The organism is Xanthomarina sp. GH4-25, assembly GCF_045363175.1.
Classification (GTDB): Bacteria; Bacteroidota; Bacteroidia; order Flavobacteriales; family Flavobacteriaceae; genus Xanthomarina.
Window position 1 is genome coordinate 57,672 of the sequence record NZ_JBJFLO010000002.1, and the last position, 57,671, is coordinate 115,342.

The 57,671-nt window shown below is 30.8% G+C and carries 52 protein-coding genes (2 of these 52 cut by a window edge); 25 read left to right on the forward strand and 27 right to left on the reverse strand.

Annotation, left to right across the window (positions count from 1 at the left end; translation table 11 throughout):
* The 7 genes from ACI5KZ_RS02885 to ACI5KZ_RS02915 form a co-directional block, all read left to right on the forward strand.
* Positions 1–609 carry the 3' portion of a translocation/assembly module TamB domain-containing protein gene (locus tag ACI5KZ_RS02885; RefSeq protein ID WP_406846839.1) on the forward strand. It extends 3,801 nt beyond the left edge of the window, so the window shows 609 of its 4,410 coding nt (coding positions 3,802–4,410); its start codon lies off the left edge, out of view; it ends in the stop codon at positions 607–609.
* A gap of 72 nt (positions 610–681) precedes the next feature.
* A complete protein-coding gene (pfkA, locus tag ACI5KZ_RS02890; RefSeq protein ID WP_109309907.1) occupies positions 682–1,668 on the forward strand; it encodes a 6-phosphofructokinase in 987 nt (328 codons plus the stop codon).
* 42 nt (positions 1,669–1,710) lie between these two features.
* On the forward strand, positions 1,711–2,709 hold the full coding sequence (gene gap / locus ACI5KZ_RS02895; RefSeq protein WP_406846840.1) for a type I glyceraldehyde-3-phosphate dehydrogenase: 999 nt from the start codon (positions 1,711–1,713) through the stop codon (positions 2,707–2,709).
* Positions 2,710–2,719: 10 nt separating this feature from the next.
* Positions 2,720–3,592, forward strand: a complete 873-nt coding sequence (locus tag ACI5KZ_RS02900; RefSeq protein ID WP_109309909.1) for an N-acetylglucosamine kinase — start codon at positions 2,720–2,722, stop codon at positions 3,590–3,592.
* Positions 3,583–3,945 (forward strand): methylglyoxal synthase, encoded by a 363-nt coding sequence (locus ACI5KZ_RS02905; RefSeq protein WP_109309910.1) that lies wholly within the window; start codon positions 3,583–3,585, stop codon positions 3,943–3,945. The genes ACI5KZ_RS02900 and ACI5KZ_RS02905 overlap by 10 nt, the downstream gene beginning before the upstream one ends.
* A gap of 281 nt (positions 3,946–4,226) precedes the next feature.
* Positions 4,227–5,849, forward strand: a complete 1,623-nt coding sequence (locus ACI5KZ_RS02910) for an arylsulfatase (protein WP_406846841.1) — start codon at positions 4,227–4,229, stop codon at positions 5,847–5,849.
* 64 nt (positions 5,850–5,913) lie between these two features.
* Complete coding sequence (locus ACI5KZ_RS02915) at positions 5,914–6,978, forward strand: HAD family hydrolase (RefSeq protein WP_406846842.1); 1,065 nt, start codon at positions 5,914–5,916, stop codon at positions 6,976–6,978.
* Positions 6,979–7,035: 57 nt separating this feature from the next.
* Here the strand turns inward: ACI5KZ_RS02915 and ACI5KZ_RS02920 are convergent, their stop codons facing one another.
* Positions 7,036–8,076, reverse strand: coding sequence for a GMP reductase (locus ACI5KZ_RS02920; RefSeq protein ID WP_406846843.1), 1,041 nt, complete (start codon positions 8,074–8,076; stop codon positions 7,036–7,038).
* Between the two features lie 192 nt (positions 8,077–8,268).
* Here ACI5KZ_RS02920 and ACI5KZ_RS02925 point away from each other — a divergent pair, with 192 nt between their 5' ends.
* Positions 8,269–10,644, forward strand: coding sequence for a prolyl oligopeptidase family serine peptidase (locus ACI5KZ_RS02925; RefSeq protein WP_406846844.1), 2,376 nt, complete (start codon positions 8,269–8,271; stop codon positions 10,642–10,644).
* Between the two features lie 18 nt (positions 10,645–10,662).
* Here ACI5KZ_RS02925 and ACI5KZ_RS02930 read toward each other — a convergent pair whose 3' ends face one another.
* Both ACI5KZ_RS02930 and ACI5KZ_RS02935 read right to left on the reverse strand, forming a co-directional pair.
* Positions 10,663–11,043, reverse strand: coding sequence for a Rid family detoxifying hydrolase (locus ACI5KZ_RS02930; protein WP_109309915.1), 381 nt, complete (start codon positions 11,041–11,043; stop codon positions 10,663–10,665).
* Between the two features lie 2 nt (positions 11,044–11,045).
* A complete protein-coding gene (locus tag ACI5KZ_RS02935) occupies positions 11,046–13,793 on the reverse strand; it encodes a putative LPS assembly protein LptD (RefSeq protein WP_406846845.1) in 2,748 nt (915 codons plus the stop codon).
* Between the two features lie 109 nt (positions 13,794–13,902).
* On the opposite strand from ACI5KZ_RS02935, the gene ACI5KZ_RS02940 reads away from it, so the two are divergent.
* From ACI5KZ_RS02940 to ACI5KZ_RS02965, 6 genes are all read left to right on the forward strand, one after another.
* Complete coding sequence (locus ACI5KZ_RS02940; RefSeq protein ID WP_406846846.1) at positions 13,903–15,021, forward strand: N-acetylmuramoyl-L-alanine amidase; 1,119 nt, start codon at positions 13,903–13,905, stop codon at positions 15,019–15,021.
* 55 nt (positions 15,022–15,076) lie between these two features.
* Positions 15,077–16,024, forward strand: coding sequence for an MlaD family protein (locus tag ACI5KZ_RS02945; protein ID WP_109309918.1), 948 nt, complete (start codon positions 15,077–15,079; stop codon positions 16,022–16,024).
* A gap of 15 nt (positions 16,025–16,039) precedes the next feature.
* Entirely contained in the window at positions 16,040–17,353 is a 1,314-nt protein-coding gene (locus tag ACI5KZ_RS02950; protein ID WP_406846847.1) for a 4Fe-4S dicluster domain-containing protein, read from the forward strand.
* A gap of 64 nt (positions 17,354–17,417) precedes the next feature.
* The gene (locus ACI5KZ_RS02955; RefSeq protein ID WP_109309920.1) at positions 17,418–17,864 is read left to right on the forward strand and encodes a phosphoheptose isomerase; all 447 of its coding nucleotides are present in this window, start codon (positions 17,418–17,420) and stop codon (positions 17,862–17,864) included.
* Between the two features lie 89 nt (positions 17,865–17,953).
* Positions 17,954–18,745, forward strand: a complete 792-nt coding sequence (locus tag ACI5KZ_RS02960) for a (Fe-S)-binding protein (RefSeq protein ID WP_406847039.1) — start codon at positions 17,954–17,956, stop codon at positions 18,743–18,745.
* Complete coding sequence (locus ACI5KZ_RS02965) at positions 18,745–19,230, forward strand: ABC transporter ATPase (RefSeq protein ID WP_406846848.1); 486 nt, start codon at positions 18,745–18,747, stop codon at positions 19,228–19,230. The genes ACI5KZ_RS02960 and ACI5KZ_RS02965 overlap by 1 nt, the downstream gene beginning before the upstream one ends.
* Before the next feature lie 60 nt (positions 19,231–19,290).
* Here the strand turns inward: ACI5KZ_RS02965 and ACI5KZ_RS02970 are convergent, their stop codons facing one another.
* On the reverse strand, positions 19,291–19,689 hold the full coding sequence (locus ACI5KZ_RS02970; RefSeq protein WP_109309922.1) for a helix-turn-helix domain-containing protein: 399 nt from the start codon (positions 19,687–19,689) through the stop codon (positions 19,291–19,293).
* A gap of 301 nt (positions 19,690–19,990) precedes the next feature.
* On the opposite strand from ACI5KZ_RS02970, the gene ACI5KZ_RS02975 reads away from it, so the two are divergent.
* From ACI5KZ_RS02975 to ACI5KZ_RS02985, 3 genes are all read left to right on the forward strand, one after another.
* The gene (locus ACI5KZ_RS02975; protein ID WP_406846849.1) at positions 19,991–21,148 is read left to right on the forward strand and encodes a M14 family zinc carboxypeptidase; all 1,158 of its coding nucleotides are present in this window, start codon (positions 19,991–19,993) and stop codon (positions 21,146–21,148) included.
* Between the two features lie 70 nt (positions 21,149–21,218).
* Complete coding sequence (locus ACI5KZ_RS02980) at positions 21,219–21,698, forward strand: Lrp/AsnC family transcriptional regulator (protein ID WP_109309924.1); 480 nt, start codon at positions 21,219–21,221, stop codon at positions 21,696–21,698.
* A gap of 66 nt (positions 21,699–21,764) precedes the next feature.
* On the forward strand, positions 21,765–22,280 hold the full coding sequence (locus ACI5KZ_RS02985) for a DinB family protein (protein ID WP_406846850.1): 516 nt from the start codon (positions 21,765–21,767) through the stop codon (positions 22,278–22,280).
* 2 nt (positions 22,281–22,282) lie between these two features.
* On the opposite strand, the gene ACI5KZ_RS02990 is transcribed toward ACI5KZ_RS02985, so the two are convergent.
* On the reverse strand, positions 22,283–22,585 hold the full coding sequence (locus tag ACI5KZ_RS02990; protein ID WP_109309926.1) for a hypothetical protein: 303 nt from the start codon (positions 22,583–22,585) through the stop codon (positions 22,283–22,285).
* A gap of 84 nt (positions 22,586–22,669) precedes the next feature.
* Positions 22,670–23,737, reverse strand: a complete 1,068-nt coding sequence (aroB, locus tag ACI5KZ_RS02995; protein ID WP_406846851.1) for a 3-dehydroquinate synthase — start codon at positions 23,735–23,737, stop codon at positions 22,670–22,672.
* 93 nt (positions 23,738–23,830) lie between these two features.
* Between aroB and ACI5KZ_RS03000 the strand changes: the two genes are divergently transcribed.
* On the forward strand, positions 23,831–25,015 hold the full coding sequence (locus tag ACI5KZ_RS03000; RefSeq protein ID WP_109309928.1) for a proline dehydrogenase family protein: 1,185 nt from the start codon (positions 23,831–23,833) through the stop codon (positions 25,013–25,015).
* Here ACI5KZ_RS03000 and ACI5KZ_RS03005 read toward each other — a convergent pair whose 3' ends face one another.
* From ACI5KZ_RS03005 to ACI5KZ_RS03020, 4 genes are read right to left on the reverse strand one after another with little or no spacing between them, the layout of a single operon-like run.
* Complete coding sequence (locus ACI5KZ_RS03005) at positions 25,016–27,385, reverse strand: GumC family protein (RefSeq protein ID WP_406846852.1); 2,370 nt, start codon at positions 27,383–27,385, stop codon at positions 25,016–25,018.
* 9 nt (positions 27,386–27,394) lie between these two features.
* Positions 27,395–28,183, reverse strand: coding sequence for a polysaccharide biosynthesis/export family protein (locus ACI5KZ_RS03010; RefSeq protein ID WP_109309929.1), 789 nt, complete (start codon positions 28,181–28,183; stop codon positions 27,395–27,397).
* A gap of 15 nt (positions 28,184–28,198) precedes the next feature.
* Positions 28,199–30,103 carry a polysaccharide biosynthesis protein gene (locus ACI5KZ_RS03015; RefSeq protein ID WP_406846853.1) on the reverse strand — a complete coding sequence of 635 codons (1,905 nt, stop codon included), beginning with the start codon at positions 30,101–30,103 and terminating at the stop codon, positions 28,199–28,201.
* On the reverse strand, positions 30,096–31,238 hold the full coding sequence (locus ACI5KZ_RS03020; RefSeq protein ID WP_109309931.1) for a DegT/DnrJ/EryC1/StrS aminotransferase family protein: 1,143 nt from the start codon (positions 31,236–31,238) through the stop codon (positions 30,096–30,098). Before ACI5KZ_RS03020 ends, ACI5KZ_RS03015 begins: the two co-directional genes overlap by 8 nt.
* Before the next feature lie 401 nt (positions 31,239–31,639).
* Here ACI5KZ_RS03020 and ACI5KZ_RS03025 point away from each other — a divergent pair, with 401 nt between their 5' ends.
* Together ACI5KZ_RS03025 and ACI5KZ_RS03030 are read left to right on the forward strand one after the other, a co-directional pair.
* On the forward strand, positions 31,640–32,893 hold the full coding sequence (locus tag ACI5KZ_RS03025; RefSeq protein WP_109309932.1) for a GNAT family N-acetyltransferase: 1,254 nt from the start codon (positions 31,640–31,642) through the stop codon (positions 32,891–32,893).
* Positions 32,883–34,121 (forward strand): GNAT family N-acetyltransferase, encoded by a 1,239-nt coding sequence (locus ACI5KZ_RS03030; RefSeq protein ID WP_406846854.1) that lies wholly within the window; start codon positions 32,883–32,885, stop codon positions 34,119–34,121. Before ACI5KZ_RS03025 ends, ACI5KZ_RS03030 begins: the two co-directional genes overlap by 11 nt.
* Here ACI5KZ_RS03030 and ACI5KZ_RS03035 read toward each other — a convergent pair.
* From ACI5KZ_RS03035 to ACI5KZ_RS03050, 4 genes are read right to left on the reverse strand one after another with little or no spacing between them, the layout of a single operon-like run.
* Positions 34,114–35,097, reverse strand: coding sequence for a polysaccharide deacetylase (locus ACI5KZ_RS03035; RefSeq protein ID WP_406846855.1), 984 nt, complete (start codon positions 35,095–35,097; stop codon positions 34,114–34,116). The genes ACI5KZ_RS03030 and ACI5KZ_RS03035 overlap by 8 nt on opposite strands.
* Positions 35,094–35,684 carry a sugar transferase gene (locus tag ACI5KZ_RS03040; RefSeq protein WP_109309935.1) on the reverse strand — a complete coding sequence of 197 codons (591 nt, stop codon included), beginning with the start codon at positions 35,682–35,684 and terminating at the stop codon, positions 35,094–35,096. The genes ACI5KZ_RS03035 and ACI5KZ_RS03040 overlap by 4 nt, the downstream gene beginning before the upstream one ends.
* Entirely contained in the window at positions 35,681–36,886 is a 1,206-nt protein-coding gene (locus tag ACI5KZ_RS03045; protein ID WP_406846856.1) for a DegT/DnrJ/EryC1/StrS family aminotransferase, read from the reverse strand. The genes ACI5KZ_RS03040 and ACI5KZ_RS03045 overlap by 4 nt, the downstream gene beginning before the upstream one ends.
* Before the next feature lie 3 nt (positions 36,887–36,889).
* Positions 36,890–37,981 (reverse strand): glycosyltransferase, encoded by a 1,092-nt coding sequence (locus tag ACI5KZ_RS03050; RefSeq protein ID WP_406846857.1) that lies wholly within the window; start codon positions 37,979–37,981, stop codon positions 36,890–36,892.
* 148 nt (positions 37,982–38,129) lie between these two features.
* Here ACI5KZ_RS03050 and ACI5KZ_RS03055 point away from each other — a divergent pair, with 148 nt between their 5' ends.
* Positions 38,130–39,041, forward strand: a complete 912-nt coding sequence (locus ACI5KZ_RS03055; RefSeq protein ID WP_406846858.1) for an ATP-grasp fold amidoligase family protein — start codon at positions 38,130–38,132, stop codon at positions 39,039–39,041.
* Positions 39,042–39,043: 2 nt separating this feature from the next.
* Here the strand turns inward: ACI5KZ_RS03055 and ACI5KZ_RS03060 are convergent, their stop codons facing one another.
* The 7 genes from ACI5KZ_RS03060 to ACI5KZ_RS03090 all read right to left on the reverse strand — a co-directional run bounded on the left by ACI5KZ_RS03060 (position 39,044) and on the right by ACI5KZ_RS03090 (position 47,763).
* The gene (locus ACI5KZ_RS03060; protein WP_406846859.1) at positions 39,044–40,201 is read right to left on the reverse strand and encodes a glycosyltransferase; all 1,158 of its coding nucleotides are present in this window, start codon (positions 40,199–40,201) and stop codon (positions 39,044–39,046) included.
* On the reverse strand, positions 40,202–41,290 hold the full coding sequence (locus tag ACI5KZ_RS03065) for a glycosyltransferase (protein WP_406846860.1): 1,089 nt from the start codon (positions 41,288–41,290) through the stop codon (positions 40,202–40,204).
* A complete protein-coding gene (asnB, locus tag ACI5KZ_RS03070) occupies positions 41,287–43,134 on the reverse strand; it encodes an asparagine synthase (glutamine-hydrolyzing) (RefSeq protein ID WP_406846861.1) in 1,848 nt (615 codons plus the stop codon). Before asnB ends, ACI5KZ_RS03065 begins: the two co-directional genes overlap by 4 nt.
* A 5-nt stretch (positions 43,135–43,139) precedes the next feature.
* Positions 43,140–44,252 carry an O-antigen ligase family protein gene (locus ACI5KZ_RS03075; RefSeq protein ID WP_406846862.1) on the reverse strand — a complete coding sequence of 371 codons (1,113 nt, stop codon included), beginning with the start codon at positions 44,250–44,252 and terminating at the stop codon, positions 43,140–43,142.
* Positions 44,253–44,282: 30 nt separating this feature from the next.
* On the reverse strand, positions 44,283–45,248 hold the full coding sequence (locus ACI5KZ_RS03080) for a glycosyltransferase family 2 protein (protein ID WP_406846863.1): 966 nt from the start codon (positions 45,246–45,248) through the stop codon (positions 44,283–44,285).
* Positions 45,249–45,326: 78 nt separating this feature from the next.
* Positions 45,327–46,658 carry a murein biosynthesis integral membrane protein MurJ gene (murJ, locus tag ACI5KZ_RS03085; RefSeq protein ID WP_406846864.1) on the reverse strand — a complete coding sequence of 444 codons (1,332 nt, stop codon included), beginning with the start codon at positions 46,656–46,658 and terminating at the stop codon, positions 45,327–45,329.
* 13 nt (positions 46,659–46,671) lie between these two features.
* Complete coding sequence (locus ACI5KZ_RS03090) at positions 46,672–47,763, reverse strand: glycosyltransferase family 4 protein (RefSeq protein ID WP_406846865.1); 1,092 nt, start codon at positions 47,761–47,763, stop codon at positions 46,672–46,674.
* A gap of 452 nt (positions 47,764–48,215) precedes the next feature.
* Here ACI5KZ_RS03090 and ACI5KZ_RS03095 point away from each other — a divergent pair, with 452 nt between their 5' ends.
* On the forward strand, positions 48,216–49,721 hold the full coding sequence (locus ACI5KZ_RS03095; protein ID WP_109309945.1) for a T9SS type A sorting domain-containing protein: 1,506 nt from the start codon (positions 48,216–48,218) through the stop codon (positions 49,719–49,721).
* 51 nt (positions 49,722–49,772) lie between these two features.
* Here the strand turns inward: ACI5KZ_RS03095 and ACI5KZ_RS03100 are convergent, their stop codons facing one another.
* From ACI5KZ_RS03100 to ACI5KZ_RS03125, 6 genes are all read right to left on the reverse strand, one after another.
* Positions 49,773–50,144, reverse strand: coding sequence for a DUF4258 domain-containing protein (locus ACI5KZ_RS03100; protein ID WP_109309946.1), 372 nt, complete (start codon positions 50,142–50,144; stop codon positions 49,773–49,775).
* A 52-nt stretch (positions 50,145–50,196) separates the two neighbouring features.
* Positions 50,197–51,396, reverse strand: coding sequence for an alanine dehydrogenase (locus tag ACI5KZ_RS03105; RefSeq protein WP_109309947.1), 1,200 nt, complete (start codon positions 51,394–51,396; stop codon positions 50,197–50,199).
* Between the two features lie 61 nt (positions 51,397–51,457).
* Positions 51,458–51,979, reverse strand: a complete 522-nt coding sequence (locus ACI5KZ_RS03110; protein WP_406846866.1) for a hypothetical protein — start codon at positions 51,977–51,979, stop codon at positions 51,458–51,460.
* On the reverse strand, positions 51,942–52,082 hold the full coding sequence (locus tag ACI5KZ_RS03115) for a hypothetical protein (RefSeq protein ID WP_165815848.1): 141 nt from the start codon (positions 52,080–52,082) through the stop codon (positions 51,942–51,944). The genes ACI5KZ_RS03110 and ACI5KZ_RS03115 overlap by 38 nt, the downstream gene beginning before the upstream one ends.
* A 186-nt stretch (positions 52,083–52,268) precedes the next feature.
* Positions 52,269–52,691 (reverse strand): tRNA (adenosine(37)-N6)-threonylcarbamoyltransferase complex ATPase subunit type 1 TsaE, encoded by a 423-nt coding sequence (tsaE, locus tag ACI5KZ_RS03120; protein WP_406846867.1) that lies wholly within the window; start codon positions 52,689–52,691, stop codon positions 52,269–52,271.
* Positions 52,692–52,765: 74 nt separating this feature from the next.
* Positions 52,766–54,319, reverse strand: coding sequence for a PglZ domain-containing protein (locus ACI5KZ_RS03125; RefSeq protein WP_109309949.1), 1,554 nt, complete (start codon positions 54,317–54,319; stop codon positions 52,766–52,768).
* A 37-nt stretch (positions 54,320–54,356) separates the two neighbouring features.
* On the opposite strand from ACI5KZ_RS03125, the gene ACI5KZ_RS03130 reads away from it, so the two are divergent.
* The 3 genes in view from ACI5KZ_RS03130 to ACI5KZ_RS03140 are tightly spaced (at most 24 nt apart) and all read left to right on the forward strand, a layout consistent with a single transcriptional unit that may run on beyond the window.
* The gene (locus tag ACI5KZ_RS03130; RefSeq protein ID WP_406846868.1) at positions 54,357–55,586 is read left to right on the forward strand and encodes an HD domain-containing protein; all 1,230 of its coding nucleotides are present in this window, start codon (positions 54,357–54,359) and stop codon (positions 55,584–55,586) included.
* A gap of 24 nt (positions 55,587–55,610) precedes the next feature.
* A complete protein-coding gene (lpxD, locus tag ACI5KZ_RS03135) occupies positions 55,611–56,639 on the forward strand; it encodes a UDP-3-O-(3-hydroxymyristoyl)glucosamine N-acyltransferase (protein ID WP_109309951.1) in 1,029 nt (342 codons plus the stop codon).
* Positions 56,626–57,671, forward strand: partial view of a bifunctional UDP-3-O-[3-hydroxymyristoyl] N-acetylglucosamine deacetylase/3-hydroxyacyl-ACP dehydratase gene (locus ACI5KZ_RS03140; protein WP_109309952.1) — the 5' portion only. It continues 361 nt past the right edge of the window; the window shows 1,046 of its 1,407 coding nt (coding positions 1–1,046); its start codon is at positions 56,626–56,628; the stop codon falls past the right edge of the window. The genes lpxD and ACI5KZ_RS03140 overlap by 14 nt, the downstream gene beginning before the upstream one ends.

Sequence of the window (57,671 nt, forward strand, 5' to 3'; positions counted from 1 at the left end):
GAAATTCAATATCGATTAAGTTCTAAAGAGGATAGAGATAATCAGGCATTGTATTTACTAGCAACAGGATCTTTTTCTAATAGATTGAACGATGTTAATTTCACAGGTACCTTAACAGAACGACTTAATGGCATCATTAATGGGATGTTTACAAGCGACAATAAAGTAAATATAGGCTTGAATTATGAAGCAGGAGAGAACAATCCAGATTATCAGACTGAAAATAGATTAGGCGTTACGTTGCAAACTAATATTTCTGAACGAGTAATTATAAATGGAAAAGTTGGTGTGCCAGTAGGTGGTGCTAATGAGACGGTTGTTGCAGGTGATGTTCAAATAGATTTTTTGCTAAATGAAGAGGGAACTTTAACGGCAAAGGTGTTTAATAGAGAAAATAGTATTAGAAATTTTGGTGAAGAAATAGGGTATACCCAAGGAGTAGGAATTGCCTATAGTGTCGATTTTGACACTTTTAAAGAACTTATAAATAAAATTTTTAAAGGAAGTGTAAAAACACCTGAAAAAACGGAAAAAGTGAAAGAAACAGAAACTGAAGAAAGCATGTTGCCTTCTTATGTAGGTTTTAAGAATGACAAAAAGGAAGAATAAAATAGTCATGACATAAATCATGATTTTCTCAAGCTTTCTTTAGTAAATTTACGTTATAAAATAGTATCATAAATGGATGAAAAGATAAAAAAAATTGGCGTGATGACTTCTGGAGGAGATGCTCCAGGTATGAATGCAGCCATTCGTTCTGTAGTAAGAACTTGTGCCTTTCACAATATTGAATGTGTTGGTATTTATAGAGGGTTTGAAGGGATGATGGATGGCGATTTCAAATCGTTTTCAGCTAGGAATGTCAATCACATCATTCATACAGGAGGAACTGTTTTAAAATCGGCACGTTCTCAAGAATTCAGAACAAAAGAAGGCAGACAAAAAGCACACGAAAACCTTCTAAAGGAAGGTATTGATGCTTTGGTGTTAATTGGTGGAGATGGCACATTTACTGGAGGCTTAGTTTTTAATGAAGAATTCAACTTTCCTATTATAGGAATCCCAGGAACCATAGATAACGATATTTTTGGCACCAATTTTACCATTGGTTATGATACTGCTATTAATACCGTTGTTGAAGCAATAGATAAAATTAGAGACACAGCAAGTTCTCATAAACGATTATTTTTTGTAGAAGTTATGGGGCGAGATGTTGGTCATATAGCTTTAAATGCAGGCGTTGGAGCAGGAGCCGAAGAAATTTTAATCCCTGAAGAAGATTTAGGCCTTGACAGATTAGTAGAGTCTTTAAAACGAAGTAAGGCTTCAGGTAAATCTTCCAGTATTGTAGTGGTTGCTGAAGGAGACAAAATTGGTAAAAACGTGTTTGAATTAAAAGATTATATAGACGAAAATATGCCAGAGTACGATGTTCGCGTGTCTGTTTTAGGTCATATGCAACGTGGTGGTTCCCCTTCATGTTTCGATCGTGTTTTAGCTAGTAGAATGGGAGTGAAGGCTGTTGAGTCTCTATTGGAAGGTAAATCGAATTATATGGTGGGCATTTTAGATAACAAAATGGAACTAACAGCTTTAGAAAAAGCAGTAAAAGGAAAATCAGAAATAAACTTAGAATTATTGCGTGTATCTGATATCATGACTACATAGTAATTCAAAATGAAAAAATATTAATAAATAATAAATTAAAAAATGTCAAATATAAAATTAGCAATTAATGGTTTCGGAAGAATTGGAAGACTTGTATTTCGAGCAGCAATAAAACAACAAGTTGAAGTGGTAGCTATAAACGACTTATTAGAGGTCGATCATTTAGCATATTTACTTAAATATGATTCTGTTCATGGAAAATTTGAAGGAACAATAGACGTTGAAAAAGGACAATTAATTGTCAATGGAAAGACTATTAGAGTCACTTCAGAAAAAGACCCTAGGAATCTTAAATGGAATGAGGTTCAAGCAGATGTAGTGGCAGATTGTACAGGCATTTTTAAAACCCTAGAAACGGCTCATTATCATATTGAAGCAGGAGCAAAGAAAGTAGTTGTTTCAGCACCAAGTAAAGACATTCCAATGTTTGTTATGGGCGTAAACCACAAAGAATTAAAAGTGTCAAACAACATTATTTCCAATGCATCCTGTACTACAAATTGTTTAGCTCCAATGGCTAAAGTTATGGACGATAATTTTGGAATTGAAGAAGCTTTAATGACAACCATTCACGCTACAACAGCATCACAATTCACAGTAGACAGTCCTTCTAGAAAAGATTTTCGTTCAGGTAGAAGTGCATTATTAAATATCATTCCAGCTTCAACTGGAGCTGCTAAAGCAGTTGGAAAAGTCATTCCAAAATTAGATGGAAAATTAACAGGAATGGCCTTTAGAGTACCAACAGCAGATGTGTCTGTTGTAGACCTTACAGTTAGAACAGAAAAAGAAACTTCACTCGATGAAATTAAAGCAGCATTTAAAAGAGCTTCAGAGTATGAAATGAAAGGAATAATGGGATACACAGAAGAGAAAGTGGTCTCTCAAGATTTTGTTGGTGAAACTAGAATTTGTGTTTTTGATGCTGATGCAGCCATAGAATTAAACTCCAGATTTTTTAAGCTTGTTGGTTGGTATGATAACGAATATGCATATTCAGTAAAATTAGTTGAACTTGCAGAACTTATGCATTCATTATAAAATTTAATGTATGATATTAATTGTCGATAGTGGTTCTACAAAAAGCGATTGGATATCTGTTGATGTTCAATCTAATCAACAAGTAGATAAAATACTTACCAAAGGACTGAATCCAACAATAATAAAAGAAACTGAAATTTTAAAGATTTTAAATGAGAGTTCAGAATTAATGACTTTAAAATCTCAAGTATCTCATGTGTTTTTTTACGGAGCAGGTTGTGGTACTGAAAAACCCAGACAATTATTGAACACGATCTTGCAAAACTTTTTTTCTAATGCTTATGTAGAAGTAAAAGAAGATACATTTGCAGCTGTAAGAGCAACAATTAATTTTGAAAATGAAGCTGCAGTAGTCTGTATTTTAGGTACTGGTTCTAACTGTAGTTTTTTCGATGGAACTCATTTAAAACAACGTGTTACCTCATTAGGCTATTCTATAATGGATGATGCAGCTGGAAATTATTATGGCAAGCAATTATTACGAGATTATTTTTTTAACCACATGCCCGAAAATTTGAAAGCATTATTTCAAATAAAATATAACGTTGATGCAGATAACATTAAATTCAACCTTTATAAACAACCACACCCGAACGCTTATTTAGCATCTTTTGCTGAATTTATGTTTTCAAATAGTGATTCAGAATACATTAAAAACCTCTTAAAAAAAGGACTACGCGAATTTTCAAAAAATATGATTTTACAATTTCCTGAAGAAATAAAAACCGTTCCTGTTCATTTTGCAGGTTCCATAGCGCATTTTTCTAAAGAAGAAATTTTTGAGGTTGCAAAAGAATTTAATTTTAAAGTAGGAAATATTGTAAGGCGTCCTATAGATGGGCTTGTAACATATCATATGAAACAATTAGGATCATGGAAATAGCAATTATAGCTCACGATGGAAAGAAAGCTGAAATGGTTCAGTTTTTAAATGAACATAAAGAAGTACTACTTCAAAAAAGCATCTCATTGGTTTCTACAGGAACTACTGGCAAAAAAGTTAAAAAAGCAGGTTTTGAAGTAATGAGATTGCTTTCTGGACCTTTGGGAGGTGATGCGCAAATTGCAGCTCGAGTAGCTGAAGGAAAATGCCATATGGTCTTGTTTTTTAGAGATCCACTTGAAAAACACCCACACGAACCAGATGTTTTAATGCTCATGCGTTTATGTGATGTTCACGATGTGCCATTGGCTACCAATCCTGCTACAGCTGAATTATTAATGAAAGGACTGTAAGCGCTACAACTTAAACAAAAGTGTTATGTGTTTTAAAGTAAAGTTCTGAGTTAAATTTTAATTTTGTAAGAAAATTGCCTCTTTTAAGCTCTGTATTTTTTTTTTTTTTAAATTTGTATATATTTAGGTAACTAATAAACAAACTTAGTTTAAATTACTGACCACTAATAGATTATTACTTCTCAAATCATAATCTATTAAAATTTAAATTGGAACTATGTTTTTATATTAAATCACCTATTTACTTTATCACTATCAATTTTAACTTAATAATTTTAACCATGAAAAACACAAAAACGTTATCATTAATCATGATAGGACTGTTTTGCCTATCATTTTCTGTGACATTTGCACAGAAAAACAGTAAAAGACCAACAAAACCCAACATCATTATGTTAGTTTCTGATGATACAGGTTGGGGAGATTTAGGAGTCTATGGAGGAGGTGTAGGTAGAGGGATGCCTACCCCAAATTTAGACAAAGTAGCAAAAGAGGGTATGCAATTTTGGTCATTTTATGGACAACCAAGTTGTACTCCAGGAAGAGCTGCTATGCAAACAGGTAGAATCCCAAACCGTTCTGGTATGACCACGGTTGCCTTTCAAGGACAAGGTGGAGGACTTCCAGCAGCAGAATGGACACTAGCTTCTGTACTAAAAAAAGCAGATTATAACACGTATTTTTCTGGAAAATGGCATTTAGGTGAAGATGATTATGCCATGCCAACTGCACAAGGATATGATATTATGCAAAATGTGGTTTTATATCACTTAAATGCATATACTTATGCATTCCCTTCTTGGAATCCAGAAATGTCTCCAGAAATGGCAGCTTTCTTCCAAAAAGTAACTAAAGGTATTTTAGAAGGAGAAGCTGGTAAGCCGGTTAGAGAAATTTCTAAAGTTACTACAGAGAACATAGCGGAATTAGACATGAATATGACTGAAAACGTTTTAAAACAAATGGATATTTATGCAAAAGATAATAAACCATTTTTTATGAGCATAAACTTTGCGAAAAACCATCAGCCAAATTTACCTTCAAAGCAATTTGCAGGAAAATCTCCAGCTAAAAGTAAATATGCAGATTGCGTTGTTGAGATGGATTATAACGTAGGGCGTATCATGGATAAAATAAGAGAATTAGGGATTGAAGAAAATACTTTGGTTGTTTACACTGTAGATAATGGAGCTTGGCAGGATGTATATCCAGATGCTGGTTACACACCTTTTAGAGGGTCTAAAGGTACAGATAGAGAAGGTGGTAGCCTTGTTCCAGCATTAGCATGGTGGCCAGGACAAATTAAAGCAGGTTCTGATAATCATGATATTGTTGGTGGTTTAGACTATATGGCAACCTTTGCATCTTTAGCAGGAATAGAATTACCAACTAAAGATAGAGATGGCGTACCTATGGTTTTTGATAGTTATGATATGTCTAACATTTTGTTTGATGAAGGGAAACCATTACGTAGAAAATGGTTCTACTTTACAGAGGCAGAATTAAGCCCAGGTGCTGTACGTGTAGATAGATGGAAAGCTGTTTTCAATACACGTGGAGATAATGGTGCACAAGCAGGAAGTGATATGCCTGGTCAACAATTAGGTTGGAGAGGAGACCAAACCTATGTAGCAACTGTACCTGCTATATATGATTTATGGGCAGACCCACAAGAACGTTACGATATTTTTATGACTAGTTTTACAGAAAAAACATGGACCTTACCTATTTTTAGTAAAGCTACACAAGACTTAATGAAAACCTATGTAGAATATCCACCACGTCCATTACAAAGTGAAACATTCACAGGTCCTCTAGAAATTAAACAATTTAGAGATATTCAAAAAGCTAAAATATTATTGAAAGAAAAAGGGATTGTAATTCCTAAATTAGAAGGAGAATAAACTTTATATACTGAATAACAAAAGGGTGCATTCTGCACCCTTTTATTTCTATAAAACGAATTCGATGAAAAAAATAAACAAATCAATTTATTACTTTTCTGTTCTTACTATCCTAATCGCTTTTACATCTTGTAAAGAACAAACAAATGCAGAAGAGTCTGTGGTTTCTAACACAGTGCAACCAGCAGAAATTAAAGATCCTCTACCTTCTTGGAATGAAGGGAAAACAAAACAAGCAATCGTTAGTTTTGTAAATGCTGTTACTGATAAAAATAGTGCAGATTATGTATTGCCAAAAGACAGAATAGCAACTTTTGATAATGACGGAACCTTATGGGCTGAACAACCTGTTTATGCACAATTGCTTTTTGCTTTTGATAGAATTAAAACATTAGCTCCTGAACATCCAGAATGGAAAAACAAACAACCTTTTAAAGCCGTTTTAGAAAATGATCAAAAAACATTGATGGAATCTGGTGAGAAAGGAATATTAGAAATTGTAGCAATTACACATGCTGGTATGTCTACAAATGATTTTGAAACTATAGTAAACAATTGGATTACTGTAGCTAAACAACCTGACCCTAGATTTAAAGATAGACTATTTACTGAAATGATTTATCAACCAATGCTTGAATTATTGGATTATTTAAGAGTTAATGATTTTGAAGTCTTTATAGTTTCAGGAGGAGGAATTGAATTTATGCGTCCTTGGACTGAGAAAGTTTATGGAGTTCCAACACAAAATGTAGTTGGAAGTAGTGTTCAAGTTGCTTATGATTATAATGATGGGGAGCCAGTTCTCAAGAGAATAGCAAAAGTTGATTTTATTGACGACAAAGTTGGAAAGCCTGTTGGAATCAATTCGCATATTGGTAAAAAACCAATTCTTGCTTTTGGAAACTCAACAGGAGACCAGCAAATGTTAGAATGGAGTCAAAGTAAAGGAACAAAAACCTTCCAAGGATTGGTGCACCATACAGATGCAGATAGAGAATGGGCTTACGGTCCAGACTCTCATATTGGAACCTTTTCTGATGAATTAATGAAAAAAGCAGATTCTAGTGGTTGGCACGTAGTTGATATGAAAACTGAATGGAAAGTTGTTTTTCCATCTGATTTAAAATAAATAATGCCAATTAATTGAAAACAAAAAGGTTTAACTTTTTAGTAAAGTTAAACCTTTTTATATCGTATAAATTTTGTTTTCTTGCTCTGCAACACGAATAAAAGTCGTGCGCTTGGTCAATTCTTTTAAGCGTTGAGCACCTACATAAGTGCAAGTACTTCTTAATCCTCCTAATATATCTTGTAACGTAACTTCAACATCACCTTTATAAGGAACTTCAACTGTTTTACCTTCGCTTGCTCTATATTCTGCAACACCACCAACATGCTTGTCCATTGCAGTTTCAGAGCTCATGCCATAAAACTGTTTATAGATTTGTCCTCCACGTTCAATGGTTTCTCCACCACTTTCATTATGTCCAGCAAACATGCCTCCAAGCATCACAAAATCGGCTCCAGCACCAAAAGCTTTAGCAACATCTCCAGGTGTCGTACAGCCACCATCACTAATTATTTGACCGCCTAATCCATGAGCTGCATCAGCACATTCAATAATGGCTGATAATTGTGGATAACCAACGCCTGTTTTAACACGTGTTGTACATACAGAACCTGGTCCAATACCAACTTTAACAATGTCTGCTCCAGATAATAGAAGCTCTTCAACCATTTCGCCAGTAACCACATTTCCTGCGATAATTGTTTTATCAAGGTATTGCTCTCTTGTACGCTGAACAAAACTCACAAAATGCTCTGAATAGCCATTAGCTACATCGATACATATAAATTTTAATAGTGGATGTAATTTAAAAATATCGGCTAATTTTTTTAAGTCTTGTTTGCCTGTTCCAGTACTTACGGCAATATAATCTATTATGTTTTTAGGAGCATTTTGTAAAAAATGTTCCCATTCTGATATAGAATAATGTTTGTGTATTGCTGTAAATAATTTGTTCTTCGATAAGGCTAAAGCCATATCGAAAGTTCCAACTGTATCCATATTTGCTGCCATAATTGGAATGCCATGCCATTGCAAATCACTATTTAGAAATTTAAAGTCTCGTTCTAAATTTACTTGAGATCTGCTTTTTAAAGTCGATCGTTTTGGTCTAATCATCACGTCTTTAAAGCCTAATTTAATGTCTTGTTCTATGCGCATCTTTGGAAGATATTTGTTTTCTATCAAAAATACACGTTCTTAGAAAATTCATCATGAGAAATTGGAAATTTAAAGTGTGTTTTATTAACAATTGTTTAAAGAATAAAAACTCTTAAAAATAGTTTAGGTTTGAATTTCATAAAGAGAAAGAGTAACTTCGTTTCCTTATTATTTGCAATAATTATATGTGTTATGAAGCTAAGAAAAGTCCTAATGTTTTTCAGTATATGTCTCTTGAACCAGTTCAGTATAGCTCAAATAAATAATGTTTCTGAATTAACTATTAAAGAGATTATGCAAGGTTCCAACTTTATTGGTCATTTACCATCAAATGTTAGTTGGTCCAATAACAATGAATGCATTTATTTTAATTGGAATCCAGATTCGGATTTAAACGACTCGCTTTATGCGTATAATTTAAAAAATGATAAAATTACTAAAGTAGATTTTGAAACAGAATATGGTTTGCCTGCTTCAAAAGTGATTTTTAATAAAGATGAAACTAAAAAGATATATACTAAACATGGTGATGTTTTTATTGAGGATGTAACTACAAATTCAGTAATACAAATTACCAATACCTTGGATTATGAAGGAAACGTTCATTTTACAGATTTTGACTCGCAAGTGGCTTATGTTAAAGATAAAAATATTTATAAATGGAATTTAAAAAATGGAACAACAACACAAATCACAAATTTTTTAAATAAAGAGAAAAAAGAAAAAGAAAGAACCGATAAGGATGAATGGCTTAACAACGATCAATTAGAATTATTCGATATTTTAAGAGAACGAAAAGAGAAAAATGATATACGTGATACATTATTGAAGCGCTTTGATGTAAAAAAACCATTAAAAATCTATTTAGATGGGACATCGATTTTAAATCAGCAAATGAGTCCAGATGGCAATTATGTGACATACTTAACGGCTAAACGACCTAAAAATAAAAAGACTATCATGCCACATTATGTTACAGAATCTGGCTATACAGAAGATGAGAACACACGATCTAAAGTAGGAGATGAGCAGACAGAATATAGCATGTATGTATACGATATTGCCAATAGAAAAACCTATCCTGTTGTTTTAGATAATTTGGAGGGCTTAGATTATATTCCGGAATACACCAAAGATTATCCCGACAGACCTTATGCAAACGAAAATCGTATTGGTTATATCTCAGGGCCTACTTGGAGTCCAGATGGGAAATTTCCTGTTTTAGATATTATAGCAAACGATTATAAGGACCGTTGGATTGTATTATTAAATGTAAAAGAGGGAACGATTGAAAACATTGATCATCAGCATGACGAAGCTTGGATTGCAGGACCAGGAATAGGTGGTTATGGTGGTGGAGAATTAGGTTGGATGCCAGATAACAAGTCTATTTGGTACATGTCTGAGAAAACAGGTTACTCGCATATATATACAATGAATGTGAGGACAAAGCAAGTTAAAGCCCTTACAGAAGGAGCATTTGAAATATACCATCCACAGATTTCTAAAAATCAAAAACATTGGTATTTTATTGCAAATAAAAATCATCTTGGTGACCGTCAGTTTTATAGTATGCCTATACATGGAGGAAAATTCACTGCTCTAACAAATAAAATAGGTAAAAATGATGTCACGCTTTCACCAGACGAAACGCAAATGGCTATTTTGTATTCTTATTCAAACAAACCTACAGAATTGTATGTGCAAGAAAATCCGATGTTTGCTTCAAAAGAAGCAACACCAAAACAAATAACACATTCTACTACAACAGCTTTTAACGACTATTCTTGGAAAGATCCCGAAATAATCACTTTTAAAGCTGACGATGGTGCCAAAGTTCATGCCAGATTATATCAGCCAAAAACAGATGTTAAAAACAAAGCAGCTGTCATTTTTGTTCATGGAGCAGGTTATTTGCAAAATGCCCACAAATGGTGGAGTAGTTATTATAGAGAATACATGTTCCATAATCTGTTAGTGGATAATGGTTATACCGTTTTGGATATAGATTATCGTGGAAGTGCAGGATACGGAAGAGATTGGAGAACAGGGATCTACAGGCACATGGGAGGAAAAGATTTATCAGACCAAGTGGATGGCACCGAGTATTTAATGAGTGAATATGGAATAGATAAAGATAAAATAGGTATTTATGGAGGTTCTTATGGAGGTTTTATAACCCTTATGGCTATGTTTAACGAACCTGAAACGTTTAAAGCTGGAGCTGCAATTCGTTCTGTTGGAGATTGGGCAGCTTATAATCATGGTTATACAGCAAGAATTTTAAATACACCAGTAACCGATAGTTTGGCGTACAGGAGGAGTTCTCCTATTTATTTTGCCGATGGTTTACAAGGCGATTTATTAATCTTACATGGTATGATTGACGATAATGTTCATTTTCAAGATATGGTTCGTTTGTCTCAACGATTAATTGAATTGGGGAAAGAAAACTGGGAAATGGCTGTTTACCCCATGGAACGTCATGGTTTTGTAGAACCTAGTAGTTGGACAGACGAGTACCTTAGAATCTATAAATTATTTGAAGAAAGCTTATTAGGTAAGTAGTTTTTTTATGGAAGAACCTTACTTTGAAGCCATCATACTAATTTCAACATTAACAAATTTTGGTAGATTGGCAACTTCAACGGTTTCTCTAGCTGGAGCAGTTGTTTCGTTAAAATAAGTAGCATATACCTCATTTATTTCAGCGAAGTTGTGCATATCGCTTATAAAAATAGATGTTTTAAATACATTTTCAAACGTCATGTCTGCTGCTTTTAATACGGCTTTCATGTTTTCCATTACTTGTTTGGTTTCCGTTTTAATATCATCTAAAACCAATTCCATAGTTATCGGGTTTAAAGCTATTTGTCCAGACGTGTATAAAACATTATTGATTAATATGGCCTGGTTATAAGGTCCAATTGGAGCAGGAGCATGTGGCGTGTTGATTATTTTTTTCATAATTAAAATTGCTTATCAGGTTGTCTTCGTTTATCGTATTTAAGATCTTTAAGCAAGTTAGATTTAATTCCAATAAAGAAATTCCATGAACTTCTGTCGCTAAAAGGAATCCAATTAAAACTCATTCTCCAACTTAATAAATCTCTTTCAAAACGTAACGATGTATAAGAAAAACCTTTGTTTTTAAAATCATATCCCGAAGAAGCCCCAACTTTCCATCGTGGTGATAATTCAACATCTCCAGAAAACATTAATGAGTGTGATGAAATTTCGTCTTCGCGTCTAGCGTTTGTATAGTTAACGGCATAGGCTAGGCGTAAACTCCAGGGAATTACAGTGGTATACAAATCGCTAGGAGTTTTCTCTTCCTCATCGTCTTCGTAAAAACTGGAGTTGGCAAAATCTTGAGATCTACCAAATAAATCGTCGGCACGACCACCACTTCTTAGAGTTTCTGCTTGACTTTCTTCAGTTTCTCTTCCTGTAAATGTGGAGTTAGAAATGGTATAATTCATGGTCACATTAGCACTTGTTAGTCTAAAGATACTTCCACCATTATCTACATTCCATGTATTAATTAAATTGTTGTTATTATCTAAAGCATATGGGTTTAAAGAAGCACCAAAATTTACCGACATTTTATCTTTAAGTAATTGTGTGCTTCCGGTAATTCTTAGGTCACTCCAGTTTAAGGAATCTGCAGCAATATTGTAACCTGCATTAAAATTAAGATTGTCTAATAGCTTAATTTTTCTGGGTTCTGTAGCAGCAGAATCTTTGTCTCGCACTTTCATTTCTATGTTATTTCCTAAAGAAAATCCAACGGTATTCGAGAAGTTTTGATTAGGAGAACCATAAAGAGAGCCTTCAAATTTAGAGTATTCAACTTCTTCGATTGTTGTTCCATCTGCACTTACAACTTCATAAGTGTTGTAATATTGATCGAAAGACGGGTTTATGGTATAGCTTATAGAAGGTCTCATAACATGCCTAAGTGCTTTTATTTTTTTGTCTTCACCTTCTTTTTCAAAGTTAAACATCCCGTAAAGTGTGGTTCCTATACTAGCATTAAAATTATATGTTCTATAAGCAGCAAATCCATTATTAACTTCTGTAATAACAGTTTTATCTTCTTCATTATAATACTTGTTAACAGTTTCGAAGGCCCAAGTTTCACTGTAATTTGTTCCTGCACTCAAGCTTAAATATTTTAAGACTTTAAAATTAGTAGTAAGAGGGATACTATGGTTTACACCCATTTTAGCATCGTCCCACATTTCCTTTTTAAAAAATAAAGAATCTGTTGTGTCAATTCTATTTTCACCTCTAATATTATACTGAAAGTTTATGTTTTCAATAATCCCTTTCTTAGAACCTATTTTTGGTTCAAAAGGATATATTCTACTAACACTTGCCTGTATCGTAGGCAATGTCATATTAATGCTTTCAGTATTGGTGTTTTGCGAATGTGTAGCAGCAACACTCATATTTACTTGGGGCTCTCCTTGAAATGTTTTTGAATAAGAAACAGAAGATGCCATGGTATTATTTAAAAAACTTGGTGAATTGACCTGATTAATTGAGGTTTGGTAATACTTACTACTTCCTAAGTTTACAGAAGCAGAGAATCTGGAATTAGGACTAGATTTTACATCTTGGCTATGCGACCAACGTATATTATATATGGTCGTTTTTGAATAATCTGGAAACCCACGTTCACTACTTATTAAATTTTCATATCTAAAACCAAAATCACCAGCAAACTTATAACGTACAGCATAATTACTTTCAAAACGCAACCCATAACTTCCATTGGTATAATAATCTCCTAAAACAGCTAGATCTAAGTAATCGCTAATAGCAAAGTAATAACCACCGTTTTGTAAAAAATACCCACGACTACTTTGTTCTCCAAAACTAGGAATAAGCACTCCTGATGTTTGTTTTTTTGTTAATGGAAAAAAGCCGAAAGGCAACCCAATAGGTGTAGGAACATCGGCAATAACCATATTTGTTAATCCTACAACAATTTTCTTATTTGGAACTAATTTGATTTTGTTTGCCTGAAAGTAATATTCTGGATTCTCAATATTTGTGGAGGTTGTAAACCTACCTTTAGAAAGAAAAACAACCGAATCGTTTTCTTTTTTTGTAATTGGCGCATAGATCTGCATGCCTTGTTGCTCCGTTTTAGAATTGAAAATGAGCGCTTTTTCAGTTTTAAAATTAAAACGAATGGAGTCAGGTTCTACCAAATTATCTCCTTGTTTAAAAGATGGGTTTTGACTATAATTACCAAGAGAATCCTTAATACGTCCAGCATAAACTTCGTTTTTTGAATAGTCTATTACAATAATCCCAGCCTTTAGTTCCATATCTTCATAGTAAACTTCGGCTTCGTTATATAAATATAGTTTCTGTTCTTTATTGTTGAAAGATTGGTAATCTTTAGCTTTATAAGTAACTGTGGCAGATAAGAGTTCAGGTTTTGGTATTACAGAATCTTGTAAGGTAGAATCTTGCCCGATTTCTGAAAGCTCTATTTTTTCAAGGTTGTTTACATTAACTGTAACGCTATCGTTGCTTTTATTAGTAGGAACTTTTCCTCCAGAATTTGGAATATCTTGAGCGAAGCCAGAAGTGTTGATAAACACTGTAAAACTTAAGGCAAAAAGTATGTAAAAGTTGTTTGTACGCAACGCTTTTAAATGTATTTTTGTAAAAGTATGGCTCGGTTTTTGAATTGCCAAAATTACATATATTTTTTGTGATTAATTTAATATTAACGAAAATTCGAAAATTAAACTTGAACATCACTAAAGTAGGTAATAATCCTGCCAAAAAGCTGTTATTCTAAATATGAAAACGAAATCTGTATTATATATATTATCAATCATGTTTGTTTTATCACTTACAAACATGGTTTCACTTTATGCGCAAGATGCTTCAAATAAATTCATTGTGGTTCTTGATGCAGGTCATGGAGGAAAAGATCCTGGAAAACCATCGAAAGAAGGCTATAAAGAAAAAGACATAGCGCTAAAAATTGTTTTAGAAGTTGGAAAAGAACTAGAAAAAAATCCAGACATAAAAGTTGTTTATACTAGAACAAAAGATGTCTTTGTTGACTTATTTGTAAGAGGAAAAATTGCGAATGAAGCCAAAGCAGATTTGTTTGTATCCGTACATTGTAATGCTCACCATACACAGGCTTATGGCTCTGAAACTTATGTCTTAGGAATCCATAGAAATGATACTAATTTTAATGTAGCTAAGGCAGAGAACGAAGTTATTTACTTAGAAGATGATTACGAAAAAAATTACGATGGATTTAATCCAGATTCTCCAGGTTCTTATATAGGTTTAACACTCATGCAAGAAGAGTATTTAGATCAAAGTATTTTATTAGCTAGTTTGGTTCAAAATAACTTTACAAATATATTAAAACGCAAGAATAGAGGAGTTAAACAGGCTGGATTTATAGTTTTACATCAAACTATTATGCCAAGTATTCTTATTGAAGCAGGTTTTATTACAAACAAAAATGAAGGGGCTTATTTAAATTCTAAAAAAGGACAACATGAAATCTCTACTGCCATTAAAAATGCTGTTTTAGATTATAAAAAAGCCATCTATCAGAATATTGATGATTTTGTTTATCAGGAATCAGAAACTCAAATGACAGAAGATGCAGAACCTGACGAAATTTATAATAATATTGTATTTAAAGTGCAAATAGCTGCTAGTTCTAAAGAAATTGAATTAAAACCTTATAATTTTAAAGGCTTGGAAGATATTTCAAGAGATAAAATAAATGGGTTGTACAAATATTATTATGGTTATACCTCTAATTATTCTAAAATTAAAAACTTTCAAACCTATGCAAAAACTAAGGGTTACATCTCTAGTTTTATTGTAGCCTATAAAGACGGAGAGATTATACCTTTAGACGAAGCCTTAAAATCAACAGCAAATTAGAGTCATTCTTTATAAATTTATTTCTAATTTTGTTTAGTAACTAAATAAAATCAATTTGAAACTATCAAGAGAAGTCAAAACAGCCATATTAGTCATTCTTGGAATTGTATTTTTAATTTTTGGAATCAATTACTTAAATGGTAAAAATTTACTGAATTCTACAAAAACGTTTTATACAGAATTTGATTATAACGCCTTAACAACAGCATCTCCTGTAACCATAAAAGGCAATAATGTGGGAAAAATTAATGACATTATTTATGTTATTGAAACAGGTAAAACACGTGTGTCATTTACTGTAAACGACGAATTAAAATTTTCGAAAAACAGTATTATTAGACTCTATCCTTTAGGGCTTTTGGATGGTAATGGACTTGCTATTATTCCTGCTGAAGACAACCAATTTGCGGAAGATGGAGATGTTTTACAATCAGAAGTAGAGCAAGGACTAATTAAAGGTTTATCCGATAATTTCTCAGGAATAGGAGACGATTTAGGAAGTACTTTAAAATCAGCAGATTCTCTGTTATTAAACTTAAATGGTTTAGTAGAAGATGAGTCTGAAGAAGGCTTAAAGCACGCAATTAAAGAACTAAATGCCACCTTATCTTCGTTTAAAACCTTGTCAGGTTCATTCAATAATTTGATAGCAAAAAATCAAGATAGCTTAACTGCTGTTATTAGTAATTTTAGTACAGTTAGCAAAAACCTTGCATCTCTATCTGAAGATTTAAAAGATGTTGAAGTCTCTAAAACTGTTGCAACACTTGATGAAACCTTACAAAATGTCAATGCACTTTTGGCTGATTTAGATAAAGGTGAAGGTTCTTTAGGAAAATTACTTAAAGACGATAAACTATATAATAATCTGGAAATCGCATCTATGCAATTAAGAGAATTACTTCAAGATGTTAAATTGAATCCAAAACGCTATGTTAATGTGTCGGTTTTTGGAGGAAAGAATAAAGACGATTACGAAAAGCCAGAAGACGAAAGACAATAACCAACCCAACCACTTATGAACTATATTCCAAACATATTATTTGCTATAGCTCTTATTGCAGGCTTTGGATACTTTGCCAAAAATGTAAAAACTCTAATTAGAAACATTAAGTTAGGTCAAGATGTTGATGTTAGTGATAATAAGAGTCAGCGATGGAAAAACATGACTAGAATTGCTTTAGGTCAAAGCAAAATGGTTAAAAGACCTATTGCTGGTATCCTGCATGTGGTTGTTTATGTAGGTTTTATAATTATTAATATTGAAGTTTTAGAAATTATTATCGATGGGCTTTTTGGAACACATCGTATATTTTTAAGCATTTTACCAGAATCGATTTACGGTTTTTTAATCGGTAGCTTTGAAGTTTTAGCAATTTTAGTATTTATTTCTGTAACGATTTTTTGGATAAGAAGAAATATTATTAAAATTCAACGTTTCTGGAAAAGTGAAATGACCAGTTGGCCAAAGAACGATGCCAATTACATATTGTATTTCGAAATGGTATTAATGGCACTGTTTTTAATCATGAATGCAACAGATGTTCATTTTCAATCTCTAAATTCAGGGAATATTATCAGTCAATATATATCACCTTGGTTTAGTGGATTACCAGAAACATCCATTCACGTAATAGAGCGTACTGCTTGGTGGTTTCATATTTTGGGGATTTTAGTGTTCCTGAATTATTTATATTTCTCGAAGCATTTACACATTCTTTTAGCATTTCCAAATACCTATTATGGAAAAGTGAAACCTAAAGGGCAATTAAACAATCTGGAATCTGTAACCAAAGAAGTAAAAATGATGATGGATCCAAATGTCGATCCATTTGCAGCACCAGCTGAAGGCGCAGAAACTGAAATACCAGCAAAATTTGGAGCTAGCGATGTTCAAGATTTATCCTGGGTTCAATTATTAAATGCTTATACATGCACAGAATGCGGTCGTTGTACCAGCGAGTGCCCAGCCAATTTAACAGGAAAAAAATTGTCTCCTCGTAAAATCATGATGGATACCAGAGACAGGTTAGAAGAAGTTGGTAAAAACATGGATGCTAACAATGGCGAATTTAAAGATGATGGAAAACAATTATTAGGAGATTATATAACTGCTGAAGAACTTTGGGCATGTACCACGTGTAATGCTTGTGTTGAAGCTTGTCCTGTTAGTATCGATCCTTTGTCAATAATCATAGAAATGAGACGCTATTTAGTAATGGAGCAAAGTGCTGCTCCAGTAGAACTTAATAATATGATGACAAATATTGAAAATAATGGAGCTCCTTGGCCTTACAACCAGATGGACAGATTAAACTGGAAAGATGAGTAAGTTACCCAAGTTCTAAACAAAAATAATTTAAATTAAAATATACCTGCATTCGTAGGCATTTAGTATGAAAAGAGAAGACGCAGACAAATTATTACACGAAAAAGTAGAAGCAGGAGAAAAGGTAAGTCCGATTTTACCTGATGAAGTTAAAAATTATTTGATTGATATAGATGGAACGATCACAGACGATATTCCAAATGAAGAACCAGAAAGAATGGCGACCTGTGAACCTTATTTAGATGCTTTGGCAACTTGTAACAAGTGGTTTGAAGAAGGACATTTAATTTGCTTTTTTACATCAAGAACCGAAGATCACCGAGAGGTAACAATCAATTGGCTTAATAAGCATGGTTTTAAATTTCATAGTTTATTAATGGGGAAGCCAAGAGGAGGGAACTACCATTGGATAGATAATCATTTAGTGAAAGCGACTAGGTATAAAGGAAAATTTACCGATTTAGTAGATAAAAAAGTGACCATTCAAGTTTTTGATGATGGTCAGCATGAATAACAAATTCACTTACTTATCTCTTTGAGATATAGAAGGCTGAAAACATGGGGTTTAGCGTAGCTAACCTCAAAATTAAAGCATACAATAACATGAGCGAACAACTTAAAGTGCCAACTATGGCGCAATGTATGGCCGAAGGCAGACAACCAGACATTTTGTTTTGGGTAGGAGCAGCTGGAAGTTACGACGATAGAGCAAAAAAAATAACTAAGGCTTTTGTGAAAATTCTTAATAAAGCAAATGTCGATTTTGCTGTTTTAGGTACAGAAGAAAGTTCAACAGGCGATGTAGCTAAACGTGCTGGAAACGAGTTCTTGTTTCAAATGCAAGCTGTTACAAACATTGAGGTTCTGAATGCCTATGAGGTGAAGCATATTGTTACTGCTTGTCCGCATTCATTTAACACCTTAAAAAACGAATATCCAGAACTAGGTGGACACTATCAAGTGCAACATCATACAGAATTTATTAACGAGCTTATAAAATCTGGAAAATTAAGCATTGGAAGTTCTTCTCAATTTACAGGAAAACGCATTACTTTTCACGACCCTTGCTATTTAGGTCGTGCAAATGATGTTTATGAAGCACCAAGAGAGTTGTTAAAAACTTTAGGTGTCGAATTGGTTGAAATGAAACGCAATAGAAACTCGGCACTATGTTGTGGAGCTGGAGGTGCACAAATGTTCAAGGAGCCAGAAAAAGGCGATAAAGATATTAATGTACTTAGAACCGAAGATGCCTTAGAAACAAAACCAAATATTATTGCTACTGGCTGTCCTTACTGTAATACCATGATGACAGATGGTGTAAAAGCAAAAGAAAAAGAAGACAGTATTCAGGTATTGGATATTGCTGAATTAATTGCAAACTCTCAAGAATAATGTTAGTAGATTTTAATACGTTACCTGAAGAATCAAAAGTTTGGATTTATCAGTGTAATCGATCATTTTCAGATGAAGAACTTAAGGAGCTAGAGTCCAAGTTGGATCTGTTTATTGAAAACTGGACGGCTCATGGAAGCGATTTACAAGCAGGCTATAAAATAGTTTACAAGCGTTTTATAGTTATTGGGCTAAATCATCAGGCTGGAGCTGCTACAGGTTGTTCAATTGATGCGTCTGTACATTTTATCCAACAATTAGAGAAAGACTATCAAGTGGATTTATTAGATAAAATGAATGTGTCTTACAAGCAAGGGGACTTTATTGCTTATAAAACCTTATCAGATTTTAAGAAAATGGCTAAAGATAGAGCCGTGTCTAAAAACACCATTGTGTTCAATAATTTGGTTGTAAACATTGCAGAATTCAATGAAAATTGGGAAGTTCCTGCTAGCGATAGTTGGCACAGCCGATTTATAAAATAATTTTTTCTGAAATAACGCATATTTACAAAGCCTGAATTTTTATTCAGGCTTTTGTTATTTTTAGAATTCTTCGAAGTTTTTAAAACTGCCATCCGAATAAAAAATAACAATTCGTTCTATAGATTTTTCATTAGAACTCTTTTTTTCTGTTTGATTTTTATCGGATACAACATTTTCTGTCATTGGTTCCGAGATGTTTTTTTCAACTGGAATCTTTACTTGTAATTTTTCATTAGATGGAAATTCTCCTTTTCCATTTAACAACCAATACAATTCAACTTCGGGAAAAGAGGAGAGTACTTTTAAAACAAAATCCAAACTAGGTTTATTTCTTCCAGATAGAATATGCGAAATACTTGAACGTTGAACACCAATTTTTTCAGCGAAAGATGAGGCGCTTTCATTGTAATAATCTATGACTTTTTGGAGTCTCTTAGAGAAATCTTTAGTGTTTATCATTGTAAACTATAAATAGGTCGTTTTCTATTTACAAATGTAACAAATATAATGATAGTCTAAGTGTTTACATTTTAAAACTTCAAATTATACTGCAATTAATGCTTTATTTAATGTATCACAAAAAGCTGAAATAGAACTATATAGAGATAAATTATATATTTTGTTAAAATTTCACTAAAAAGCTATATACACATTTGTATAAATACATGAAAATTGTTTAGATATGTAAACATAAAGGCATGATTCTTTTGTTTACAATTGTAAATTGTTAATTGTTTACATTTGTATCAAACAATATTTAATGACTTCAGAATTTTTAAAAAACGTGTTCGATTCTTATAAAGAAAATCATCTTAAAAATCGATACATTCAGAATGAACATATCCAGCCTTTGCTTGATAAAATTAAAAGTGTTTTAGAGGTAAAAAAAATTGGAACATCGGTTTTAGGGAAACCAATTCATATTATAAAAATTGGAACTGGGTCCAAAAAAATATTAATGTGGTCTCAAATGCATGGTAACGAAAGCACAACTACCAAAGCTATTTTTGATATTTGTAATGTATTTGCATATCATTCTAATGGAGTTATAGGGCAGATACTTAAAAACTGTACAATTCAGATTATTCCCATATTAAATCCTGATGGTGCAGAGCGTTATACAAGACAAAATGCAAACGATATAGATTTAAATAGAGATGCAAAAAATCTATCTCAACCAGAAAGCAAGATTCTAAGAAATGTGTTTGATGATTTTAAACCTGATTTTTGTTTTAATTTGCATGGACAACGTACCATATTTGGTGTAGGTAACACAGGGAACTCTGCAGTACTATCATTTTTATCTCCAGCTCAAGATGTGGCATGTACAGTTACTCGAACTCGTAAAAAAGCTATGGAGATTATTTCTGTTATGAATACTTTGTTGCAAGCTCAAATTCCAAATCAAATCGGTCTTTATGATGATGCTTATAATGAAAACTGTGTTGGAGACACGTTTCAAGCCTTAAATTGTCCAACAATATTGTTTGAAGCTGGACACTATGAAAACGATTATAGTAGAGAAATAACAAGGTTTTATATGTTTGAGGCTATTATGTCTAGCCTTGATTATATTTCTAAAAGTGATGTATTGGGAGATTGTTATGAGTCTTATTTGTCGATTCCTGAGAATGATAAAAATTTTCTTGATATTATTATTAGACAGGCAAGTGTGAATTTGAACGGTAAAAAAACAATAGATATTGGAATACAATATGCCGAAACTTTAGTAGGTGGAGATGTTAAATTTATACCAACAGTTGAAAAAATAGGTGACTTAAATCATTTAAATGGGCATCGAAATATTATTGCTAAAAATAAAGAGTTTTCGTTACTTGATCTTTCTGCTTTATCTGAAGGAATGGTTGTGGAATCTATTTTCTTAAATACTATTGAATATTCATTAAAATTAACATAACCTTATATTTTAATAGAGAAAATTCAGCATTATTGTATTATTTTTGCTTTTTATATAAAAAATACTAAAAATGGGGAAATTTAAGTTAGATGATGTGGATCATCAAATTTTAGACATGTTAATAGATAATACAAGAGTTCCTTTTACAGATATAGCTAAAAAACTAGACATTTCTGCAGGAACGGTTCATGTAAGAGTTAAAAAAATGGAAGAAGGAGGGATTATTAAAGGGTCTTCTTTAACTCTTGATTATATGAAGTTAGGATACTCTTTTATTGCTTATGTTGGCATATTTCTGCAAAACACTTCACAAACCAAGTTTGTTTTAGAACGCATAAACGATATTCCTTTTGTTACTGTTGCTCATATTACAACTGGAAAATTTAATATATTTTGCAAAATTAGAGCTAAACATACAGAGCATGCCAAGGATATTATCTTTATGCTTGACGATATTGATGGTGTATATAGAACAGAAACAATGATTTCATTAGAAGAAAGTATTAACGATAAAAAACGTTTGATGCATTCTATATTTAATGAAATGTAAAAACAGCTAGAAATATTATAAAAACCTCTTTATTTAAAAGGGGTTTTTTGGTTAAAATCAAATATTATGAATGCTTCTCAAATTTTAGAAACTGAATATGCTCCATTTTATGCAAATTATATTAATAAATCAGGGAGTGAAGGGCTTATTTCTGGTCTAGAATCTAGTTTAAAGGAGGTTCTTGCGTTTTTTAATTCAATTCCAGAAGATAAGCTAGGGTTTAGTTATGATGTTGGCAAATGGACTATAAAAGATATTATGCAGCATTTAATTGATTCCGAACGTGTTTTTGCATACAGAGCATTGCGTTTTGCAAGACAAGACAAAACACCTTTGCCTGGATTTGAAGAAAACGCTTATGCACAAACAGCACAAGCAAATAGTAAGAGTAGAGAAGACTTGTTGAATGAGTACCAGCTGGTTAGAGGATCTTCAATAATGTTGTTTAAAAGTTTTAATAATGATATTTTGAAGTTAATTGGGTCTGCTAGTAATAGTGATATGTCTGTTCGAGCCATTGGATTTGTCATAGTTGGTCATGAAAAACACCATATAGACATTATAAAATCTCGTTATTTATAAAGTTACTCTTCTTCATCTTTATAAGATTCTTCCTTAATGTCGTCGTTAATAATCACATGTCCTAAGTCGTCGACTTCAGCTTCATCAATCCCATCAAAATTTGTCATGCTGTAATGTAATTTACTGCTTACTTTAACAAGGTATATGCTGTCTTTAGTACGAACCTCTACGGCCTCAATGATTTCATTTTTATGATTTTCGAACGTAATTACATCGTCATCGTTATAACCATCTGGGAATTTATCGGTCAATAACTTGAGGAGTTTTGGTGTAAGCTTTTTATAATCAACAATAATTCTTTTCATTACTAAAGGATTTTAAATTAATAAATAGCATTTACATTTTACTCTAGCAATTTTTATAAAGTTACAAATTATTTTAACGGGTTGTTAAGAATTGTAATAATTGAATGCTTCAATAATTAGATTATTTTCAACCTGACAATTTATTTTTGTTTCTCCAATTGTTTTCAACAGCACAAAATTAATTTTACCATGCTCGTTTTTTTTGTCAAATTTTAAAAGCTCAATAATAGGGTGGAAGTCTTCTTTTTGAATAATCGGTTTGCCAAATATTTGTGTAATAGTTTCTTTTATGTTTTTGCAATCTTGCTTCGGGAAATCTATTAATTTAGTAGAAATATATGTTGCTAAAACCATACCTATAGCAATAGCTTCTCCATGTAATAGAGGGGTTTTGCTTGTATGACTTAAATAATAGGATTCAATTGCGTGACCTAGTGTGTGTCCATAATTTAAAGTCTTTCTAAGATTGTTTTCAAAAGGATCTTTCTCAACGATGGTTTTTTTTATTTCAACAGATTCGTAAATTAATTTATCTAGCGTTTCTAGGTTTAGATTGTTAATAGATTGAAATTTATTCCAATAAGCCTCGTCATAAATTAAACCATGCTTTAACATTTCAGCCAGACCAGAACGCATGTGATTTTCAGGTAATGTGTTTAAAAAGGAGGTGTCAATTAACACCATTTCACCAGCATTAATAACTCCTATTTGATTCTTTAAATGTCCGAGATCCACGCCGTTTTTACCTCCAATAGAAGCATCTACCATGGCTAGCAAAGTTGTTGGTATATTAATAAAAGTAATGCCTCGTTTAAAGGTAGACGCGACAAAGCCTCCTAAGTCTGTAATAACGCCTCCACCAAGATTTAATAACAAGCTTTTTTTATCAGCTTCTAATTCTGATAATGCATTCCAAACGCCAGAACAGGTTTCGATGTTTTTATGTATTTCTCCAGACTCAATTTCAATAATTTCAATGTTTAAATCTGTTTCAAGATGAGCTAAAAACATAGGTAAGCAATGTTCATGAGTATTTTCGTCTACTAGGATGAATATTTTTGAATACTTAATCTTGCTCAAATGCAAATTTATTGCTTGGTAACAATTTGAATTAAAGTGAATTGAGTAGTCTGAAGTTGTAATTGAATTCATGTCTGTTTTAAGAATAATGAAGTGTGAAAATTAGAGATTTTTTTATAAATAAGTAGAAATACTATAATTATATTTGTGAATAATTTTTTCAACATGTCTAAAGAACAATTTTTTGATAATACAGAAGTTGCTTTTTCATTAAAAAGTAACTCCGAACTTAATAGAGCTTATCTTTTATTTAAAATGATTTCTTACGAACCACTAGTAAAGGTGGGAAAGACATTGAGTAATTTTGCTATTAAAGCAAATTTACCTGTAGATAGTGTAATAAGAGCAACTGTTTTCGATCATTTTTGTGGAGGAATTAACGAAAAAGATTGTTTACCTGTTATTGATGCTATGTTTGAAAAGGGTGTTAGTTCTGTGTTAGATTTTTCGGTAGAAGGAAAAGAGGAGGAATCTTTTTTCGATGCGGCAATGGAAAAAACACTAGAGATTATTAATTTTTCTGAAAAGAAAGAAGCAATGCCAATTGCCGTATTTAAACCAACAGGATTTGGTAAGCCAAGCTTATACACAAAAAAAGGGGAAGGAAAACCGTTTACAGCAGATGAACAAGAGCAATGGAATCGTGTTGTAACAAGATATAATAAGGTATGTAAGTTGGCAAAAGAAAAGGATGTTGAACTATTGATTGATGCTGAGGAGAGCTGGATGCAACAAGCAGTGGATGATTTGGTATCTGAAATGATGCAAAAATATAATACAGAGAAGGCTGTTGTGTATAATACATTACAAATGTATAGACACGATAGAATGGCTTTTTTAGAAGCAGAACACAAGCATGCTAAAGCGAATGGGTATTATTTAGGGTATAAAATTGTTCGTGGTGCTTATATGGAAAAAGAAAATGAACGTGCATTGAAGAAAGGCTACCCAACCCCAATATGCGAAAGTAAAGTTGCTACAGATGAGAATTTCAATGCTTCAGCCAAGTATATTTTAGAACATTTAGATGTTATTTCTCTTTTTGCAGGAACACACAACGAAATGAGTAGTTATATTATTTTAGACCTTATGAAAGATAAAGGCATAGCTAAAAATGATAATCGTGTATGGTTTGGTCAATTATATGGTATGAGTGACCATATAAGCTTCAATTTAGCAAATCGTGGTTATAATGTAGCTAAATACGTCCCTTTTGGTCCTGTGAAAGACGTATTGCCATACTTAATTCGTAGAGCTGAAGAAAACACTTCGGTAGCTGGACAAACAGGAAGAGAACTCATGTTGCTATCTAAAGAAAAAACACGTAGAAAAAACGCTAAGAATAATTAGTTAAGAGAACTTCCACCATTTCTTTTTGTGAGGATTTGTTCCGTAACCATAACCATAGCCAGTTCCTTTTTTGTGGTTGACACTATTTAATAGAATAGTCATGTTTGGCAACCTTTTTTCAGTGTACATGCGTTCGGCTAACTCTAATTGTTTTTTAGTGATATAATTAGCTTTGGCTACATATATAAACAAGTCAGCAAATTTACTAATTAGTAAGGTGTCGGTTACCAAACCAACAGCAGCAGTATCTACAATTATATAATCGTATTTGTCTGAAGCATAATCCAATAGTTCTTTCACGCGATTGCTCATAAGTAATTCAGCTGGATTAGGAGGGATGGTACCAGATGGTATCACGTCTAAAAACATATTATCTTTAAAATTAAAGATTACTTCTTTGATTTGGGTTTTAGTGTTTCCTATATAATTTGTAAGTCCAAAATTATTTTTAACACCTAAATAACTAGTAGCTTTTGGAACTCTAATATCAGTTTCAATAAGCAAGACTTTCTTTTCTGAAAAAGAAATCGACGATGCTAAATTTATAGCAGTATGAGATTTTCCTTCTTTACTGGTAGTGGAAGTAACAAAGATGATTTTTGCACGATCTTCAATATTTTGAAGCATAAATTCTAAATTTGTTCTTACCATTCTAAAAGCTTCAGCTTTAGGGGAATAGTCTACTTTAGATATTAATTGTTTGTTTTTTCCAGATTTTGGAATATCTCCAATAAATGGAATAGTAACCACGCTTTTCACATCGTTAATATTATGAACTTTATCATCTAATAAATTTAAAAGATAAATAAATCCGATAGGGAAACTAAATCCTAGAATTAACGCAGCTAAAATGATGATTGGTTTTTTAGGAGCAACTGGCAATGCAGAAGCATAAGCATGATCTATAATTTTAGCGTTTGGAGAGGATACACCATGTGTAATGGCAGCTTCTTCTCGTTTTTCTAATAGATATAAATACAAGGATTCTTTAATGTCTTGTTGGCGTTTTATATCTCTAAATTGCCTTTGTTTTCTTGGCGCAGAATAGATTTGCGAACTAATTCTATTGCTTTCTGCAACTAGCGTATTGTATGTAATTTCGTTAGTAGCTTTAATGCTATTTAAACTCTGTGCTAGATTGGTTTTAAGTTGGTTGATTTGATTGGTTAAATTAACGACTGTTGGATTTTTTTCACTCGAATTTTTTAAAAGTCTATTTTTCTCTAAAACCAATTCGTTGTATTGTTTGGTTAATTGTCCAACAGAATTATCTGAAATACCAATATTTGATGGTAATAACTCAGTTTCAGTATTATCCTGAGTTATATGTTGATTCATGTAATCAATTAGTTGAATTTGATTGGCTGTATTTATTAATTTTGCCTCATTTTCTTTTTCATTTTGTAGTGAAAGTGTTGATTGTGTAGCTAAATCTGTTAATTTATTGTTTTTTTGAAGCGCTTCAGCATTAGAATCCACATTCCCTAATTCTGAAGTAACAACTTCAAGTCTGTTGTTTATAAAATCTGAAGTTGCATCTACAACAAGTTGTTTGTCGCGTTGTACATCTTCGTTATATTTTTCGATAAGCTTGTCAATAAATAAACGAGCCTTAATAGCAACATTATCATTTATAGTTAATTTTAAAATGCTGGACATTTCTTGGTGTTCTATAAGTAATCTTTTTTTGTAATTAGATACAATACCATTAATAGGGGAGATCTTAATTTTAATATTTGCTCCAATTTTTGTTGAAGATTCTCCAATTCTTGGTGTGATAATGATATCGCCAAAACTTGTTGTAATACTTTCACCAAAAGCGTATTCTGTTCCAGAATCGTCTAATTCTTTCTCTTCTTGCTTACTAAAAGATATTTTTTCACTAAAATTGATACCTTTTAAAATAAATTTATTTGCAGATTGTATGCGAATATTAAAAGTAGTATCTATTTTATGTATGATAGAGTCCGTTGCGCTGAAGGTAATGTTTAAAGGAGGGTTCTTGTATTCTTCACGAGCTTTAATACGACCTTCTACAAAATATTGAATATTAAATTTTAAATCTTTAATAACTTCTTCAATAATAATTCTAGATTTAATGGCTTCAATTTCATCTAAAACATTGGTGTTATCTGTTTTAAACAGACCATAATTTTGTAAGGTTGATATTTCCGGAAGTTTGTTATTAGATTTCTCGTCTTTTATTTTAATTTTTGCAGAAGCCTGGTATTGGTAGTCTGTATAACGTAAATAAACAAAAGCACAAGCTAAGGCTACAATAACACAAAAAACAATAAATTTCCACTTGTGCAAATAAGGACTTATTAATTCTTTGAAATCGATTTTTTGATTCATATTTTTTGTACTCATTAGCTAAAGTTATTTTACTAAAATGGCTGCTATGGTCGCTAAAGTACCAACAGCAGAAATAATTATTACATAATTTTGATTATATGAAGCCGATCGAATTTTAGCTGGATTTGGTTCGACATAAATAACATCGTTTTGTTCTAAATAAAAGTTAGGCGAATTTACAACGTTTATAGATGTTAAATCGAACTTTGTAAATCGTTTAACGCCATCTTGTTCTCTAATTAAAAAAACATTTTCTCTTTTCCCATGGATTGTTAAATCGCCAGCAAGTCCAATAGCTTCTAATAAAGATATTTTTTCATCTTCAATGGTATATGTTCCAGGACCATTGACTTCCCCTAAAACTGTTACTGTAAAATTAGTTAATCTAATGTTAATAATAGGGTCTTTAACATAATCAGAGATCCGTTCTTTTAAATATAGTGTTAATTGAGCTCTTGTTAGGCCGCCAACTTTAATTGGACCTAAAACTGGAAAGTCAATATTCCCCTCTTTATCTACAATATACGTTTGCATTTTTATATTTCCTTGAACATTTAAGGTGGTTGTACTATTAGTGATAACAGGTAAGTTGAAGGGTCTTACTGTATCAGGATCTAGTGCAGAAACGTTAATGGTAAGTAAGTCGTTTGGTTTATAAACTATTTCGGTATTAATTTCTAAAGAATTTAAACTGCTAAGTGGTTCATCTTGAAAGTATATAATCTCTTTACTTGAAGTACATGATGAAAAGGAGATAATTATAGTTACTATAATTATTTTTAGATATATCTGCTTAATTTGTTTTACTTTCATACTTAAAGTTTTTATCTATTTTCTAATATTTAGAACGTCGTATTTAGAATTGTTTGGATTATATTCTAATACAATATCTTTAATTTTTGATACAATTTCTATATTTTGAGAATTTGGTCCAAGGTTGCATAATTCCTCAATGTTTTCTTGCATGTTACCTATGTTTATAGGTTTACACTTTGCAATCATGATTTTTTCGTTATAGGTTGGTTTTGTGTTTTCCCCATCAACTAACAATTCTTCAAATATTTTTTCTCCTGGTCTTAATCCGGTAATTTTAATGCTAATATCTTCTGGAAATCTAAAACCAGAAAGGGTTATCATATTAATTGCTAAATCGTATATTTTAACAGGCTTACCCATGTCAAAAACAAATATTTCATGGCCTAAACCCATAGCTGATGCTTCTAATACTAATTGCGCAGCTTCTGGAATGGTCATAAAGTATCTAATAATATCTTTGTGTGTCACTGTCAGTGGGCCTCCAGATTCAATTTGTTTTTTAAATAGAGGGATAACAGAACCGTTGGAACCTAAAACATTGCCAAATCTTGTAATAATAAATTTTGTTTTTCCAGATGGTGTATTGTTTTGACAACATACAATCATTTCGGCTATTCGTTTCGTAGCTCCCATGACATTTGTAGGGTTAACAGCTTTGTCAGTAGAAATTAAGATAAATTTATTTACACCATATTTAACGGATAAGTCAATTAGGTTTTTTGTACCTTTTACATTTACACTTACAGCTTCGTATGGACTTTGCTCCATTAAAGGAACATGTTTATAAGCTGCAGCATGGAAGACTATTTCTGGTTTATAAAAATCGAAAATGTTATTAATTCTAACTTTATTTCTTATATCGGCAACTATAGATTCTATATTAATTATGCCGCTTCTATGTAATTCTTGTTGAATATCGTATAAATTTGATTCGGCATTATCTACTAGTATTAATTTTTTAAAATCATATCGAGATAGTTTTCTAACCAATTCACTTCCAATGGATCCTGCTGCACCTGTAACAATAATTATTTTGTTATTGTACTCTTCGGCAAGCATTGGATTGTTTATGTTTATTGGTTCTCTCCCTAATAAATCTTCAAGATTTAAATCTTGAATTTGTCCGAAACTTAAATCTCCATCGATCCAGTTTTTTACAGCAGGAACAATTTTTACTTTTAGGTTTAAAGCGAATAAATTACTAGTTATTTGTAATAATTTATTCGAATCGATATTTTGAATAGAAATAATAACCTCATCAATTTTATTCTTTTCAATGAAAGCTTTAGTTATTTTTTCAGGATGATAAACATTTAAAAGGTTGATTTTTTTACCTGATTTACTGTCGTTATCGTCAATAAAACCGACAACTTCTATATTACTTTTTGGATCGTTAGTTACAGCGTCATAAGTTATCATGCCAGAAGTTCCTGCGCCATAAATTAAGACAGCCTTTTTAACTTCAAAATCTGTAACAATACTTCTATAAAGCGATTTAATGAAAAATTTAATTCCAACTAAGAAGAATATGTTTAATAGTAAATGAATATAGATTATCGAGCCTGGTATATCGAAAATTCTATCGAAATAATATTGTCTACTTAAAAAAGTTACAACAATTAGAATAGTAGCTAATATATTTATACCAATTATAAGGTTGATAACGTCTTTTACTCCAGTAAATCGAACAACTCCTTTATGTGAGTTTACTACTAGAAAACTTACTAATGCAGCTACTAATACAAAAGGTACTTGTTTTAAAAAAACAGTGAAATCGAAATCTATAACAAAGTTAAAGCGGATAATATATGCCAGAAAGAATGTAAATGCAACCACACATAAATCGAACAATAACACAAGCCATTTTGAAGCATACTTGTGAGAAATATTTTTTAATATGTTTATTAATTTATTCAAAATACTGTTTTATTAATGTAATAATTTTATCTAACTCAGCTAGTGTTAAGTTAGATCCACTAGGCAAACAAAGGGCTTTTTGGTATAAATTATCTGAAACACCATTCAGGTATTTAGGATAATTTTTAAAAACTGGTTGTAAGTGCATAGGTTTCCAAGATGGTCTTGCTTCAATATTGTTTATTTCTAATAATTGTTGAATGTCATCTCGTATTTTGTTTGTTTCTAAAACCATACAGGTTAACCATCTGTTTGAGTAATAGCCTTCAGGTTCATCTAAAAAATGAATTTCATTTATAGTTCCTAGATGCTTTTTATAGTAATGATAATTTTTCCTTCTTAATTCGACATAGGTATCCAGCACTTCCATCTGTCCTCTTCCTATACCAGCTAATACATTAGACATCCTGTAATTGTAACCAGTTGTTATGTGAGAATATTCTAACCCAGGTTCTTTAGCCTGTGTTGCTAAATAAATAATTTTTGTTTTAACCTCTTTACTTCTAGAGACTAAAGCGCCACCACCAGAAGTTGTAATGATTTTATTTCCATTAAAAGATAAAACAGATAAATCTCCAAAAGTCCCACATTTTTGGTTGTTATATTGACTTCCAAGTGCTTCAGCACTATCCTCAACAACTGGGATATTATATTTTTGTGAGATGGTGTGTATTTCTTTTACTTTATATGGCATTCCATATAGGTTAATTACAATAATAGCTTTTGGTTTTTTCCCAATTTTAATTCTGTCTTTTATGGCTTTTTCTAACAAATTAGGACACATATTCCAGGTGTCTTTTTCGCTATCAACAAATACAGGTTTAGCATTTAAATATAAAACAGGATTTACAGAAGCTGCAAATGTTTTAGTTTGACAAATTACTTCATCATTTTCTTTTATATTTAATAAAACCAATGCTAAATGAATAGCAGCAGTTCCTGTTGTTAATGCTGCTACATGTGTCTTGTTTTCTAAATAGTTTTCAAGATCGTTCTCAAACCCGTTGACGTTAGGACCTAAAGGCGCAATCCAGTTAGAATTGAAAGCTTCTTTAATAAATTTTTCTTCATGCCCACTCATGTGTGGAGACGATAACCATATTTTAGAATTCAACTTCGATACATTTTTAGCCATAGTAAATATCTACGTTTAAATAGCAATCATCAAATAAATACGATAAATAACTAATTTTCACGTTCTTTAATTTAAAATAAAAGTGAGCTTAAGTTTTAACGCAATAATTAGACTTTTAATCGTTTTTTTATTTTTTTTTAAAAAGCTATTTTGTATAAAACAAACTTAGTGTTTTTTAAAAATTAATTCTAATAACTTATATATATTAAGGGAAAGATTTTAAACAGTTTCTGTTTAAAGAGCTATTAATTGAATGACTAAATATATGAAATTTTAAGTTTAAAAGATATTTATTTTACCGTTCATAATAGTTTTTATTTCATACATCTAAAATATGAGTTAATAAGACATATTTTCTTTGTAAATATTTACTTTAGTTCTTAAATCTACTAAATTTAAGAATGAAGATAAACCCATTTAATTCACAGACATATATTGATACATGGTCCAAGCATTTTAATAATTCTAAAAATGGTGTTTCATTTAATTTTATTGATTATGTAAGCTTTGTTAAGCATAAATTTTTACCATATTATGTAAATATTGGTAAAAATTTAACCAATGGAATTCAATATGTTATCTCAGATCATAATGCTTTGGATTATAAAAACAAAGTGTTTTTAATTAGAGATATTCCTTCTTATTATAACATTCCTGGATTTAAAAGACGTGGTTCTTTAAAGCTTAAAAAAATTTTTCAATATGAAGGATATATCACTAGGATTTCAGAATATGAAAATTTAGAAGCTTATTTAAAAACGATATATAAGTCTAATTCTCGATCTAAATTAAGGCGTAATGTAAGTAGGCTGGAGGCTAGTTTTGATGTAGAATATGTGATGTATCATGGAGATATTTCAACAGAACAATTTCAAATAGCTTTCGATGCTTTCTATAATCTATTAGAAAAGCGCTATGCTAATAAACAAGAACCATGTGGAGAATTAAACCCTGTAATTTGGAACTATTATACGGAATTGGCTTTTAAAATGATTCAAGAAAAAACAGCTTCATTATTTGTAATCTATTGTAATAAAAAGCCAATAGGTGTTACTTTTAGTTATCATTTTGGCTCCACGTTAATTGAAGCATTAACGGTTTTTGATATTGATTTTTACAGATATAATATAGGTCATACTACCATTTTAAAAATGCTTGAATGGAGTTTTGATAATCACATTCAAATTTTCGATTATACACAAGGCGATTTTGAGTATAAAAAGAGATGGAGTGACGATACTTACAAAACGCATTATCATTTGTTTTATGACTCAAAATCGATATTGAGTGTTTTGATTGCTAATTTTATTGAAAGCTATTTTAATTTTAAACGTGCCTTTAGAGAAAAGAATTACAATAAAATATATCATCAATTAAAGTATAAAATCCTTGGTAAAAACAAAGCAGAACCTATTGTTGTAGACACTTATAATGTAGAAATTATTAAAGAAAACATTCCAAATAAAGAGAATTTAGAAAGATTAGATTTAGAAGATTTTGAAATGCTTTCAATTCGTCGTGCTATTTACGATTTTCTTTATATGAATCCACAACCTGCTATTTCTTTAGAATTGTATAAACCTTCAGGTAATAGTCATTATTTTTATGCTTTTGGCAAGTTAAACACATTAATTATTACAAAAAATGAGTCGTAATCCATTTACATCAAATACGTATCAAGATTATTGGCTTAAGCATTTTGCACAAGGGAAACAGAGCTATTCATTTGATTTTATAAAGAACCTTCAGTTTATCAAACATCATTATTTACCCTATTATGTGAATGCCGGAAAAAACTCAACAAATGGTATTACATACGATTTAGATTGTGGCGAAGAAGATTTTAAAGGCAAAACCTGTTTAATTTACGATGTGCCCAATTATCAACCTTTAAACAATAGTGCAAAACCAAATGGTTTAAAAGTTTATAAAATAAGACAATACAAAGGGTTTTTGGCTAATTTGAATGGTTTTTCAAATTTGGAAGATTATATGGTTTCTGTAATGAGTTCCAAAAGTAGAACGAAATATAGAAGTACTTTAAAGAAGTTTGAGCATTGTTTTAATACAACATATAAAATAGATTATAAATCTATAACTAAAGAGAGATGTAGTGAGGCTCTTGCAGAATTTAAAGAATTATTACAAAAGCGTCATGAGTCTTTAGGTATAGATACGAGCATTATCGATAAATGGGAGTTCTATAACGACCTAATTTATCCAATGATAAATGAAGGGAAAGCTTTATTAATAAGTGTTTATGCAGATAACAAGCCTGTCTCGATGTCTTTGGCTTTTGTTGAAGAAACTAAATTAACAGGAGCTGTTAAAGCATTCGATCCAGATTATTACAAGTTTAACGTTGGTCATATTGAATTAGCTAAACTAATAGAATGGTGTTTTGAAAATTATGTTTCCATATTAGATTTTTCTAAAGGAGAATACGAGTATAAAACAAAATGGACCAATGAAAGCTACTTATATCATTGTCATGTTTTATTCGATTCATCAAATGTTTTTAGTCAAATCACAGCATATTTATTAGCTAAATTTTTTGAATTTAAACAATATCTAAGAGATAAAAATTTCAATTTATTTGTAGTTAAATTAAAGTATAAATTAAAAAACTTATTTAGAAACACATCTATTTTAGACACTAAAATTGAAGTAGAACCTTTAGCTAAAAATATCGATTTAAATTTGTTTAAACTCATTGATTTAAAGGATAGTAACTCTGTTTACTTAAAGCGTATTATTTTCGATTTAATCTACAGAAAACCAGAGCCTTTATCAAACATTAAGGTTTATACAACAAATCAAAAAAATAGTAAAAGCTTTATTGTTTTAGGAGAGCTAAACAAATTTAAGATACACATTAATTAGAATCTGCAATTTCAGACATTGTTAAGTTATTGAAATTATAAGTTTCATTCAATTTATTATAGTGTTTGAAGATGCTTTCAATTATTTCAAAATTCTCATCAATATTCTTACCGAAATTATGAGGATGCCACCATAAATGATACATCTCATTATGCATTGCAGCATAAGTCATGGCGTTTTTTACCCTAGCTGTTTTTAATGACTCAAACATTTTAAGTGATTGGCTATAGGGTCTTAAAAACCGACTTGAAGGAATGTTTAAAATCCCTGTATCCTTATTTACTTGATTTAGTTTATAAGTTTGATGCCCAGTTAAATTGATATAAGAATCTATTAAACGCAAGGCTCTTGTTGATTGTTTTTTATTAAATTTTCTATCAATAGTATTGTAAATAGAGTGTTTTTCAGTACCACGATAAGATGTTAAACCATGTTTCTTACAAATGTCTAAATACGCTTCATTTACTTGATTTCTTGGAAAAATAATACTTTTAATAACAGTGTTTCGCCTGGTAGCAACTGCAATAGCTGCAATTAAATCAGCCTCAAATTGTTCTTTTGTTTGTCCATCTTCTAAACAATAGTAATGAGAATAAGTGTGTGTGGCTATTTCGTGATTTTTTGACTTAGATATTAATTCAATTAACCTAGAAGCATAGTGGTACTCGTCTTCAGTTTCATCTTTGCCAATTTCATTTAAAATGGAGTAAGGAGAAAACTTTTTATCTGAATAACTAGGTAATAATTTAGGGTTATTATTAAGGAGGTCTTCTTTGTTTTTAGCAAATAGAAAGCCTATTGTAGCAAAAGTTAATTTTATATTATATGCATTTGCAAGTTCTATTAATCTTGGTATAACTAGTTTTACATTTCTTAAATTCTCTTCATAATCAGCAACATTTTTTTTATCAAAAATGCCCCAATGCAACTCAAAGTCAAGGGATAATATAAAGCAACCGGTAGAAACGTCCTTCATTCAATAATAATTATAAAAGTTTTAAAAATAATCTTCAAATCTGTAAACAGATTGTTGCTATTGATATATTCTTTATTAAGTTTTAATTTTTCTGGCAAAATATGTTCAATATAATAAGTTTCAGGGTTGTTGGTAGTTTTTAATAATTCGGCTTCGTTTCTAAAAGAGATAGAAGCATAATCAGTAATTCCAGGTTTTACAGAAAAAATGATATCATCTTCTTTCGAATAATAATTTACATACTTTCGTACTTCTGGTCTGGGTCCAACAAAACTCATATTGCCTATTAAAACATTAATTAGTTGAGGGAGTTCATCTAATTTATATTTTCTTAAAAAATATCCGATTTTTGTTATTCTTGGATCTCGGTCTCCAAGTGTTAATAATCCCTTTTTATCAGAATCTACTAACATGGTTCTAAATTTAAAGATTTTAAAATCTTTATGATGCTTACCAACTCTAGTTTGCAAATAAAAAAGCGAACCTTTAGATTCAATTTTTATTAAAAATGCTATTATTAGCAATATAGGTAATAATAAAGCTATTCCAACAAAAGAAAAAATGATATCAAATAATCTTTTTATCATAAGGTAGATTCTACAGCACCTTCAACCGTTTCAACTATATATTTTAATTGTTCTTTTGTTAGTTGAGGATAGATTGGTAGCGATATTTCACATTTATAATTATTATATGCTTTTGGAAAATAATCTATGTTATATCCCATGTCTTTAAACAAAGTGAGTAAAGGCAAAGGCTGAAAATGTACATTAACTGCAACTCCATTTTTAGAAATCTTATTTATAATAGTGTCTCTTGTTGCTTCAGAAATATCTTTAATTCTTAAAGCGTAAAGATGACAAGATGATAAGCGTTCCTCACTTTTATATGGAGGAAGAATAGCCCATGCTTTATCTGAAAAAAAAGTCTGATAGTATTTATAAATTTCTTTTCTGCTGTCTAGTGTTTTTTCAAAGTATTCTGGCATTTGTGCAACACCAATGGCAGCTAAAATGTCTGGCATGTTTATTTTTAATCCTGGATAAATAATATCGTATCTCCAACTTCCAGCTTTGGATTTTGTAAAGGCATCTTTTGTTTGACCATTCAAAGAAAAGCAACGTAGATAATTATACTCTTCTTGATTGCTAAAAGGTTCAGGTAAGTTAATGCAAACGGCGCCACCTTCGGCAGTTGTTACGTTTTTAACAGCATGAAATGAAAACACTGTGATATCTGTAACAGAGCCTAAAAATTTATTTTTATAAGTTGCGCCAATGGAATGAGCTGAATCTGCAATAATTAAAATTCTACCTAATTTTGTTTGGTTTTGATGAGTAGGATTGAAAAGTGTCTTCTTTTTAGTGATAAGGTCATAAATTGCATCATAATCGCAAGGCCAACCAGCAATATCAACAGGGATTATTGCTTTTGTTTTATTTGTGATGGCTTTTTCTATTTGAGCAACTGAAATGTTAAAATCATCTTCTACATCAACCATAACAGGTGTTGCTCCAGCATGTATTACAGCCAAGGCTGTTGCAGCATAAGTGTATGCAGGTATAATTACCTCATCTCCTGGTTTAACACCAAACCATTTTAAAGCTAAAATAAGTCCTGAAGTTGCTGAGTTGACACAAAGTGTGTTTGAGGCTAAAGTATATTTACATACAAGTTCTTCAAGTAGTTTTACTTTTGGTCCAGTTGTAATCCAGCCAGATTCTAGGGCACTGTTTACTTCATGTATAACTGCCTTATTTATATAAGGAGGTGAAAAAGGAATGATCATTTTTTAGTTGTGATTAATAGCAGCATTAAAGATAGTTATATATTGTTTAGATACATTTTCTAGACTAAACAGTTTAACGTGATTTATGGCATTTTCAGCTAATTTATTAGCTAACTCCTTGTTTGTAGCCAATTTAATCATCGCATTTGCTAAAGCTTCAGAGTTTTTAGGTTCCACCAAAAGAGCTTCTTTGTCATGTCTTGCAAATTCTCTAACTCCAGTAACATTTGTCGATATAATGGGTAGCCCGACAGCACCAGCTTCTAATAATACTCTGGAAAATCCTTCTCTAAAGGTTGGTAACACAAAAGCATCTGATGCAATAAGTAAATCTAAAATGTCATTTCTTGATCCTAAAATTTCAACAATATCATTGTATTGATTGAGAATGTCTCTATTTAGTTTTTTAGAGTTTTCTTCTAGAGGCCCAACCAAAAGGTATCTAAATTTAAATCCTTTATTATGACAAATTCTAGCGGCTTCTAATAGATTAATAATTCCTTTTTCAAAAACCAATCTGGCCACACAAATAAACGTAAAGTTTAAATTGTTTCGTTCGGCTTTTTGAGAAATAGTATTTAATTCAATGCCACTACTTAGAATTAAATCTTGGTTTGAATTAGTTATTAAATGGTACTTTAAATATAGATTTTTATCATCTTCATTTTGAAAAATTGTTTTGTAAACTCTATTTTTAATGGAAGTATGAATTAAAATATAAACCTTTCGTAATATCTTACTTGATATTGAATTAGACATAAAAATGGTTCCTAACCCTGTAACAGTTCTTGTAATAGGCGTCTTAGTTTTTAGTTGAGATAAAGGAACTAAAAAAGCAGGCTTAGTATCGAATGTATGAATAATATCGAAGTGATTTTTATTAAAAAATCGTTTAAGCCACAAAATGGTTTTGTAATCTGAAATAGGAGAGAAGCTTCGGTTTAAATTATATGAAATATAAGTTACAGAATCTGGAAACTCTTTAATGCTAGTGCCAACAATTGTTACTTGAAAACCAGCTTCGATTAAGTATTTAGACAAGGGAATGCGTTTATGTACATCTTCACCACCAATTAAACAGATTTTTTTTGTCATAAATAGATAATCTCCTCAAATTTAAAATATTATTTAAATATAAGCTTTCTGCTTTTTGAAAATAATTATAAATTAGATAAATATTTAAAATTATTAGTTTCATGTAACTTACAACATGAAAAAATAAACATATACTAAACCAGCTATCTTGAAAGACATTATTAAAAAAATATATTTTGAAACCACAATAGGACCCTATCTAATTCAACCTTTTTATGGGTTATATAATTATTTTAGATTTACCATTGTCTCAGATATTTCTAGGATAAATAGGGAGTTTACACATAATTTTGGATATAAGCCCGATTTAGAAAACCCGAAAACATATAATGAAAAAATGCAATGGCTTAAATTAAACGATAGAACACCATTGCATACACAATGTGCTGATAAATATGCAGTAAGAGACTATGTTAGAGAGAAAGTTGATGAAAAGTATTTAATTCCATTAGTTTTTGAAACAACCAGGTTAAAAGATATCAAGCCAGAGAATATTCCAGATTACCCTGTTATAGTAAAGGCTAATCACGACAGTTCTGGAGGTTCTATTATTTTGGATAAAGAAAAAACGAATTGGACTATTGTTAGAAATAAGTTATATAAGTCGCTTCATATAAATTATTACACAAAATATAAAGAATGGCAATATAAAAACATCAAACCAAGAATTATTGTTGAAAAATTACTTCAGCATGAAGATGGCTCCATTCCATTCGATTATAAAATGCATTATTTTAATGGAGAATTAGTTTTTATTCAAGTAGATATTGATAGACATGCAGACCATAGAAGAAACTTATACGATAAAGATTGGAATTTTATGGATATTGTATGGGTTTACGAAAATGGGAATCCTGTAGAGAAACCTATTTGTTTTGAAGAAATGAAAACAGTTTCAAAAGCATTGGCTCAAGATTTTTGTTATGTAAGAGTCGATTTATACACCTTAGGCGATAAAGTTTATTTTGGAGAAATTACGTTTCATTCAGAATCTGGTTTTAGTGGATTTAAACCAAAAGAATGGGATTTAAAATTGGGCAACATGTTAACCTTACCTTGAGATTAAACGCTTTCAATTAGCTCCTTAAATTGGTTGCCTATTTTATCTACTCCATAATCTTTAGATCGCGTATAACCTAAACCACTATATACAAGTCTTTCTTCGTTATGTTGTTGATAAAAAAGTAGTGCTTGCGCTAACCCTTCAACGTCATTTACATTTACTAAAAGACCATATTTCGCTTTATAGAAAGTGCCCATTTCGATATCTACAGGTTCGTTTTCGTTTAATAACTCTAAAGGGCCAGACATGCAATTGGTTGCAATAACAGGTAACCCCATAGACATTGCCTCTAGTAAAACATTAGGAAACCCTTCGGAAATTGAACTCAATATAAAACAATGATGGAGCTTAATATTGTAATGGATATTTAAAACATTGCCGTTTAAATGAACCCTGTTTTTTAAACTTAATTCTTTAGAGAGCATATTTAATTTAGTGCTTAATTCTCCATCTCCATAAACATCTAGACAAAAATTTTGTGGTAACTTACTTAAACTATGTAAAATATGTTGTTGGTTTTTTACAGGTATTAATCTACCAACAGTAACTATATTAAAGTTGTCTTCTAAGCTGTCGTAATTATTAATAGCTAATTTTTCAGTATTTAATACAATAGGATTATAAATAACGCTGGAGTCTATTTTAACATTAAAATTATTTTTTAAATCTTCGTTAATATGAATAGAGTTTGAAAAAAGCTTATTGTTTTTATTATAAAATAAAGGAATGATAATTTGAGTTAAAAATGAGGTGGTTCTATTGTTTTTATACCTTAAAGACGGGAAACATCTTTCGCTAATTATAGTCTTAACATTTTTATTAAACATTTTAGCAATACCAGTCATTACATTCTGGCGTAGCATAAATGAAATTACAACTTCTATGTTTTCATTTTTTAAAGTTTTATTATACTTGAAGATGAATTTTATATAGTCTAAATAATGTTGAATTTTAGAGGTTTTAAAAGATTCTCCTTCTTTTGAAAGTACGATAACTTTAACATCATCTGAAATGGGGAGTTTAATAACATTATACAGCAATATTAAGGTAACATCAAAATATTTTGTAAGTTCGAAAGTAAGCAAACTAACAACTTTTTCAGCGCCACCAAACCCAATAGCTGGGACAAATAAGGCTATTTTTTTTTTGTCTGACATTTAATTTGAATTAACTAAATTTAAAAATAAATTTTCATATTCAGTAATTATTTTTTCTTTTCCAAATCGCTCTTTAACGATATTACTTACTTTATCGACCTCAAAATCACGAGAGCTATTTATAATATTTAAGTAGTTTATAAATTCTTCGTTTGAATTAGCAATGTAACCATTAATCCCTTGCTCTATAATTTCATCTAAACCCCCAGGAGCATTAAATGCCAGAACGGGAGTGCCTACCACACAACTTTCAATTAGAATATTTGGAAATCCTTCTACATAAGATCCTTGTAAATACAAGTCGCTACGCGATAAATATGTATCAACTTCATTTGTATATTCAACATATTCAACTTGATCGCTAAGGTTTTTCTCTTTTAGATAATTAAAGATAGATTCTTTTTCTGAACCTTTGCCAATTATAGTATAATGAAATGGGAAATTTAATGTAGATAAAGCGTCAATAATACGTTTATGTCCTTTGTGCTTACTTAGTCTAGTGATTGTAATAAACCTAATGGCTTTAGTTGTATCGTGTATTTCTCTTTTTAATTGAAATGAATTTGTTATGGGATTATTAATTAAAACCGTTTTATGCAATGGTACTCCATAATTTGCCACAACATCTTGCTGCATGTCTTTTGACTGACAGATAATTTTATCAACCAATTTATAAGCAATTACAACCATTCTTTTTGAAAATAAAAAACTTTTCGATGGATTGTGTTGATTTAAGACCGAAAGCACATTAGCTTCTCTAGCAATAAATTTTGTTCTTGGAAAAACTAATGAAAAAAAGGCAGAAAACGTATTTAGATGAACAATCGAACTAATAACAATATGTGGTTTTTCTCTTAAAAATAAACGAAATAAACTGAAACCAGATTTTAAAACTCGAGACTTGTTTAAATAGATGACCTCTAAGTCTCCAGTATTATATACTGATTTACTCTTATAGCCAGTAACTATTAATTTGGTGTCAAATTGTTCCTTATTTAGGCTTTTAGCAACAAAAGACATAATGCGTTCTGCACCACCAGCTGCTAATGAAGGAAGTATAAATAGTATTTTTATTTTTTTAGAATTCATATAATCTCGTAACCTTTACCATTATTGTCTAACCATTGTTTTAGCACCAATAATTGCCAAATTATTGGAAAATAATCCCAACTACCATCCATATGTTGTTTGATATATTTACTAACTATTTTAGCATCAATGCCAGGAATTTGTTTTAAATTATCATTACTTAATTCTGTTAACACATACTCTTTTAAATCTGTTCTAAACCATTTAGCTAAAGGCATTCCAAATCCAGATTTAGGTCTGTCGAAAATATGTTCTGGAACATATTTGTAAAGCACATCTTTTAAAATGCGTTTTTGTGTTTGTCCTTTAAATTTAAATCTAGTAGGAAGGGATCTGGCAAAGTCTACAACACGATAATCCATAAGTGGTGCTCTAGCCTCAAGTGAATACGCCATAGTAGCTCTATCTACTTTGGTGTTAATGTCCCAATTTAAGTAGCATTTAATGTCAAAATCTGAAATACGTTCTAATAGGTTTTTTTTCTTGTGTGTAAGATATTTAGACTCTATTAAATCGTGTATATCAATATCACTCTTTATCCAAGATTGATTAAAGCTTGAACTATATGCCAGATATAATTCATTCTCATTTTTGTAAGATAAGACGTTTGCTATAATGTTCAATCTTTTATTTGAAGATAGATTTAAAAGTGTGGCACAAGCTTTCCTTATAAAAAAAGGTAAAAAGTACATCTTTCTTTTTTTGTTCATCCAGCTGTATCTGTGATAGCCTAAAAAACTTTCATCTCCAGCATCTCCAGAAAGTGCAACGGTTACCTTTTCTCTAGTATATTTCGCTAATAACATGGAAGGAATTGCTGAAGAGTCAGAAAAAGGTTCGTCATAAAAATAACAGAAATTCTTAATAAGATCTAAACCTTCTTCATAATTACATTCTATTACATGATGATCGGTTTGTAAATGGTTTGCAACTTGTTGTGCATAAACACTTTCGTCAAAACCTTCTTCATTAAATTTTACTGAAAAAGTTTTCACTTTGCTATTTGTACTTTTTGTAGCTAAAGCCGCAATTAACGATGAATCTACGCCACCTGAAAGGAACACACCAACAGGCACATCTGCAAATAGACGTTTGCTAACAGCATCTTTTAATGTGTTATCTAAAATAGTCGTTGCTTCTTTATAACTTCCTTTAAAAGGTTTTTTTGCTTTATAATCTATATCCCAATATGTTTTTTGTGTAAGTGTCGTGGAATTTAAATCGAATATAAAAGAATGACCTGCCGGAAGCTTCTGTATTTCATTAAATATTGAATAAGGATCTGGAATCGTCCCCCAGGCTAAATATAACGAGATGGCTTTTTTTGAAATTGATAAATTAGAATGATGTAATTGAATAACAGAAAGCTGGCTGGCAAATTCAAAATCTTTTCCGTTATGATAAAAATAGAAGGGTTTCTGACCAAGTCTGTCTCTAGCTCCAAAAAAAATATTTTTTGTTTGATCGTAAATAACAAAAGCAAACATACCATTAAAGTGGTGGACACAATCTTCGCCATATTCCAAATAGGCTGCACAAATAACTTCAGTATCACTAGTGGTATTAAAAGTATAGCCTTTTTCTAATAGGTTGTCTTTAATATCCTTAAAATTATAAATCTCACCATTAAAAACTAAATGTATTTTGTTTTGATAAGTAAATGGTTGGTTGGATCTTTCATCTAAATCTATAATAGCTAACCTGTTGTGACCAAAAACAACACTCTTATCGTCTCCAAAAGAATCAAATTTTAATTTGTCTGGACCTCTAAAATTAGAGCGTTCAAGTTTTTCTTTTACTTGTATATTGTTGTAAGGTATGGTTGAGCCATAGATGCCACACATAATGTTTAAGTATTTAAGTTGTTTAAAGTTTCTGGTTGCTTTTTAACTTTTAAATAGAGCCAAATAGACGTAAATAAAATAAAATAATTATCAAAATAATTATGAGATACTAATAAAAAAGTGATTAAAACAGCAGCAATACAAGTGTATTCTGGATTGAGTCTGATGTGTTTTAAACTTCTAAAAAACAGAGATAGATAAATAATAATTAATAGTAAGAATGTCACAATACCAGACTCTCCAATAGCCATTAAATAGGTGTTGTGAACTCCAGCTCCCACGCTACTAAAGTTTGATTGTCTTCCATGTAGTGCATTGTAACCGATTCCAGTTACAGGATTGTCCAAAATAACATCTGTGTATAATGCCCATGTTTCAGTTCTTGAGCCTTTAGTAATTGTTTTTGTTTCAACTTCTTGACTGCCAAAGAGACTTTGAAAGGCAGAAAATCGAGTAGTGTTAAGGTTGAATAAAGTGGATACAGATAGTACGACAGCAATACCAACAGTACCTGCTACCAAACTAATACTATTCTTTCTATTAGCTATAATAGCTATAACATTAACAATTACTAACAACATGATAAAATATCTTGAAAGCGTCATTATGCCAGCTGTTACAATTAACAACTGAATAAACAACTTTAAATATTTACTTTTAAAGTAAAGGGTTAGTGAAAAAGCGATTAAACAAACAACTCCTGCAGCATTTGGATTAATATAAAATCCTCCATATCTACCATAAGGAGTAGAGAAAGCTACAGCATTTACTAATACACTCATAGCACCAATAAAAGCATATATACCAAATTCTTTTTCGTTAGTTTCTTTTGCTAAAGAAACGGCTCCAATAATGAATATAAAATACTTAATTGCATCTGTGTAAAACTCCCTAAGTGGTCCTGTGTAATTTATGCCTGATATTAAAAAATAAGAAAGCCCTAAAACAATAAAAGCAATTGGTAGTTTTGGTTTTTTATTTAGAAAGTAATAAAAGAAGACACCTCCAAATAATAATACACTAAATAGACTACCAATACCTGAACCCAAAGCTGATAAGCTAAAAGACACGAGGTTTAGTAAAATTAAAGCTAATAAAAAGTACTTTAATATTTTCATAATTATAAAAACAGCCTATATTGAAGTGTGTTAACCAATTATTTTTAAAAATAGTTTTTTAAATGGCCAGCAAATATTCACTAACATTTTTATGCCTTTAGAATCTAGAGCATCTATATAATCTTGTCTTTTAAAATCTAAAAAGATAGCTGCTCTAATAAGCGAATACACTCTAATTAAAAATATTTTAGGGTTTTTCCAAAAATAGTCTTTGTAAAACCAATTAAGAATACATAAAGAAAAAACTGCCATGCCATAAGCATCTTTTGCATGATCTTGATTTGAAATTCTATTTCCAGTATCAAGATAATAGATTCTTAACACATCGTTTGTATACATGGTTTTATATTTATGTTTTGCAATTAGATTCCATAAAGTTCCTTCTGGAATATAACCTTTAGAGAAGGTTTCTGGGTTTACTTTTATACCTCTTAAAATATCCGTTTTAATAAATCCCCATTTTTCTGAAAGACTCAACTCGTTTAACCTGTTTTGAAACGAATCGCTATACAAGGGATCAACTTTAAATTTTTCATCTATATAATTGCCATCTTGGTCTACACATAAACAAGTAACACCACTAATATTAGGCTGCATTTCTTTTGGGATGCTGTTGTATCTTTCTAAAAACACTTCTAAGGCATTTTCTACACATTCATCGTCTGAATCTAATGGAAGAAAAAACTCTCCTTTTGCCAATTCCACACCTTGTACAATACAAGCCATTTTATGGCGGTTTTTTTCGTTATTAATATAACGAATATTCATGTTTGATTTACTTATCAATTCTTGAATAACTTCGTGAGAATTATCTTGAGAACCATCATTAATAATTAAAAATTCAAAATCTTTATAAGTTTGCTTTTCTAGAGAATTAAAAACTCGATGAATCGTATCTCCACGATTAAATACTGGAGTAAACATGGTGAATTTATATTCAAATTTAGACGGCTTATCTAATGGTGTATAGGTTGGTAATAATTCTTTTAATGTCATATTAATAATCTTTATTTAATCTATTCTATTCTTCACTTTAAAACAAGATATATATTTATATGCGTTTTGCATAACAATTTAAATCTTCTTTTGTTTGTTTGCATAGGAAAAAAGCACCAAACTCCTTATTATGTAAATGGTTGTTGTACAGAGAACAATACCATAAACACCATAGAGTTTCATGAAAATGAAATCTAAAATAATGTTTAATGTCATGCTTCCAAAAGATACATATGCCATAAATGCATTCTTATTAAGGCTTGTTAAATACTGAACAATAATATTATCGCAAATATAAAAAGGTGCACCAATTAAGAGAATGACTTGTAGTTTTGATACAAGTAATGTGTCTTCTGAAGTAAATTGATTGCGTTCAAAAATAAATGCAACAATACTATCTGAGAACAAGATAATTGGGATGATAAAAAACACTAAAGAAATAAATACAAATTTTAAAACTTTTCTTAATTGATTCGATGCTTCTTCTTTGTTTTCTGTTATAAGTTTCGAAAAATGTGGTAATAGAACTCTCGATAATGCTAAAACTACAATGGCAGTAAAAAATGCTGGTATTTTAAGGGCATAATTAATGGCAGCAATAGAACCAACAACCAACTGTGCAGCAAAATACTTATCTGTAATGGGTATTAATCCCGTTAAAAAACCAGAACTCACTTTTGCAGGCAACTGTTTAAACATAAAGATGGTGCCTTCTGCTTTAAAATCGGGTTTGTTAAGTTTTATAATGTTTTTAGATTTTGCTACAATGGCTAAAAATAAAAACTCTACAATACTACCTAATAACATTGCAACCGCTAATACTTTCTCTTGAAAAACATCTTTAAAAAAGAACAATAGTATTAATATAATAATCGAAGTAAAAACGGGATAAATTGTAGAATATTTAAATTCGTTATGGATGTTTAATAACCCACTTAATAAAGAGGAAAGTCCCCAAAATAAAATACATGGTAACAAATAGAAAAATTGTGTTTTAATTAAAGCATAGTAAGCTTCTGTATGATTTGGGAAAAACAGTTCCAAGAAAGTGTTTGTAAACAAGTAGGCGAGTACCATAAAAAAAATGGTTGTACCAATAGTTACCATAAAACTTGTTGATTGAAAAGAACCAATCGGTCGATCTGATTTTTGTTCACTAATATAATTTGGAATAAAAACAGATTTAAAAGCACCTAAAAAAACCTGATAAATAAACCCAGGAACTAAAGAGGCAATTAAAAAAGTGTCTAATAATTCAGAAAGCCCAAAACTACTCGCAACTACTATTTCTTTGTAAAAACCAAAACCTTTGACAATAAGTGTTACAGAAGCAACTGCAACAACATTCATGACCATTGGGTTTTTTCTAAGCGACTGAAACAATGACGTTATGTAGTTTTTTATATTCAAAAAAAGACAGTTTTTATTTTAGAATTAGTTTATTTATTAGTGTTGTCCATTCTAGAACAATTTTAGTTGGATGATAAGCTTCGGTTGTTTGCATGGCATTTTTTCCAAATTTTGCTTGTAAAGTAGCATCGTGCATAAGTTTTGTCAAACCTTTTTCTAACTCCTTTTGATTTCCAACAGGAATTAATAAGCCATTCTTATTATTTTCAATTATTTCTGAAGGGCCATAAGGACAATCAGTTGAAATACAAGCCAACCCATAGGCCATCGACTCAATAATAACATTTGGAAAACCTTCGTATTTTGAAGTAAAAGCAAATATTTTAGCTTTATTATAATGTGTAGATACTTCAGATGAGTTTCCTGTTAATATGATGTGATCATCCATTCTTAAAGAGGTTATTAATTCTTTAAGTTTACTGTAATTATTACCGTCTCCAACAAAAACTAACTTCCAATTCTCATGATTAATATTTGAAAATGCGTGGATTAAAAGGTCTTGATTTTTTGGTTCTGCCAATCTTCCAACATTTAATATGATGTTTTCTTTAGGAATAGTTTCATCTCTTTTTTCTAAAAGGTTTTGGTTAATAGGGTTTTTTAAGATTTCAATTTCAGATTTTATAAAAGATTTGAAATATTTCTTATTAGCTTTTGTTTGAACTACTAAACAGTTACTAAAAGGATAAGCTATTTTTCTAATACGACTCCATACTTTATTAATAGTACTGAATTCCGGGTTAGCCCTTTCGCTTATAATGTTTGGAATGCCAAGTATTTTAGATGCAACAATGGCATACACATTTGTTATAGGCATAAAACCTATGACAATATCAGTTTTATTCTTTTTTAATATTCTAATTAAGTTATTAATTAATTTAAAATTGTTTGTTAAAGACTGTAAGAGAGTTGGATTAGAATTATAATTTTTTTGACAATATTCTATTGTTACATCTGGATGTAACTTATAAAAGGACTCACAATTATAAAGCACAATAATACAAACATGGTATTCTTTAACAAGTAGGTTTGCCAGTGTGGTAACAACACGTTGTGCGCCACCTGCATTTAAACTTGGTAAAACAAAAGCAATGGTTTTTTTCAAATTAAAAATGGATTGTTATTGTACGAATTTGATGAGTTTTTAAGAAATGATATTTAATTTTTAAAAGTATGTATTTTTTTATTCTAAAATCCTGTCTCAATAATTAATTAGATGAACGAACCAATTTATAATTTAAAGTGCACGTTAATATTATATAATTAATAAGGAATTAATTAGAATGTTGATAACCTGTTAATTACTTTATTGTTTTTAAAAAATCCAAAACTAAATTCTCACCGTATATAAAACTGTTGTTCATTTTTTTCATGTAGTTTGTCGATCGGTAAATAGTTTAAAAGTCAATTTTATACTACAAAATACATTGTATGTAATATTATTACTACAAAATTAATGTATTTTATCGAATTTATAATTTTTTTAGTCGATTTATGAACTGCATTTTAATAGATTAGCAAACATTAATAGCAAGATTAATAGCAAAACCCCTAAGTATGAAACATTTATATGTTGGAAAATTCTCACGTAGTGAGGGTTTTCAGAGAATTTTATTTTTTTATTTTTTATTTTTAAGCTTTATACTAAAAGCACAAAACTATCCTGAAACAATTTCGTTAAATGCCATTGATTATAATCAATATCAACCACCAACTGGACCTGCTCCAGATTATTTGGAAGTAAAAACCAATGAATTTGGTAATGAGGTTATTAGAATTAGTGATGCTGCAGAATTTGGTACCACAGGACAAAACTTAAGACATCACTATTCTTTAGATCAACCATGGAATGCAGATGGTTCATTAATCAAGTTAGCAGGATATCCTGCTGCAATTTTAGATGCAGAAACAAATGAGTTCTTATATTGGGCATCCATTCCTAGTGCTGCAACTTGGTCTAATGTAAACCCATTAACCATGTATGGCACCTCTGGTAATAGATTAGTGCGATACAATGTATCTACAAATAATAATCAAATACTACATACATTTAGCGGATTTTCGTCTATAGAATATAGTAATAAAGGAAATATGTCTAATGATGATAAATATATTGGACTGATTGGTGAAAATGGAAATAACCAAACATTAATTGTATACAATATTGAAATCGATCAGATAGTTGCTACTCATTATATTGGAGCAAGTAATATGAGTTGGTTTTCTGTAAGTCCATCAGGTCAATATGCTATTATGTATTTTTCTGAAGATGGTAATGGAGAAAATCAAGGTATTAAAGTATTTGATATTGATTTAACCAATAAAAGACATTTAAACGATTATACAACGCATTCTGATTTAGGAACAAATACTGATGGTGAAGATGTTTTTGTTGCCTTTGGTGATCCAACTACAAGAAATAACGATTATTATTTAAAATCTGTACGTTTAAGAGATGGTATGGTAACTCCATTATTCCACTTTACGCAATCTACTGGTGTTTGGGGAGGACATATAAGTTGTAGAAATACAGATAGACCTGGTTGGGCATATGTTAGTGAAGGATGTTGTAATACGGTTGGTTATAAAGAAATTTTTGCAATTAAATTAGATGGCTCAGATATGATAGAAAGATTCGCAGTGCATCATACTGATGAAAATGCAGGATATGGACATCAAGCACATGCCGTTCCTAATAGAGATGGAAGTCAAGTGATGTTTGCTAGTAATTGGGCCAATAGTTTTACAGGAGCATACCCTCCATCGTTTATTGCAAGAGCGCCATCAACACTAGGTGTTGAAGATAATGAAGCAATAGCATCAAACGGAATTAAAGTATATCCAAATCCTTCAAGAGACGGATTAGTAAATGTTAAACTTGATGGAAATATTGCTGTTAAATCAATTCAGGTTTACGACATGTTAGGAAGAGCAATACAAACTCAAGAAATGGTAGCTAACAATATAACGTTAAATTTATCAAGTTTACCTCAAGGTGTTTACTTATTGGCTTTTAAAACAGAAAATAATGGTTCTGTTACCAAACGAATCATATTGAATTAAAAAAGTGAAATAATTTATAAAAAAAGCCTGAAATAATATTTCAGGCTTTTTTTATTCCCATTTCATTGTTTGAACAGTTGCAATACTATCGCAATTCTCGACCATTAAAACAAGGTCTTTATTATTTAACGTTCCTTCTATAGCATAAATACCACAAGGATCTTTTCTAGTCTCGCTTTTAGAGAAATTGATATCTCCACGCAATAAGATATTTCTTATTTCTAATGAATCAATGTCACCATTTATTATGGTATTCTCAATATTTTGAGAGTATTTAATGTGTTTTAAATTAATGTTTTTTAAAACTCTAGCTTCAGGACCATAATTGCAAGATACTTTTTTGCCATTTAAAAAAACAGCTAAAACAATCAACCCAATTGAAAATCCACCTAAATAATAGCCAATTCTATGTAATAATTTCATTTAGTTTAAGTTTATATATGAAATTTCAGAAGGCTTAACTATTTTAATTCATTTAAAAAATAAGCAAGTTTATATCGCTATGTTTTAAATCAAACCACTCTCCAACAGATTTGCTGGTTAAAATTCCGTGGTAAAAATACAATCCATTTTTTAATCCCTTATCAAATCTTAAAGAATTTTCTAATCCACCATCTTCAGCAATTTTTAAAAGATAAGGTGTAAAAATATTACTAATTGAAATTGAAGCAGTTCTGGAATAACGAGCAGGTATGTTAGGCACACAATAATGTATAACACCATGCTTCGTATAAGTTGGGTTTTTATGAGAAGTCACTTCACTAGTCTCAAAACAGCCTCCCATATCAATACTAACATCAATAACAACGGCACCATTTTTCATATTGGCAACCATAGAATCTGAAACTAAAATAGGTGATCTGTTTTTTCCTCTAACAGCTGCAATAACCACATCGCAACGCTTTAATGCTTTGCTTAGATTTTTTGGCTGTAGCGTAGATGTAAAAAAGGTTGTACCTAAATTTACTTGCATACGTCTTAATTTGGTTACAGAATTATCGAAAATTTTAACATTAGCTCCAAGTCCCATAGCACTTCTTGCTGCAAATTCCCCAACGGTTCCTGCTCCTAAAATAACCACCTCGATTGGTGGAACGCCACAAACGTTACCAAACATTAGTCCATTACCATCGTTTACATTGCTCAATAATTCTGAAGCGATAAGCACTGAAGCAGTTCCTGCAATTTCACTTAAAGAACGAACAGCAGGATAAGCACCTGTTTCATCTCTAATAAATTCGAATGCTAAGGCAGTAATACGTTTGGCAGCTAAAGTTTCAAAATATTTTTTTGTTTGGGTTTTTAGTTGAACAGCCGAAATTAATATGGTTTGCGGATTGATAAGTTGTATCTGTTCTAGGGTAGGAGGCTCTACTTTTAAAATCATGGGACATCCATATACTTTAGAAGTGTCTTTGGTAATTTCGGCACCAGCTTCGCTGTATTCTTTATCTTTAAAATTGGCACCTTCGCCTGCACCAGACTCAATTAAAACACGATGCCCATTATTTACCAAAGCTGAAACAGCATCTGGAGTTAAGCAAACTCGTTTTTCTTGATATGCAGTTTCTTTTGGAATACCAATAAATAATTCGCCTTTTCGCTTTAAAATTTCTAAAGTTTCTTCTTGAGGCAATAATTGTTGTTTGGTAAAAGGAGATAAAGATTTAGACATAAGTTGCTCGTTATAATAGGAGTCAAATTACGAATAAATTTTTTAATGTTAAGAGTGTAATTTAAAAATACTGTTTAATTTTTTCCCAAATGTTTTTAGGTTTAATCATAAATTCGTCTTCAAGTTCTTCCATAGTTTTAGAAGCCGTATTTAATTTATCGAACATTTTAGCTCTAATAAGATAAATGGTTGGGATAATTATAGCCATCAATGGAACCAAATACATTAGCTGAAACTCATCCACAAAAGAAATATTATCATTAAATATGCCAAATATTTGATATAAATACATAGCAATCGGTACTAAAATAACATGATACCACCAATGCCTGCAAGTAAAAAACCAAATAAATAATAATAATAGAGGTATAGCTTTACCAGTAAAAAGCCACATTACATAATTTGCATTTTCATAACTTCCACTATCGTATGAAAATAAAAAAGTGTCCCAAACTCTTTTAGTTGGAACACTTTCGTATAAATAAAATAAGTAAGGTGTGATAGCTAATATTGTAGCTACTACACTTCCTATAATTAAGCTCTTTTTATCCGTTTGACGGAATTGGATAAGCTCTTTTTTCAATTTTTGGTGCGTCTTCATTAGCTTGGAATAAATTAGCTGCTTGAGCTGTAAACAACATTCCACCGAAAATTGCAATTGCAATTACATACTTTTTAGTTTTCATAATATAAGGGATTTAATTAATTAATACCCCAAATGTATGTGAGTAAGCAGTATGTTAAAAGAGTCAAATGTTAAAATTATGTTAAAAACACGCTTTTTTCATTTTTCCGTTACGGTTTTTCCGTAATCGAACCTCTTTTTGGTAGATTTTGGTTGTTTATTATATATTTTTTTACTTATTAAACAATTATTTTAAAAATAGATGCCTTGTGTTTTTGTCTTTTATAGATAAATTCACACAATGGTAATTTTCTGTAATTAAATCTTCAATTATTTCTGGCCATTCAATAATAATCCAATGGTTTGAATCTAAATAATCTTCAATACCAAAATTCAATGCTTCATCAATATCTTTTATTCTGTATAAATCGAAATGAAATATTTTATCATTAAACAATTCATATTCATTTACTATAGAATATGTTGGACTACTTACTTCATCTGTACTACCTAGTTCATTAACAAGTTTTTTAATTAAAGTTGTTTTGCCAGCTCCCATCTCTCCATAAAGCAAAATAGTTTTGCTTTTTAGGTTCTTAAAGAGTTGTCTAGCAACAGAATCTAGCTCAGATAAACTATAATCAACATTCAAAATAGCTGAATTTTGCATACAATAATAGGAATAATAATTTAAAAAAACTAATAAAATGTGTATTTCGTCGGATTTTTATGCATTACACAGATTTATTTTGGGCTTAAAACTACAAATGGAATTATCATTTCTTCTAAAGAAACACCTCCATGTTGGTAAGTGTTTCTAAAGTAACTAACATAATGGTTATAGTTATTTGGATAAGCAAAAAACAAGTCTCCTTTTGCAAAAATAAAAGAACTACTCATAGTTATAGAAGGCAGGTGGATGTTTTTTGGATCTTTGGCAACTAATACGTCTTTATCTTCGTAAGTTAAACTTCGACCTGTTTTATAACGTAAATTTAAACTGGTGTCTTTATCTCCAATTACTTTTGATGGGTTCTTAACATTAATAGTTCCATGATCTGTAGTTAGTATTAATTTAAAACCTAGTTGTTGTGCTTGCTGAATCATTTCTAAAAGGGGAGAGTTTTTAAACCAGCTTTGTGTTAGAGAACGATAGGCTTTATCATTAGAAGCTAATTCCTTTACGACATCCATTTCTGTTTTGGAATGTGAAAGCATATCGACAAAATTATAAACAATAACAGATAAATCATTGTCTTTTAAAGATTTAAAATTTTCAACTAGTTTTTTTCCTGTTTTTAAATTAGTTATTTTATGATATTCAGTTTTTAAATGAGAAAGTCCTAGACGTTTTAATTGTGCTTCTAAAAAATCGTCTTCATGAAGGTTTTTTCCACCATCATCAGTATCGTTTTTCCATAAGTTTGGGTGTAACTTTTCCATGTCGCTAGGCATTAATCCAGAGAAAATAGCATTTCTAGCATATTGTGTTGCAGTTGGTAAAATGCTAAAAAATGGTGACTCAGATTCTTTTTTATAATAATTATTTACAATAGGTTCAAAAGCTTTCCACTGGTCGTATCTTAGATTATCGATAACTACTAAAAGTGTTGGTTGTTCTTTACTTATTTCTGGAACAATTTTGTTTTTAAATAATGTATGAGATAAGGTAGGTGCATCTGTATGTGGCTCAAACCAACTTGGATAATGTTTGTCAATAAACTTCCCAAATTGAGTGTTTGCTTCACTTTTTTGAGATTCTAGAATTTCAAACATGCCTGCATCTTCTATGTTTTCTAATTGGATTTCCCAATAAATTAATTTTTGATATAAAGAAACCCATTCTTCATAACTATTAACCATACTTAAATCCATGGCTATTTTTCGAAACTCTTGTTGATAGTTTGAAGTTGTTTTTTCTGAAACCAACCTAGAATGATCTAAGTTTTTCTTCAGACTCAATAAAATCTGATTTGGGTTAACAGGCTTAATTAAGTAATCGGCTATTTTATTACCAATAGCCTCTTCCATAATATACTCTTCTTCACTTTTGGTTATCATTACTACAGGTAGTGTATCTCGTTTTTCTTTTATTTCATTTAGAGTTTCAAGTCCAGTTAAACCTGGCATATTTTCATCTAAAAAAACAATATCAAAGTTTTTATCTTCTAAAACTTCAAGAGCTTCAGTACCACTTTGACAAGTAGTAACTAAATAGTTTTTCTTTTCAAGAAAGAGGATATGGGGTTTAAGTAAATCAATTTCATCGTCAACCCAAAGAATATTTATATGGTTCATGTATATTTGTTTAAATTATTATGTAAAAAGTATCAGCTTGATTGTGCAAAACAAACTCAAAATATTTAACGACCCAATTTACGGATTTATTACTATTCCAAATTCGTTAATCTACGATTTAATTGAACACAAATATTTTCAACGCTTGCGAAGAATTTCGCAAATGGGCATGTCTTATTTGGTATATCCAGGAGCGCATCATACCAGATTTCATCATGCTCTTGGTTGTATGCATTTAATGCAAAAAGCTGTTAATGTCTTGCGTTTTAAAGGGGTTAGCATTTCTGAAGATGAAGAGCAAGCGCTTTATATAGCCATTTTATTGCACGATATTGGTCACGGACCTTTCTCTCATGCTATGGAACATAGTATTGTAAATGGTGTTTCTCATGAGGAGATTTCCCTGTTTTTTATGGAACAACTCAATAGAGACTTTAACTTAAGTTTAACTCTAGCCATTCAGGTTTTTAAAGGAGAGCACCCTAGAAAATTTCTATGTCAGCTAATTTCAGGGCAATTAGACATGGATCGGGCAGATTATTTAAAACGTGATAGTTTTTATACTGGTGTTGCTGAAGGAAATATTAATAGCGAACGCTTAATTACCATGCTCAATGTGGTTAATAATAAATTAGTAGTTGAAGAAAAAGGAATTTATAGTGTTGAAAAGTTCTTGGTAGCACGAAGACTTATGTATTGGCAAGTCTATTTGCATAAAACCAGTTTGGCAGCAGAACAACTTTTAATTCGAGTTTTAAAACGTGCCAAAGAACTTACAAGTCAAGGTGTAGATTTAAAAGCTAGTAAAGCTTTACAATATTTTTTATCTAATGAAATCACTTTAGAAGATTTTAATAGAGAAACACTCGAAATTTTTGCAAGATTAGACGATTACGATATTGTTTCAGCCATGAAAGAATGGCAGTTTCATGACGATTTTGTTTTAAAAAACTTATGCGACATGCTTATAAATCGTGATTTGCTAAAAGTAAAACTAAAAAACAAAAGAATTAAACCCGAAAAACTTCAAGAGCATATTCAAAAACTAATAGACACTTATCAAATTAATAAAGAAGAAGCCGAATATTTTGTCTTTACTGGAGAGATTTCTAACCAAGCTTATCAAATAAAAAAACAACATATTAATATCTTGTATAAAAACGGTAAAGTTCAGGATATAATTAAAGCTTCAGATCAATTAAACTTAAAAGCACTCTCAAAAACAGTCACAAAATATTATATCTGTTACCCTAAAGAAAAACTTTAGCACTTTTTTCCTATTTTTGCTGGAATGAAATTTACAGCGCAACAAATAGCAGGAATATTAGAAGGAGACATTGTGGGCAATCCAGATGTTGAAGTTTCTAAGCTATCCAAAATAGAAGAAGGTACAGAAGGTTCGTTAACCTTCCTTGCTAACCCTAAATATCAGTCCTATATTTATTCAACAAAAGCTTCTGTAACAATAGTTAATAAAACGTTTGTCCCAGAAAACCACTTGGAAACAACTCTAATTAAAGTAGAAGATGCTTATAAGTCTTTTTCTAAATTATTGGAATATTATAATATGGTAAAGCTAAATAAACAAGGAATTGAAGTTCCTTCATATGTTTCTGAAACGGCAACCTATGGACCTAATATATATATAGGAGCATTTACTTATATTGGAGAAAACGTAAAAATTGGTGAAAACGTCAAAATATTTCCCAATTCATATATAGGCGATAATGTTGTTATTGGAAACAATACCATTATTTTTGCTGGAACTAAAATTTACTCTGAAACTATTATTGGTTCAAATTGTGTTTTAAACTCTGGAGTTATTATTGGAGCTGATGGTTTTGGCTTTATGCCTAATGAAAAGGGTGAGTACAATAAAGTACCACAAACAGGAAATGTAGTTATTGAAGACTTTGTAGATATTGGTGCAGCTACTACTATTGATAGAGCAACTTTAGGCTCTACAATAATTAGAAGAGGTGTAAAATTAGATAACCAAATTCAAATAGCTCATAATGTGGAAATTGGTAAAAACACTGTTATAGCAGCACAAACAGGAATTGCTGGTTCTACAAAAATTGGCGAAAATTGTATCATTGGTGGACAAGTTGGATTTGCTGGACATTTAATTATTGGAAATAATGTAAAAATTCAGGCACAATCTGGTATAGGAAAAAATATTAAAGACAACGAAGTTTTACAAGGTTCTCCTTCGTTTAATTATAGCGACTGGAATAAGTCTTATGTGCACTTTAAGAATCTTCCTAAAATTGTAAAGAATATAATCGAATTAGAAAAGAAAGTAGATGGCAATAATTAATACTGAAGTTAAGCAAAAAACCATTAAAGAAGAAGTGTCTTTAATTGGTGTTGGATTACACACAGGAAAAAATGTGACCTTAACTTTTAAACCAGCTCCTGTAAACTCAGGATTCGCTTTTAAACGTGTAGACCTAGAAGGTACACCGGTAATAGAAGCTGATGCTAATTATGTAACTAATACACAAAGAGGCACTTGTTTAGAAAAAAACGGAGTGACAATTCAAACATCAGAGCATGTTTTGGCTGCCTTGGTTGGATTAGATTTAGACAATGTCATTATAGAATTAAATGCTTCCGAGCCACCAATAATGGATGGTTCTTCTAAGTATTTTGTCGAAGCTATTGAGAAAGCTGGAATAGAAGAACAAGACGCTTTTAGAGAAGAATATGTAGTAACAGATGTCATTTCTTATACGGATGAAGAATCAGGAAGCGAAATTCTAGTAATGCCTTCTAGCGAATATCAAGTAACTACCATGGTAGATTTTGGTACCAAAGTTTTAGGAACACAAAATGCAACTTTAAAAAGAATATCAGATTTTAAAGATGAAATTTCAGACTCTAGAACGTTTAGTTTTCTTCATGAACTTGAAACACTTCTAGAGCATGGCTTAATAAAAGGAGGAGATTTAAATAATGCCATTGTGTATGTGGATAAAGAAATTTCACCCACTACAATAGAAAAATTAAAAATAGCGTTTAATAAAGATAATATTTCTGTTAAACCAAACGGTATTTTAGACAATTTAACGTTGCATCATCCAAACGAAGCTGCTAGACACAAGTTGTTAGATGTAATTGGTGATTTAGCTTTAATTGGTGTGAGGTTAAAAGGAAAAATTATAGCAAATAAACCGGGACACTTTGTAAATACACAATTTGCAAAAAAAATGTCTAAACTTATTAAAAATGAAAGACGTAACCACGTTCCGAAAATTGACTTGAATCAAGAACCATTAATGGATGTCAATCAAATTATGGATATGTTGCCACACAGACAGCCATTTTTATTAATTGATAAAATTTTTGA

Bases quoted from the DNA above. Each gene is read 5' to 3' on its own strand.
- pfkA (WP_109309907.1), top strand. From the start codon at position 682: ATGGATGAAAAGATAAAAAAAATTGGCGTGATGACTTCTGGAGGAGAT.
- gap (WP_406846840.1), top strand. From the start codon at position 1,711: ATGTCAAATATAAAATTAGCAATTAATGGTTTCGGAAGAATTGGAAGA.
- ACI5KZ_RS02900 (WP_109309909.1), top strand. From the start codon at position 2,720: ATGATATTAATTGTCGATAGTGGTTCTACAAAAAGCGATTGGATATCT.
- ACI5KZ_RS02905 (WP_109309910.1), top strand. From the start codon at position 3,583: ATGGAAATAGCAATTATAGCTCACGATGGAAAGAAAGCTGAAATGGTT.
- ACI5KZ_RS02910 (WP_406846841.1), top strand. From the start codon at position 4,227: ATGAAAAACACAAAAACGTTATCATTAATCATGATAGGACTGTTTTGC.
- ACI5KZ_RS02915 (WP_406846842.1), top strand. From the start codon at position 5,914: ATGAAAAAAATAAACAAATCAATTTATTACTTTTCTGTTCTTACTATC.
- ACI5KZ_RS02920 (WP_406846843.1), bottom strand. From the start codon at position 8,076: ATGCGCATAGAACAAGACATTAAATTAGGCTTTAAAGACGTGATGATT.
- ACI5KZ_RS02925 (WP_406846844.1), top strand. From the start codon at position 8,269: ATGAAGCTAAGAAAAGTCCTAATGTTTTTCAGTATATGTCTCTTGAAC.
- ACI5KZ_RS02930 (WP_109309915.1), bottom strand. From the start codon at position 11,043: ATGAAAAAAATAATCAACACGCCACATGCTCCTGCTCCAATTGGACCT.
- ACI5KZ_RS02940 (WP_406846846.1), top strand. From the start codon at position 13,903: ATGAAAACGAAATCTGTATTATATATATTATCAATCATGTTTGTTTTA.
- ACI5KZ_RS02950 (WP_406846847.1), top strand. From the start codon at position 16,040: ATGAACTATATTCCAAACATATTATTTGCTATAGCTCTTATTGCAGGC.
- ACI5KZ_RS02955 (WP_109309920.1), top strand. From the start codon at position 17,418: ATGAAAAGAGAAGACGCAGACAAATTATTACACGAAAAAGTAGAAGCA.
- ACI5KZ_RS02960 (WP_406847039.1), top strand. From the start codon at position 17,954: ATGAGCGAACAACTTAAAGTGCCAACTATGGCGCAATGTATGGCCGAA.
- ACI5KZ_RS02965 (WP_406846848.1), top strand. From the start codon at position 18,745: ATGTTAGTAGATTTTAATACGTTACCTGAAGAATCAAAAGTTTGGATT.
- ACI5KZ_RS02970 (WP_109309922.1), bottom strand. From the start codon at position 19,689: ATGATAAACACTAAAGATTTCTCTAAGAGACTCCAAAAAGTCATAGAT.
- ACI5KZ_RS02975 (WP_406846849.1), top strand. From the start codon at position 19,991: ATGACTTCAGAATTTTTAAAAAACGTGTTCGATTCTTATAAAGAAAAT.
- ACI5KZ_RS02980 (WP_109309924.1), top strand. From the start codon at position 21,219: ATGGGGAAATTTAAGTTAGATGATGTGGATCATCAAATTTTAGACATG.
- ACI5KZ_RS02985 (WP_406846850.1), top strand. From the start codon at position 21,765: ATGAATGCTTCTCAAATTTTAGAAACTGAATATGCTCCATTTTATGCA.
- ACI5KZ_RS02990 (WP_109309926.1), bottom strand. From the start codon at position 22,585: ATGAAAAGAATTATTGTTGATTATAAAAAGCTTACACCAAAACTCCTC.
- aroB (WP_406846851.1), bottom strand. From the start codon at position 23,737: ATGAATTCAATTACAACTTCAGACTACTCAATTCACTTTAATTCAAAT.
- ACI5KZ_RS03000 (WP_109309928.1), top strand. From the start codon at position 23,831: ATGTCTAAAGAACAATTTTTTGATAATACAGAAGTTGCTTTTTCATTA.
- ACI5KZ_RS03005 (WP_406846852.1), bottom strand. From the start codon at position 27,385: ATGAGTACAAAAAATATGAATCAAAAAATCGATTTCAAAGAATTAATA.
- ACI5KZ_RS03010 (WP_109309929.1), bottom strand. From the start codon at position 28,183: ATGAAAGTAAAACAAATTAAGCAGATATATCTAAAAATAATTATAGTA.
- ACI5KZ_RS03020 (WP_109309931.1), bottom strand. From the start codon at position 31,238: ATGGCTAAAAATGTATCGAAGTTGAATTCTAAAATATGGTTATCGTCT.
- ACI5KZ_RS03025 (WP_109309932.1), top strand. From the start codon at position 31,640: ATGAAGATAAACCCATTTAATTCACAGACATATATTGATACATGGTCC.
- ACI5KZ_RS03030 (WP_406846854.1), top strand. From the start codon at position 32,883: ATGAGTCGTAATCCATTTACATCAAATACGTATCAAGATTATTGGCTT.
- ACI5KZ_RS03035 (WP_406846855.1), bottom strand. From the start codon at position 35,097: ATGAAGGACGTTTCTACCGGTTGCTTTATATTATCCCTTGACTTTGAG.
- ACI5KZ_RS03040 (WP_109309935.1), bottom strand. From the start codon at position 35,684: ATGATAAAAAGATTATTTGATATCATTTTTTCTTTTGTTGGAATAGCT.
- ACI5KZ_RS03045 (WP_406846856.1), bottom strand. From the start codon at position 36,886: ATGATCATTCCTTTTTCACCTCCTTATATAAATAAGGCAGTTATACAT.
- ACI5KZ_RS03050 (WP_406846857.1), bottom strand. From the start codon at position 37,981: ATGACAAAAAAAATCTGTTTAATTGGTGGTGAAGATGTACATAAACGC.
- ACI5KZ_RS03060 (WP_406846859.1), bottom strand. From the start codon at position 40,201: ATGTCAGACAAAAAAAAAATAGCCTTATTTGTCCCAGCTATTGGGTTT.
- ACI5KZ_RS03065 (WP_406846860.1), bottom strand. From the start codon at position 41,290: ATGAATTCTAAAAAAATAAAAATACTATTTATACTTCCTTCATTAGCA.
- asnB (WP_406846861.1), bottom strand. From the start codon at position 43,134: ATGTGTGGCATCTATGGCTCAACCATACCTTACAACAATATACAAGTA.
- ACI5KZ_RS03075 (WP_406846862.1), bottom strand. From the start codon at position 44,252: ATGAAAATATTAAAGTACTTTTTATTAGCTTTAATTTTACTAAACCTC.
- ACI5KZ_RS03080 (WP_406846863.1), bottom strand. From the start codon at position 45,248: ATGACATTAAAAGAATTATTACCAACCTATACACCATTAGATAAGCCG.
- ACI5KZ_RS03095 (WP_109309945.1), top strand. From the start codon at position 48,216: ATGAAACATTTATATGTTGGAAAATTCTCACGTAGTGAGGGTTTTCAG.
- ACI5KZ_RS03100 (WP_109309946.1), bottom strand. From the start codon at position 50,144: ATGAAATTATTACATAGAATTGGCTATTATTTAGGTGGATTTTCAATT.
- ACI5KZ_RS03105 (WP_109309947.1), bottom strand. From the start codon at position 51,396: ATGTCTAAATCTTTATCTCCTTTTACCAAACAACAATTATTGCCTCAA.
- ACI5KZ_RS03115 (WP_165815848.1), bottom strand. From the start codon at position 52,082: ATGAAAACTAAAAAGTATGTAATTGCAATTGCAATTTTCGGTGGAATG.
- tsaE (WP_406846867.1), bottom strand. From the start codon at position 52,691: ATGCAAAATTCAGCTATTTTGAATGTTGATTATAGTTTATCTGAGCTA.
- ACI5KZ_RS03125 (WP_109309949.1), bottom strand. From the start codon at position 54,319: ATGAACCATATAAATATTCTTTGGGTTGACGATGAAATTGATTTACTT.
- lpxD (WP_109309951.1), top strand. From the start codon at position 55,611: ATGAAATTTACAGCGCAACAAATAGCAGGAATATTAGAAGGAGACATT.